Genomic DNA, 57,671 nt, shown 5'->3' with positions numbered 1-57,671 from the left:
GATTGCGGCAAGCGCGCGGCAATCCGAGGCAGGTCTGGGGCGGGTGAAAAATAATCGGTCTCGGAACCCAGGGTCTCGCGTCGGAACCTTGGGTTGTTGCGCGCGCTTCGACCCCATGTATCAGTCCGATCATGCGTTCGCGGAAACCCAGCCCAGAGGATATCGAGAAAGGACGCGACATCCTGGAATGGCGGAAAGCCCGCGGTATGAACCAGGCAACGGCAGGTCATTTGATCGACAAGGCCGCGTCCCAGATCAGCAAGTATGAGCTCGGCAAGAACCGGATCTCGGCGGCCGACTACGAGACACTTCGGCGCGAACTGGCGCCAAAACTTTCCCGACAGGGCTTTGCAGAAGATCAAACCGGATAGAGGGGGCCGGCCTTCAGGCGGGAAGAGGAACTCCAGTTTCTCAACTGGATGATCCGCGTGCTTGAGCGGCGCAGGGCTGAACTTGGCGGAGATTGAAACGCTGAATTCGGATCTCCGGCGATTTACTTGTTCCAACATTCTCATAATCTGGCCGCATGCCGCACCAGCCCGTGCTTCCCGCCAAACGCGGTTTCGCAAAAACTTTGCGCCGTGAGATGACGGACGCGGAGCAAAAACTTTGGAAGGAACTGCGCGGGCGGCACCTCGACCGGATCAAGTTCCGCCGTCAGGTGCCGATTGGACCCTACGTGGCCGACTTCGCTTGCCTGGAAGCAAAACTGATCGTTGAACTCGATGGCTGCCAGCATGCGGGTGAGGTTCGCGACGATATCCGGACGGTGGAACTTACGGCGCGCGGGTTTCGCGTGCTGCGCTTCTGGAACGACGACGTTTTGAGGGAACTGGATTCCACCTGCGACACGATCATCGCGTTTGCGAGGGATACGAGTTTGCAGCCGTGGAGGTGAGCGCTCTTACCTTCTCCCCTTGTGGGAGAAGGTGGATCGGCCGAAGGCCGAGACGGATGAGGGGTGTTGGACGGATCACCACCGTCTCATTCCTTCCAACACCCCTCATCCGTCGCCTGATCTTTCGCTCACTGCGTTCGCTCCAGGGCTCCCCCTTCTCCCACAAGGGGAGAAGGGGGAGCAGTGCGTCGCCGGCCACGCAAATCTCGAGCATTGGCGATATTGATTGGAAGCCGAGGCGGGAGTCGAACCCGCATCTCTTCAGCGCCCCGAAGGGCTAGAAACCGAAGACTCTGTCCGGTTGAGGTACTCGGCGCCTCCTGAGATAGGGTCACTAGCCTCGGATGTGTTTATTCGGGAAACGCACTCTGGCTCGTAAAATTGCACCAGACTGCAGGCGCACGAGGGAAGCCCCAATAGGCGCGAAACGTGAACTGCGTGACCTATGCTATCTCTAAACGTTTTCGAAAGGTCGGCTGCCCATATAGCCTTTCGCATCAAAATTTGATCAATTGCAATATTTCTTTGTTCCGATTCTTTGTAATGTTCGTCAATATGAATCTTAACCAAGTTTACTATTGGGAGTATTTTTAAAGTTGATATCAGGTACCTGTTATATATGTTCTGATAGTCAATTTCGTCATCGCGCAGTTCAGATGTCGCTGGTCCTAAATGCGGCCTCAATCCGGGAAGGTGGTAAAGTATCGTCTGGCGAAGCGAGGCGGGGGCGCTATCTGGTATTCCACCGACGAATCGCGTCCCCTTTTCCGTAGATTCGATGGGTATTTCAATTCTCATCGATTTTAGGTCCGGGCTTAGATTTAAGGAGAAGGTCGTTCGCTCTCCTGTCTTTGCTTCCTTCTGTTGGGTATTTCGTACCAAAGCTGAGTATATCACGTCTCTTATGGCCATAGTCCGCATTAAGCGAGCATAGCCAGTATCCAAAATGCCTTGTAAATTCCGTGAGGGAATGGCCTTTGCCCAGGCCGGCAATTCATTAATATACCCCATCCTTCTCGAGATACGGAATATATAGGATAGAAGAGAGAAATAATATTTTGCCGCTTTTCCGTCGCTGGTTATTTGTTTTGATTGTGGGTATGCGCATATGGATATAGCGAGCGCTGCGTTCAAAAGGGGCTCTTCCGATGCTCTAAACCGAACTTCGGGCGGTGGATCAACTAGCCAATGCTGTTCCTTTAAAATTCTGTCAAAATCGCTCATATGTGTCGTTATAACTCTTTCAAAGCTTTCGGAGTTCAGCCCTATCTTTGGTGTTCTTTGTCACGATATCCTGACGTAATGTTGCTAATTTGTTCTAATAGAACTTTGCGTGCAAGGCAAATGCCTTGCACGCACGAAGACCTTTTTGTCTCAACTACACCCGCTCGTCGCCCCGCAAGTATCGCATTTCTCGCACGTCCCATTCCGAACCATCGTGAAATTCTGGCACTCCGAGCACATGTTGCCCGTATAACCCTGCATCAGCGCCTGCTGCCGGCGTTCGGCGGCGAGCGCCTTGGCGGCGGAGGCGTCGGCCTGGGCCTTGTCGGAAAACAGGGCGGTGGCGGGCGAGGGGGCGTCGAACAGGTCGGGTGGGCTGTCGGCTTCGATGTCTTCGGCGAATTCCGCCGCGCGCTCCTCGTAGTCACGCTTGAAGGCCGTCGCTTCTTCCGAAAATTCGGAGACGACCGGCTTCAGCGCCGTCGCCGCATGGGCCGACGAGATGGAGCGGACGTTGGAGCCGCTCCAGGCGGTCGGGGCGGCGCGGGCAGGGGTTGCCGCAGGGGCGGAAGTGCCGGCCGGCGCCTTGCCGGCAAACCCTTTCGGCTCGCTCGCCACCAGCGTCGGCTTGTGGCCGCGGGTCCAGCCGGTGGAGACGAGGTTGGTCTTGCCTTCCTCGATGCCGCGGCCGAGCGAGGTGTTGCCGAAATCCGACTGGTCGACATGGGCGAGGTCGTGGCGGGCAAGATAGGAGACGGCGAGTTCGCGGAAGACGTAGTCGAGGATCGAGGTGGCGTTCTTGATCGCGTCGTTGCCGATGACCACGCCCGCCGGCTCGAATTTGGTGAAGGTGAAGGCATCCACATACTCCTCCAGCGGCACGCCATATTGCAGGCCGAGCGAGATCGCGATGGCGAAATTGTTCATCATCGCGCGGAAGGCGGCGCCCTCCTTGTGCATGTCGATGAAGATCTCGCCGATGCGGCCGTCGCCGAACTCGCCGGTGCGGAGATAGACCTTGTGGCCGCCGACGATCGCCTTCTGGGTGTAACCCTGGCGGCGGTTCGGCAGCTTTTCGCGATCACGGTAGAGGCGTTCCACCACGCGCTCGACGATCTTCTCGGTGACCTGCACGGCCTTGGCGGCGGCAGGCGCCGCGATCAGCGCCTCGACGGCGTCGTCCTCGTCGTCCTCGTCGTCGGCAATCAGCGAGGCGTTGAGCGGCTGCGACAGTTTCGAGCCGTCGCGGTAGAGCGCGTTGGCCTTCAGCGCCAGCTTCCACGAGAGCATGTAGGCGTTCTTGCAATCCTCGACGGTGGCGTCGTTCGGCATGTTGATGGTTTTCGAGATCGCGCCCGAGATGAAGGGCTGCGCCGCCGCCATCATGCGGATGTGGCTCTCGACCGATAGATAGCGCTTGCCGATCTTGCCGCAGGGATTGGCGCAGTCGAACACCGGCAGGTGTTCGGCCTTCAGGAAGGGCGCGCCTTCGAGCGTCATGGCGCCGCAGACATGGATGTTGGCGGCCTCGATTTCCTTGCGGGTGAAGCCCAGCGAGGCCAGCATGTCGAAGGAGAAATCGTTGAGCTGCTCGTCGGTGAAACCCAGCGTCGTCTTCACCCAGTCGGCGCCCAGCGTCCACTGGTTGAAGGCGAATTTGATATCGAAGGCCGACTTCAGCGCGGTGTTCAGCGCGGCGATCTTTTCGTCGGAAAAACCCTTGGCGCGCAGCGAGCCGGGGTTGATGGTGGGCGCCTGGTTCAGATTGCCGTGACCGACGGCATAGGCGTCGATCTCGGCGATCTGGGATTCGGAATAACCCAGCGTGCGCAAAGCCTCGGGAACGGCGGCGTTGATGATCTTGAAATAGCCGCCGCCGGCGAGCTTCTTGAACTTCACCAGCGCGAAATCGGGCTCGATGCCGGTGGTGTCGCAATCCATGACCAAGCCGATCGTGCCGGTCGGCGCGATGACGGTGGCCTGGGCGTTGCGATAGCCATGCTCCTCGCCGAGTTCGATGGCGCGGTCCCATGCGGCCTTGGCATGCTCGCCAAGAGCTGCCTGCTTCAGGTCGGAATGGGCGAGCGGCACGGGGTTGACCGCGAGCTTCTCGTAGCCGTCGCGCTCGCCATAGGCCGCGCGGCGGTGGTTGCGCATGACGCGCAGCATGTGGTCGGCGTTGCTGTCGTAGTCGCGGAAGGCGCCGAGCTCGCCGGCCATTTCGGCCGAGGTCGCATAGGCGACGCCGGTCATGATGGCGGTGAGCGCGCCGCAGATGGCGCGGCCCTCGGTGGAATCGTAGGGGATGCCGGAGGTCATCAGCAGGCCGCCGATATTGGCGTAGCCGAGGCCGAGCGTGCGGTATTCGTAGGACTGTTTTGCGATCTCCTTCGACGGGAACTGCGCCATCATGACGGAGATTTCGAGCACGATGGTCCACAGCCGCACCGAATGCTCGTAGGCGGCGATGTCGATCGTGCCGTCGGCATTGCGGTAGGGCAGGAGGTTGATGGAGGCGAGGTTGCAGGCCGTGTCGTCGAGGAACATGTATTCCGAGCAGGGATTGGATGCGCGGATGGCGCCGGCAGACACGCAGGTGTGCCAGTCGTTCATCGTCGTGTTGAAATGCAGGCCGGGGTCGGCGGAGGCCCAGGCGGCATAGCCGATCTTCTCCCACAGGTCGCGCGCCTTCAGCGTCTTCATCACCTTGCCGCTGATGCGGCCGGTGAGGTTCCAGTCCTCGTCCTTCTCCACCGCGCGCAGAAAATTGTCCTTGAGCGAGATCGAGTTGTTGGAGTTCTGGCCGGAGACGGTGAGATAGGCGTCGGAATCCCAGTCGGTGTCGTAGGTCTGGAAATCGATCGACGTATAGCCCTGCCTGGCGAACTGGATGACGCGCTTGACGTAGTTTTCGGGAACGGAATCCTTCTTGGCCGCCTTGATCTCGCGCTTCAGCGCGGTGTTGATCGACGGATCGAAGCAATCGTCGTCATGGCCTTCGCAATTGACGCAGGCCTTCATGATCGCGGCAAGATGCTTCTTGACGATCTTGGAGCCGGTGACCAGCGAGGCGACCTTCTCCTCCTCCTTCACCTTCCAGTTGATGAAGGCCTCGATGTCGGGATGGTCGGCGTCGACGATGACCATTTTCGCGGCGCGGCGCGTCGTGCCGCCCGACTTGATGGCGCCGGCGGCGCGGTCGCCGATCTTCAGGAAGCTCATCAGGCCCGACGACTTGCCGCCGCCGGAGAGCTTCTCGCCCTCGCCGCGCAGCATGGAGAAGTTGGAACCGGTGCCGGAGCCGTATTTGAACAGGCGCGCTTCGCGCACCCACAGGTCCATGATGCCGCCCTCGTTGACGAGGTCGTCCTGCACGCCCTGGATGAAACAGGCATGCGGCTGCGGATGCTCATAGGCGGACTTCGACTTGGTCAGCTTGCCGGTGAAGGGATCGACGTAGAAATGGCCCTGGCCGGGGCCGTCTATGCCATAGGCCCAATGCAGGCCGGTGTTGAACCATTGCGGCGAGTTGGGCGCAACGCGCTGGGTGGCGAGCATGTAGGCGAGTTCGTCGCGGAAGGCGAGTGCGTCGTCCTCGGATTTGAAGTAGCCGCCCTTGAACCCCCAATAGGTCCAGGTGCCGGCCAGCCGGTCGAACACCTGGCGGGCGTCGGTCTCGGAGCCGTAGCGTTCGTTTTCCGGCAGCAGCGCAAGGGCCGCTTCGTCGGGCACGGAGCGCCAGAGGAAGGAGGGGACGGCGGTCTCCTCGACCTTCTTCAGCTTCGCCGGCACGCCAGCCTTGCGGAAATACTTTTGGGCGAGGATGTCGGCTGCGACCTGGGAGAACTGCTGGGGCACGTCGATGTCAGCCAGGCGGAAGACGATGGAGCCGTCCGGGTTCTTGATCTCGCTCACCGCCTTGCGGAACGCGATCTCCGCGTAAGGCGACTGGCCGGACCTGGTGAAACGCCGCTCGATCAGCATGGGTATCAGTCCTTCATCAATCTACATATAGCGCTTGCCCGCCGGCCTGCCACCGGCATTCATGGGTCTTGCGCGATCCACCGCTCGCCGCAGCCTTCATGGCCGCGGCACCTTCGCTCCGAAACCTTCCGTCCACGTCCGGAAAGCAGCCCCCTGGAGCGCCTTTTCGGTCCGGAAAGCTGGCCCGTCCCGGCCTGTCTTCCCCATCCTTGGCGATTCTCCGGACAGTCGGCTAACCACTTCATCTAGCGTCTATCGTCGTCCGTAAACACTAAATATAGGTTAACCACACTTTTCCTGCCACATTTTTCCGACGCGGGACGCGAAAAAACAGACACGGAAGCGCCCACGGGAACCCGACCGCCGGGATGGCGGCCAAATGCCTGGAAACGCTTGGAGATCCGCTGAATCAGGCCAGCGACAGAGCCGCCGGTCGCGCCCGCAACAGGAGCACATGATCCATATGAGACGACTCGTTTGGCGGCGTCAACGATTCGTTTGTGCAGCTTTTGTGACCCCAACATCTTGTGGGTGAGGGGTGTGGATAACGGGGATGGCGCAAGCGCCATCGACGGCCCGCGCCATCTGCCGATGCCTCGGATGCTGATGCCCGATCGGTCCGGCCTGCAGGATGAAGGGACGATCCATGAGAAGGCTGCGTCGCCGGGTAGGAAACGGAATGGTGTCCTTTGAATGTGACTTGCCCGGACGGTGGCACTTACTGATCAAAAGCCGAGGGATCACCGTTGCTGCAATGCAGACGGCTAAGAAAACATTCGGGTGGTCGTTCCGGATCTGGCTACCTCAATAGTCTTAAGGAATATGCAAAAGACTCCTTCGATTCAATGTTATGAGAATTGACCATAGTTCAAACGTATGAAATAGATTCAAAATAATTCTCTGTCTGAAATCCTGGATTGAAGGGGGAACGATGCCCGTAGTGAGCATCCTGGGGACGGATGTCGTCGAATCGTCCAACAATTACATAGAGTTCATCGTTACTTTGTCCGAGCCTTCAGTGGATGCGGTCGAGGTGAACTATCGGACGCTGCTGGCGGGGACGGCACAGGACGCCGACCTGTATTATTCTTCGACCAATTCCGACAACAACGGCACGATCGTCTTTGCGCCCGGCGAGACGACCAAGAGCATCTACATCCTGACGGATGGCGACAGCCTCGACGAGCGCGACGAGCATGTGGTGGTCGAACTGTTCGACCCTTCGGCAGGCAGTTCCTTCGCCGGCGGCGGTCCGGTGCTGCGTTCCACCGGGGTGATCCTGGACGATGACGGTAGCGGCTCGAACCTGGCCTTCTTCGTGTCGGACCCGGTCCTGGTCGAGGGCGACAGCGGCAGCAAGACGGCGGTGTTCGAGGTGCGGCTGTCGCAGCCGGCGCCGAGTTCGTTCAGCGCCACCTACACGACGATCGACGGCACAGCGGTGGCGGGCTCGGACTATCAGGCCAAGAGCGGGACGCTGTCCTTCGTGGCCGGACAGGAGGTGGCCTATGTGTCGGTGTCGGTGCTGGGCAACACCGTCTCGGAACTGACGGAAACGTTCTCGCTGGCGGTGACGCCGCCGACGAGCGGGGTGTCGATCGGCACGGCGGGCGCAGTCGGCGAGGCGACGATCCTGGACGACGACACCGGAAGCGGTCCGACGATCTCGATCGAGGGCGATGCCGTCGTCGAAAGCTCCAACAACTACCTGCGCTTCGTCGTCACTTTGTCCGAGCCTTCGGTGGATGCGGTCGAGGTGAACTATCGGACGCTGCTGGCGGGGACGGCGCAGGACGCCGACCTGTATTATTCTTCGACCAATTCCGACAACAACGGCACGATCGTCTTTGCACCCGGCGAGACGACCAAGAGCATCTACATCCTGACGGATGGCGACAGCCTCGACGAGCGCGACGAGCATGTGGTGGTCGAACTGTTCGACCCTTCGGCAGGCAGTTCCTTCGCCGGCGGCGGTCCGGTGCTGCGTTCCACCGGGGTGATCCTGGACGATGACGGCAGCGGCTCGAACCTTGCCTTCTTCGTGTCGGACCCGGTTCTGGTCGAGGGCGACAGCGGCAGCAAGACGGCGGTGTTCGAGGTGCGGCTGTCGCAGCCGGCGCCGAGTTCGTTCAGCGCCACCTACACGACGATCGACGGCACGGCGGTGGCGGGTTCGGACTATCAGGCCAAGAGCGGGACGCTGTCCTTCGTGGCCGGACAGGAGGTGGCCTATGTGTCGGTGTCGGTGCTGGGCAATACCGTCTCGGAACTGACGGAAACGTTCTCGCTGGCGGTGACGCCGCCGACGAGCGGGGTGTCGATCGGCACGGCGGGCGCAGTCGGCGAGGCGACGATCCTGGACGACGACACCGGAAGCGGTCCGACGATCTCGATCGAGGGCGATGCCGTCGTCGAAAGCTCCAACAACTACCTGCGCTTCGTCGTCACTTTGTCCGAGCCTTCGGTGGATGCGGTCGAGGTGAACTATCGGACGCTGCTGGCGGGGACGGCGCAGGACGCCGACCTGTATTATTCTTCGACCAATTCCGACAACAACGGCACGATCGTCTTTGCACCCGGCGAGACGACCAAGAGCATCTACATCCTGACGGATGGCGACAGCCTCGACGAGCGCGACGAGCATGTGGTGGTCGAACTGTTCGACCCTTCGGCAGGCAGTTCCTTCGCCGGCGGCGGTCCGGTGCTGCGTTCCACCGGGGTGATCCTGGACGATGACGGCAGCGGCTCGAACCTTGCCTTCTTCGTGTCGGACCCGGTTCTGGTCGAGGGCGACAGCGGCAGCAAGACGGCGGTGTTCGAGGTGCGGCTGTCGCAGCCGGCGCCGAGTTCCTTCAGCGCCACCTACACGACGATCGACGGCACGGCGGTGGCGGGTTCGGACTATCAGGCCAAGAGCGGGACGCTGTCCTTCGTGGCCGGACAGGAGGTGGCCTATGTGTCGGTCTCGGTGCTGGGCAACACGGTCTCGGAACTGACGGAGACGTTTTCGCTGGCGGTGACGCCGCCGACGAGCGGGGTGTCGATCGGCATGGCGGGCGCAGTCGGCGAGGCGACGATCCTGGACGACGACACCGGAAGCGGTCCGACGATCTCGATCGAAGGCGATGCCGTCGTCGAAAGCTCCAGCAACTACCTGCGTTTCGTCGTCACCCTATCGGAAGCCTCCGACAGCCCGGTCTCCGTCGATTACAGCACCCTCCTGGGCACCGCGGCGGACGCCGACCTGTACTACGCTTCCAGCGATTCCGAAAACAACGGGACTCTGACATTCGCAGTTGGCGAGACGACCAAGAGCATCTTCATCCTGACGGATGGCGACAGCCTCGACGAGCGCGATGAAACCATATTGCTCAGGCTTTCCAACCCGACTGGCGCACAGTTTGCCGGTGGCGGCACCAATCTGCTCTCCGTGGGATACGTATTGGACGATGACGGGGTCGGGCCGAATGTGGCGCTTTCGGCGCTCGATGCCGTCGTCAAGGAGACCGGGGACGCCAGCACCGCGTACGAATTCGCCATCGAGCTATCGCAGACTGCCGATGCGCCGATCACCTTCACCATCGGCGCGACGAACGGAACCGCGGTCGCCGGCAAGGATTTCGACCTTGTCGACACCACGGTGACCTTCAAGGCCGGCCAGACACGCGCCACGGTGACCATCAATGTCCTCGGCGACACGCTCAATGAAGCGGATGAATCCTTCACGCTGAAATTCTCGCCCGTCGCGGGATCGCCAATCGCCGGGACAATGCCGATCCCGACGATAACCATCAAGAACGGTCCGCCACTGGCCGGTCCGACGGAAGGCAACGACATACTGACCGGAACGGGCGGTCCCGACATCATCAATGCGCTGGGTGGCAACGATCAGGTTTCGGGGCTCGGCGGCGACGACCGGCTGGATGGCGGCACGGGCGTCGACAAGCTCACCGGAGGGCTCGGCAACGACATCTTGATCGTCGACAACGCCGGCGACCAGGTTATGGAAGGCTCCAACGAAGGGACCGCCGACCGGGTGATGGCGCGTGCGAGTTATGTGCTTGCCAGCGGCGTCTATGTCGAACAGTTGACGACGACCTCGTCGACCGGCACGGCGGCCATCAACCTGACCGGCAACGCGCTGAGCCAGGAGATCACTGGCAATTACGGCGACAACGTCCTGCGTGATGGCGCCGGCGCCGCGGACGTCCTGAGGGGTCTCAACGGCAACGATACCTATCTGGTCTATACTTCCGGCACCACGATCATAGAGGCCGCCTCGGGCGGCACGGCCGATCGTGTCGCGGCGGGGGTCGACTATGTGCTTGGTACCGGCGTCCATGTCGAGGTGATGACGACGAACGGTTCGGGCGGTACCGCGTCGATCGACCTGACCGGCAATGCGCTGAAGCAGACGATTACCGGCAATGCAGGCGCGAACATCCTGCATGACGGAGGCTCTGGGGCCGCCGATACGATGAGCGGGTTGGGCGGCAACGATATCTACCGGGTCTACAACACCGGCGACATCATTGTGGAAGGCGCCTCGCAAGGCACCGCCGACCGGGTGATGGCGGCTGTCGATTACACGCTCGGCAAGGGCGTTCAAGTTGAAAGCCTGACGACGAACAGTTCCACGAGTACGACTCCGCTCAAGCTGACGGGCAACGAATTCGCCCAGGATATCGTCGGCAACTATGGCGACAACCGGCTGGAGGGCAAGGGCGGCAGCGACACGCTGCGCGGACTGGCCGGCAAGGACACGTTCGTCTTCGCCACGGCGCCGAATGCGGGCAATATCGACACGATCGTCGATTTCAACGCGGCAGATGACCGTTTTCTGCTTTCCGATACCGTCTTCACCGCCTTGTCCGTCGGTACGTTGTCCGCCGCCGCGTTCCGGGCGAACACGACGGGCAGCGCCAACGATGCCAGCGACCGCATCATCTACGAGACCGATACGGGCAAGCTGTTCTACGACGCGGACGGAACGGGCATCGCGGTGCGCATCCATTTCGCCACTGTCGGTACCAATCTGGCGATCACCAACGCGGATTTTTCGGTGGCGTAGCGGCACCGGCGCGGCGTCGCACGGCCGAGCCTGTCTGTCTTCAGAAAACGGGTCGCACCGGTGGCGATCCGTTTTTTCGTTGTTCGCGGCCTATGCAGATGGTTTCGGTTGATCCGGGTTCAACAGTCGACCTTCGTGAGCCAATCATATGTGCTAACTTGCACGTAAATTTGTGATGATCGTAACAGTCAGGTATCGCTGTGCACGCGGCGGCGACATTGCTCCGTTGCAGACCAGGCCGACATCTGCGGTCGTGAAATCTTACCTTGAACCGGCCAGCGCGGGACGTACCCGCGCAACCCGTCCGCCGGTTCGCTCCCGGCGCGATACCCGGCGCCGCTGATCGAGGGCTGAAGCCATGGCTATCTTCACCGGCGGCAACGCCAACGAGACCATAACCCCAGGACTCGTCTCGCCGACCGTCGTCAGCGACGGCGCGCCGCGCCCCGGCGCCGGCGACGACGTTCTGAACGGCAATGGCGGCAACGACACGCTGGCCGGCGGCGGTGGCAGCGACCAGATGCTGGGCGGCGCCGGCAACGACCGCATGATCTGGAATTCCGGCGACGGCACCGACCTGATGGAAGGCGGCGACGATACCGACACCGCCGAGGCGAATGGCGGCAGCGCGGGCGAGGTCTTTTCGATCACCGCCAATGGCACGCGGGTGCGCTTCGATCTGCTCGATCCTGCGCCGTCCTTCCTCGACATCGGCACCACCGAAACGCTGATCGTCAACATGGGCGGCGGTGACGACAAGATCTCCATGACCGGCAACCTTGCCGCGCTGATCAAGATCACCGTCGACGGTGGCGCGGGCAACGACACCATCCTCGGCGGCAATGGCGCCGACACCCTGTTTGGCGGGGAGGGTAACGATTTTGTCGACGGCAACCAGGGCAACGACCTTGCCTTCCTTGGCGACGGCGACGATATCTTCCAGTGGGACCCGGGCGACGGCAACGACACGGTCGAAGGCCAGGCCGGTTTCGACGCGCTATCGTTCAACGGCTCCAACATCAACGAGATCATCGGCATATCGGCCAATGGCGGCAGGGCGCTGTTCACGCGCAACGTGGCCAACATCGTCATGGTCCTGGACGACGTCGAGAGCATCAAGCACAATGCACTCGGCGGCGCCGACGTCGTCAACGTCAACGATCTCAGCGGCACTGACGTCAAGCAGGTCGAGATCAACCTTTCCGGCGTTCTCGGCGGTACGGCCGGCGACGGTGCTGTGGACGACGTCTCGGTGAACGGCACCAATGGCGGCGACTCGATCAAGGTCAGCGGCGGCGCGTCGAACGTCACGGTTTCCGGCCTCGCGACCACCGTCAAGGTGACCACGCTGGAGGCGGGCGACATCGTCCGGATCAATGCGCTCGGCGGCAACGATACGGTCAATGCCGCAACGGCCTTGCATGCGCTGATCCTCAATGGCGGCATCGGCGACGATACGCTGAGGGGCGGCAGCGGCAACGACATCCTGCAGGGCGGCGACGACAAGGACACTCTCGCAGGCGGCCTCGGCGGCGACCAGATGCTGGGCGAGGGCGGCGACGACCGCATGGTCTGGAACTCGAGCGACGGCACCGACCTGATGGAAGGCGGCGACGGCATCGACACCGCGGAAGTCAACGGAAGCGACGGGTCGGAGGAATTCGCCGTCACCGCCAATGGCGCGCGCGTACGCTTCGACCGGCTCAATCCTTCGCCCTCCGCCCTTGATATCGGCACGACCGAAAACCTCGTCGTCGACATGGGCGGCGGCGACGACACGATCGCGATGACCGGAAACCTCGCGGCGCTGATCAAGATCACCGTCGACGGCGGCGCGGGTGACGACACCATCCTCGGTAGCAATGGCGCCGACCTGCTGATCGGCGGCGACGGCAACGATTTTGTCGATGGCAACCAGGGCAGCGATGCGCTGCTGCTCGGCGAGGGCGACGACGTAGCGCAATGGGATCCGGGCGACGGCAACGACACGATCGAAGGGCAGGGCGGCTTCGACGCGCTGAGGTTCAACGGCGCGAATATAAACGAAATCATCGGCATTTCCGCCAATGGCGACCGCGCCCAGTTCACGCGCAACATCGCCAACATCGTCATGGACCTGAACGATGTCGAGCGGATCGAGCATCACGCGCTGGGCGGTGCCGATGCCGTCAATGTCAACGACCTCACGGGCACCGGCGTGAAGGAGGTTTTGGTCGATCTCGCCGCCACGCTGGGCGGCACCGCCGGCGACGCGGCGGTCGACCAGGTCAATGTCGCCGGCACCAATGGCGGCGATGCGGTCAAGGTCACCGGCGGCTCGGCCAACATGACGGTGAGCGGCCTGTCCGCGAAGGTGCTTGTGACCGCATTGGAAATCACCGACGGCGTGGCGATCAATGTCCTTGGCGGCAACGATACGGTCGATGCGTCGGCTGCCCTGCACGCCGTGGTGGTCAACGGCGGCACCGGCAACGATACATTGACGGGCAGCGCCAGCGCCGACTTCCTCGCCGGCGGCGACGATGCCGACACGATATCGGGCGGCTCCGGCAACGACCTGATGTTCGGCGAAAACGGCGACGACCGTCTCGTATGGAATTCCGGCGATGGAACCGACCTGATCGAAGGAGACGCAGGCACCGACACGGTAGAGGTCAACGGCGGCGGCGGTTCCGAGGTTTTCCTGGTTTCAGCCAATGTCGACCGGGTGCGGGTGGAGGGGACCAATCCGGAGCTTTTCGCCCTCGATATCGGCACCAGCGAGGCCCTGGTGCTGAACGCCGGCGATGGCGACGATGTCGTTACGATGACCGGCGCGCTTGGCGCGCTGATCGCGATCAGGGTGAACGGCGGCGCCGGCGACGACACGATCTCGGCAGCCGACGGCAACGACGTGCTTGACGGCGGCACCGGCGCGGACCGGCTGGAAGGCGGTTTCGGCGACGACATCTACATCGTCGACACGCAGGGCGACGTCGTGGTCGAGACAGCGGAACAAGGAGCCGCCGACCGGGTGATGGTGCGCGTCAGCTACACGCTCGCCGCCGACAACGATATCGAACTTCTGACCACCACCAGCGCCTCGGCGACGACGGCGATCAACCTGACCGGCAATGCTCTGGCGCAGGAGATCGTCGGTAATGCCGGCGTCAACGTGCTGAAGGACGGTGGCGGGGCGGGCGACGTGCTGCGCGGCCTCGGCGGCAACGACACCTATCTCGTCTACAGCGCGGCGACGACCGTGATCGAAACCGCGACGCAGGGCAACGCCGACCGTGTGCTGGTCAATGTCGACTATGTTCTGAGTTCGACCGCGCATATCGAGCAACTGGCAACGACCAGCGGCGCCGGCAAGGCGGCGATCGACCTTACCGGAAATGCGCTTGGCCAGGAGGTCATCGGCAATGCCGGCGACAACCGCATCGACGGCAAGGGCGGCGGCGACACGCTGCACGGCCTCGGCGGCAACGACACATTTGTTTTCTCCACCGCGCTCGGCGTCGGCAATGTCGATACGATTGTCGACTTCAGCACGGCCGACGACCGCTTCCTCCTGTCCGACGCCATCTTCACGGCGCTTTCGACCGGCGTGCTCGCCGCCGCGGCGTTCCGGGTCAACACGACCGGCGCGGCCGGAGACTCCACCGACCGCATCATCTACGAGAGCGATACCGGAAAGCTGTTCTATGATGCGGACGGCACGGGCGCGGGCGCCGGCATCCACTTCTCCACGGTCGGCATCGGGCTGAACCTGACCAACGCGGATTTTTCCGTGGCATAGCCGGTGTTTTCAAACCGGCGATGCGGAGTCTCGTAGGGCGGAGGCAACGGGTCATTTGCCTTGACCGTCGGCGCTGCCCCTCATCCGCCCTTGGGGCACCTTCTCCCGTAAAGGACGGGGAGAAGGGACAAGCGTCGACGTTGCGGCCAGCCTCCTTCTCCCTATTCGTCACGGGGAGAAGGTGCCGGCAGGCGGATGAGAGGCAGCGCCGACGATCAAAGGAAGCAGCCACTGGTCATTCGGGGTGGGGCTATCAGCGCCGCCCGATCCTTCGCCGTCAAGACACCGCGCTGAGCAGCAGGAAGAGCCCGGCCGACAGCAGCGCCGAGACCGGAACCGTGGTGACCCACGCCGCGACGATGCGGATCACATGCGAGCGCCTGACCAGCCGCCGGTGGATGATTTCCTCGCGCGAGACGACTTTGTCGTCTTCGTCGTCGTCCGCCGCTTCCGGCTTTCCTGACGCAGCCCTTTCGGCGAGGCGCAGGGCATTCCTGCGCTCGATATAGCGGCGGCGCTGCCTCGAATTCGCGATGTACCACTCGCGAAAAAAGCCGACGCCGAACACCGCTCCCACGGCGATATGCGTGGAACTGACCGGCAGGCCGAACCACGAGGCGACGATCACCGTCAGCGCCGTCGACAGCGCGACGCAGAACGCGCGCATCGGGTTGAGTTTCGTGATCTCGCCGCCGACCATGCGGACCAGGCGCGGCCCGAACAGCAGCAGGCCGACCGATATGCCGAGCGCGCCGACGACCATGACCCATTGCGGCGCGGCTTCGGCGCCGCCGGGCGTGGCGGCGCGCACGATCGCCGCCAGCGGGCCGACGGCATTGGCCACGTCGTTGGCGCCATGCGCGAAGGACAGCAGCGCCGCCGAGATGATCAGCGGGACCCGGAACAGCTTTTTCAGCGACTGGTTGCGGTTCTCCATGCTTCGCGATGCGCGGCGAACCTGGGCATGGGCTATGGCCCAGATGGCCGCGAAACCGGCGATACCGATCGCTGCCAGCGCGGCAGCCGAAAACGATGCTACGTTCTCCAGGCCCTTCAGCGCCAGGTAGGTCGAGAACGATCCTGCCATCAACGCGATCAGCAGGGGCACCCAGAAGCGCGCGGCGGCGATCTTGTCGACGCGGTAGATGATCGCCGCTTCGACGAAGGCGAGCAAGGCGGCGGCGATGATGCCGCCGAGGATCGGGGAGAACACCCAGCTCAAGGTGATCGCCCCCATCGCCGCCCAGTTGACGGAGGCAAAGCCGGCGGCGGCCATGCCGCCGCCGATGACGGCGCCGATGATCGAATGCGTGGTGGAGACGGGAGCCCCGATCCAGGTCGCGAGATTGATCCAGAGCGCGGCGGACAGGAGCGCCGCGAGCATGACGCGGATCATCGTCGGCGCGTCGACGGTGGCGGGAAGGATGATGCCGCCCGAGACAGTATCGACCACGTCGCTGCCGGCGATCAGCGCGCCGGCGGTTTCGCACACGGCAGCCATGGCCAGCGCGCCGCCCATGGTCAGCACCTTGGCGCCGACCGCCGGCCCGACATTGTTGGCGACGTCGTTGGCACCGATGTTGAGGGCCATGTAGGCGGCGAGCGCGGCCGCGACGACGATGACGACGGTTCGCGGCTCGCCGCCGGTCACCACCGATGCGAGGAACGCGACGAGGGCCAGGAACAGCAGGGCGATCCCCGGGGCGATCAGGCTCCGGGCGACGACGTTGGTCGCCTCCTCGACCTCGCCCAGCCGGGCGAGATCCTTGTCCAAGGTTGTCTTGCGCGGCGACGCGCTGGTCTGAGCCATAACGGCCTGTCCCGGATGTCGATCGAATCAGCCGCTCAGGCGGCTCCGGCGATCAGAATGGGAGAACAACCATGTCGGGAGAATGTTTCCGGACAGGTCAGGCGGCGGAGCGTCTCGGGTTCATGGAGAACCGGGAGATGAGGTCGGCAAGATCGTGCTCGCGCACGCTGCGCGCGGCTTCGAGCGGCGAGAACCATTGGCGCTTGCGCTGCTTGCGCTCGGGCCACTTGTCCTTCACCTGGTCGATCTCCATGGGGAAGACATGCACCTCGCAGCGCTTTTCCGCGCCGGACGGCTGCAGCTTCGCATAATAATAGCATCCGAGTTCGGACCGGGCGATCGCGCCGTCTATGCCGGCTTCTTCCGATGCCTCGCGCGCAGCCGCGTCCCACAACGCCTCATTGCCTTCGGGCCAGCCTTTCGGCAGCACCCAGCGGCCGGTGTCGCGGCTGGTGATCAGCATGATCTCGACGCCGTCCGGGCCCTTGCGCCAGGGCAGGGCAGCCACTTGCACGCGACAGGGAGCGCCGCCGAGAAGGCGCCTCACTCTGTCGGCGAAATAGCTCCGCCTGCTGTGCCCGATGTCCATTTTCCTGCGCCTACCTCACCCGAGATTCGTTTGCCGTCTCACAACTATTACGGTTAATTATCCGTAAGAAAAGTAAAAAATGCGGAAACGGACAGAACGCCACAAGTTACGGCATGTCCGTTTCCAGATCGTTCAGCCCGCATGGTCGTCCGCGATAGGTTTCTGATAAGTGAAACCCATGTCCCACGGGAAATAAATCCAGGTGTCCTGCGAGACTTCGGTGACGAAGGTGTCGACCAGCGGGCGGCCCTTCGGCTTTGCATATATGGTGGCGAAATGCGCTTTTGGCATCATCGCCCGCACAACCGCTGCCGTTTTTCCGGTGTCGGTGAGATCGTCGATGATCAGCACGCCCTGGCCTTCGTTTTCGAGCAGGGCGGGGGTGACCTCCTTGAGGATCGTCATTTCCCCTTGCGACGTGTAGTCGTGATAGGACGCGACCGAGACGGTCTCGATGACGCGGATGCTGAGTTCGCGCGAGATGATCGCCGCCGGCACGAGGCCGCCGCGCGTGATGCAGACGATCGCCCGCCACTGCTGGTTGGCGCCTGCCAGCCGCCATGCCAGCGCGCGTGCGTCGCGGTGGAACTGGTCCCACGAGACGGGAAAGGCTTTTTCCGGAAGGGACATCGAAAGCGCACTCCTTTGCGCGCCGTTCGAGCGCGAAATGAAAGAGGAATGCGGGTTGAATTAGCGGTGAGTCGCCTGCCTTGGCAAGCCTTTGCTCCGTCAATGCGACATGAAGCTGGGGACCGGCATGGTGTGCAGCACCGTGCGCGTCACGCCGCCGAACAGCAGCTGCCTCAGCCATGAATGGCTGTAGGCGCCGAGCACCAGAAGGTCGGCGCCGGTGGCGGCCACGCGGTCGCGGATGACCTCGTCGACGCTGCGCCCTTCGGAGGCTTCCGTGGCGACGGTGACCTCCGCGCCGTGACGGGCGAGGGCGGCAGCGAGCGACGAGGCGCTGGCGCCCGTCTCGTCGCCTTCTTCAGGCGGATCGACGACGAAAATCTCGGTGGCCTCGGCTTCCACGATCAGCGGCAGCGCGTCGAAGACGGCCCGCGCCGCCTCCTTGCTGCCGTTCCAGGAGACGAGGACGCGGCCGAAGGCCCTGGTCAGCGGTCCGGCATAGGGAACGACGAGGACGGGCCGGCCCGATTCGTAGATCACACCCTCGATGTTGGGCGCGTCGTCGGTCGCCCAGTCGGGGTTGCGCTGGGCGGCGATGACGAGGTCGGCCGCGCGGGCAAGGGTGGCGCCGGTATAGGCGCTGTCACCGGAAAAGCTGGTGAGGGTGTGCCACTCGAAACTCTGCTCGGCCCCCTTCATGCGTTCGGCGAACAGGGTCTCGACCTCCTTGGTGCGTTCCGCCGCAGCTTCCGTCGCCGTTTCGATGACGCCGACATCGGGGAATCCGACCGCGGCGCTGTAGGCGACGGGAATCGGCTCCGCATGGATGCCGACGAGATGGGCGCCCCAGGCCTGCGCCAGCGGCACGCCGCAATCGAGCACGCGCTGGGCGTCTTCCTTGCTCTGGAGGATGACGGCAATCGTCTTGTAGCTCATCGGACGCTCCCTCGGTCTGCTTGTTCCGCATTGCGGAGTCTAGAAAAACATTCGGCCCGCCGTCATGGTTCCGGTCCGCGCCGTTTCGTCACGCCGCCGGTGTCAGACGCGCCACCATGGCCTCGACCTCGGCGCGCGCGGATTCCAGCGCCTCGGCCGAGCGCGAGCGTATCACGAGTTCGGTCCAGAAGGAGCCGTCGCGATATTTCGGGTAGGAGCCGATGATCGTGTCGGGATGCGCCTTCTGGATGTCGCCCAGCGGCCCGCCGATCACCCCTTCGCCGACTGGGCAATGGACGGTGGCGGAAATCAGCTTCTGGCCGGTGCGCAGCGTCGGCACGACATTGTCGAGCATCGCCTGGAAGATCGCCGGCACGCCGGCCATGACATGCACGTTGCCGATGCGGAAGCCAGGCGCCACCGAGACGGGATTGTCGATGTGCTCGGCGCCACGCGGCATGCGGGCCATGCGCTGGCGGGCTTCGGTGAATTCCATCTCACGCTTCGCATAATGCGCGCCGAGCAGATGCATCGCCTTGGCGTCGTGCTCGCAAGGCACGCCAAAGGCCTTCGCGACCGAATCGGCCGTGATGTCGTCATGCGTCGGGCCGATGCCGCCGGAGGTGAAGACGTAGTCGTAGCGGCCGCGTAAGGCATTGACGGCGTCGGCAATGTCGTCCTCGTCGTCGGCGACGATGCGGACTTCCTTCAGATCGATGCCGATCGCGGTCAGGATGTCGGCGAGGTGGCCGATGTTGCGGTCCTTGGTGCGCCCGGAAAGAATCTCGTCGCCGATGACCAGCATCGCTGCGCTGACGGTTTCTGCCATGGATGCCCCCGGATTGTGCCGCATGGGGATAGCGCGGCGCGGCGCAAGCGGCAATGGTGCAAAAACGGTGAACGATGTGTCGGCGGGCGACGCGCTTTCAATGAACGCGGCAAACCGCCATTCTTGTTCCCGGCGAACAGTCGCGCAACGAATTTCAGATGGAGAGAACCATGGCCAAGGTGCTGGTGCTTTATTATTCGAGTTGGGGACATATGGAGCAGATGGCGAAGTCCGCCGCGGTGGGCGCGCGGGAAGCCGGCGCCGACGTGACGATCAAGCGGGTTGCCGAACTGGTTCCGGAAGCGGTAGCCAAGGCCGCCTATTACAAGCTGGACCAGGAAGCGCCGATCGCCGACCCGCTCGAACTGGCCGACTACGACGCCATCATCGTCGGCGCGTCGACGCGATATGGCTCGATGGCCGCGCAGTTGAAGAACTTCTTCGACCAGACCGGCCCGCTCTGGGCGAAGGGCGCCCTGATCAACAAGGTTGGCTCGGTCATGGCCTCGACGGCGACGCAGCACGGGGGCGCTGAGCTTGCCCTGATCAATGCCCAGGTGATCCTGCAGCATCACGGCATGATCATCGTGCCGCTCTCCTATGCCTACCAGGCCCAGATGGGCAACGACGTGGTGCGCGGCGGCGCGCCCTACGGCATGACCACCACTTCGGATAGCGACGGCTCGCGCCAGCCTTCCGCACAGGAACTGGAAGGCGCGAAATTCCAGGGCAAGCGCGTCGCGGAAATCGCGGCGAAATTGCACGGCTGAGGTTTGCCGAAAAGAGGCAGGGCGGTCATGGCCGCCCTGCCTTAGCGCAGTTCGGGCAGAAATTCCCGAAGAAGGACTATATCTGGCGTGTGGGATCGACGGATCGCGCGCGCGCCTTTCCGAACGTCATCGCCTGCAGTACGCCGTCGCGGAAGATCAGGGCGTGCGCCAGCGCGGCACCGAAATGCGCCAGGAACGCAGCAAATAGCGCAAAGGCAAGCAGGCTATGAAGCGGACGCAGGATTGCGTAGAGACTGTCGCTGTGCGGCACGATCGCGGGTAGGTGGATCGATCCGTAAAGGACTATCGGATAGCCCGCGGCCGACAGCATCGCCCATCCCACCAGAGGTAGTGCGAACAGCAAGCCATAGAGCACCCAATGCGACGCATGGGCGGCAAAGCGCATCAGGAGCGGCATGTCCAGGGGTAGCGGGGGCGCCGGCCGGCTCAGTCTCACGACCAGGCGTATCGCCACCAGGGCGAGGATGAGGATGCCAAGCGGCCGGTGTATCGAGACAAGGTCGTGGTAATAAGCCAGCGAAGACACCATGGCGATACCGATCGCCAGCATGGCCAGGATCATGATCGCCATCAGCCAATGCAGAAGGCGCAAAAGCAGCGGGAATTTGGTCGGCATGATCAGGATCCTTTCCCGGCCGGCGAGGCCGCGCCGCTTTCAACGGCGCTTGGCGTATGCGGTTCGCTCGCTCGGCGCGTGAAAGACACCGAATAAGTGGCCGAGCGCGCGGAAAGCAGCGGATCATCTGAAGGCTCTATACCGTCGGGAAGGACGAGCGGATCGAAGTTTATGTCACGGCAGTTGCCGGGCGCCTCTGGTTCGATCGCGTTCAACGTCAGCGTCCCGACGTCGATCTGTTCGCGATCCGCCGGCCAGGGAAGGGTCGCATCGTTTGTGGGGTCGCCCGGCTGGCCGACAGTAAGCACAAAACGCCATTCGACCGGCGCCCGGGCCATGCGGGCATTGAGGTCGTCGAACAGATAGTTCGGGTCCGTCGGCGTAGGTGTTGCCTCAGGCGCGAACGCATCGACCGGCACCAGAGACCAGCGCACGGGGGTCGATGCGCCGTGGCTGTCGACCAGGCGGAAGGCGTTGAGCCCGAAATAGGCCGAGTCGGCGAAGCCGGAAGAGAAGGCGTGGGCCTTTATAATATCGAGGGCCTTTGCGGACTCGGGGTTCGCGCCGAAGAAAGCCTTGACCTTTTCAGGATCGGGCTTGCCGGTGACTGGGTCCGGTGCGGTAGCCAGCAGTTGCGCGTGGAAGGTTTGCGGGTCTTTCATCGGGAAGACAGGAATGTTGATCGTGCCGATGCGCCAGGCCTCGCCGTCGGGCAGCGAGAAGTTGATCGCGATACTGCGTACCGCGCCAGGTCCGTCGGCTACCCTGGGCATCCCGCCGGCCAGTGCCACGCGGCCGAAAACCGGGAGTCTGCCGGCCTCGAAAACCGGCGACCTTGAAAGCCGTGCTGCATTGCCATTGCCATCGAACCAGCCTGTTGCGCAGATACCTTTCGCGTGGTTGCGGCGGAAACCCGGATAGACGCCGTTGACTTGCTGGAACGTGTCCACCATCGCGTTCTGGTCAAGACGGCCCGGCATAAACCAGCCGCCTGCCCAGGCGTATCCGGCGACCGCCACAAGAAGTATGACCCCGATGCCGGCAATAGGCAGCATGTGGCCGGACAGGCTGTATCGTCCGGAGGGTAGCCACTCATTGTCGCTGTTTGCCATTTAGTGCCTTTCCAGATCCGTCGACCAACCGCACGCGGAAATTCTCTCACAACTCGGTGCCAGTGTCTTTGCCGGTGCGATCGACGATTGCGAAAATGCACGCCGGAAGCGGATGGCAGGGAGCTCTTTCCCCTCCGCCCATGGTGCTTGCGAGTTGGTGCGGCGGCACTAAGTTAGGGCTCGCCGAGAGTGGTCGAGGGAAACTTTTGCCGATCGTGCTGACTTGGATCGTCGCGCTGCTGGTGGTGGGCGGCGTTTTTTGCAACGGGGTACTTTGTTCGACAAGCGATGGTCGCGAGCGGAAACCGCTCGCGACCCTTCGGCTTCCGCATAGAACCCTGCCGGTTTCGTCGCGACACGTTCAGATCACGACGAAATCCACGTTCTGCAGGGGCAGGTTCGGCGAGAGCGTCGCGAAGTGGATCGCGGCACCGCTGAAGAAACCGTCCGCGTCGTAGAGGAGTTTCCCCGTGTCGGTCTCGTAGATGATGCGGTCGGTTGCCGCCTGCGCCGTTCCGCTGGCATTGGCGCGGAATGCTCCGGATGCGAGCGTTCCGACAGGCCCGATTTGCGTGAAGATGGCGTCTTCGAGCTGAATGGTATCCTCGGCGGGGCTGAAATCGACGATCGCATCGACGTTGTTGTCTTCGTCCAGCGCGGCGTTGAAGACGAATATGTCGCCGCCCGCGCCGCCGATCAGCGTGTCGTTGCCGGTATATCCCTTGATGATGTCGTCGCCGGCGCCGCCATCGATGACGTTGTCGAGCGTGCTGCCGTTCAGCCGGTCGGCGTAACCCGAGCCGGTGAGGTTCTCCACCGACTGATATGTGTCGCCCTTGGCGTCCTTGGTGTTGATCGAGGCGTTGGCCAGGCTGGCATAGACGCCCGCGGTTGCGCCGAGATAGGAAGCGGTGTCGCTGCCCAGGCCCCCGGACAGGCTGTCGGCTCCGGCGCCGCCGATCAGGATGTCGTTGCCCGTCCCGCCGCGAAGATCGTCGCCGCCGCCATAGCCCTTCAGAATGTCGCCGCCGTCGTCGCCGCTGATGACATTGGCCGCGTTGTCGCCGTTCAGTGCGTCGGCATAGTCGGTGCCGCTCAGGTTTTCCATATCGTGATATTCGTCGCCCTTGGCATCGCCGGTATTGATCGCGGGGTTGGCCAGGCTGGCATGGAGGCCGGACGTCGCGGTGCTGTAGTTGGCGGTGTCCGATCCGTTGCCGCCGTACAAAACATCCGCGCCTTCGCCCCCGGTGATGACGTCGTCGCCGGCGAAGCCGAGAAGCATGTCTACTCCGCTGTCGCCACTGATGCTGTCGTTCCCGGCGAAGATCAGTTGGGAGATTTGTTCGTAGGTAAGTGCGCGGAACTGCGAAACGTCGAGCGCGAAACCGCCAATGTAGAGGTATTCGGTCCGTGTGTAGCTCATCGCGTCGTCGATGGTTCCGTTTTCGTAGGAATAGCTTGTGACGGTGCCATGAACCTCGACGACGTCTCCGGAATTGTAATCAAACGTGAAAGAGCCGCTAAATATCCGTTCAGGGAATCCAAAAATCAACATCTCGTTGCTGTAGAGGCCGTCTGCGACCTGCGAGATAGGAAGATGGGTGTAAACCAGGTTGCGCATGTCGATGGAACGGTTGGTCTGGAAATTGAAAAAGCTGAGTGTCGCCATTTTTCTTTCTCCCGGCAATTCTATAAAGAGCGCGAAAATATAATCCGCTAATCCTGGGTATTCAAGACAGAAGCGATTCAAAAAGAATAGGACAATTAGTTGCCTGCTCGGAAGGTTTGATGCGGTCGAACCGGCGAAATGTCGCGCCGGCTGTCGCGTTTGGTTTAGGCGGCCGCTCGTGATATCGCCGGGGGCGGCCTGGATCCCTGGCGATAAAGCGGAGAGTGCATGGTTGGTGCCCAATATCTTGGCTGGCTGCTTGGCGCGCTGTTTCTGGCCGCCTTTCTTGTTCTCGGCTATTTCGTGCTGGCCACGCGACGCCTGGCGTCGGAGGCCGAACGGCAGGTGCCGGCAAGGGGCCGCTTCGTCTCGGTCGACGGCAACCGCTTGCATTATGTCGAGGCGGGGCAGGGCCGTCCGATCCTCTTCCTGCATGGGCTCGGCGGACAGCTGCACCATTTCCGCCACACGCTTTTCACCCGGCTCGCGAGCGATTTCCGTCTCATCGCGCTCGACCGCCCGGGCTCCGGCTATTCGGTGCGGGTGAACGGAGCGAGCGGCAAGCTTGGCGAGCAGGCGGCCGTCGTCGCCGGTTTCATCGACGAGCTCGGCCTCGAAAAACCGCTGGTCGTCGGCCATTCGCTCGGCGGCGGCGTGGCGCTTGCCCTGGCGCTCGACCATCCGGACAAGGTGGCGGGGCTGGCGCTGCTGTCGCCGGTCACGCATCAGCAGACCGCCGCGCCGCCGCAATTCGCCGCGTTGTCCATCCGCTCGCGGCTCAAGCTCAAGCTGCTCGCGCATACGACGGCGATCCCGATGGCGCTGAAACGTGCGCCGCAGACGCTGGCCTTCGTCTTCGGACCGCAGGCCGCGCCGAAGGACTACATTGTCGGCGGCGGTGGCATCCTCGGCCTGCGGCCCAGCCATTTCGAGGCGACCGTCATCGACTTCGTCGCGCTGGAGCGCGAGGTCGGCCGCTACGAAGCGCGGCTTGAGGAACTGGACATGCCGGTCGGCGTGCTGTTCGGGACTGCTGACCAGGTCATCCGCCACGAGGACCATGCGCTGCCGCTTGCCGGGCGGATCCGGAATTTTGAACTGGAATTGCTGGAAGGCGTAGGCCATATGCCGCAGTTCGCCTCGCCGGGGCGTGTCGAGGCGTTCGTCCGCCGCATGGCCGAAAAGGCGTTCGCATAGGCATTGCCCACCTCGGGGAGGGGCCGTTGAAAGAACACCGAACCGAAGAAATCCCGGAAATACATCTGGCGCGCAGGGATGCCTCGGCCAGGCCAAACCTTTCGCAGGCTGCGGAACTGGGGACGGCCGCCGGGTCTTTACAAACCGCAAACGCGTCGCGGCCTTTGTTATCCCGGGTGGGGAGTTTTATCGTGAGGCATCGGGTCAGCATTCAGGATCTTGGCATCCTTGCCGCGGTTCTGCTTGTGCTCGGCTATGTGGCCCTCGAGATCGACATCTTCGCGCATGAGGGCGGCGTCTCGCCGCAGGAGCAGAAGATAGAGCTCAACGAGATGCTGCTGCTCGGCGCCGCGCTGGCCGTGGGGCTGCTCATCTTCGCCATCCGCCGCTACAACGACCAGAGGCGCGAGGTCGCCCGCCGCACCGCCGCGGAACAGCAGGCGCGCGAACTCGCCTACCAGGATCCGCTGACCGGGCTGGCCAACCGCCGCCAGTTCGACGAGGCGCTGAAGACCGCGGTGGCGTCGCCGCCGGCCGCCGGGTCCTCGCATGCGGCGCTGCTGCTCGACCTGAACGGCTTCAAGAAGATCAACGACAATTACGGCCACAACATCGGCGACGAGGTGCTGACCATCGTCGCGCACAGGCTGGTGCGGGCGGTGCGCGATGGAGACCTCGTGGCCCGGCTCGGCGGCGACGAGTTCGCGGTACTGTCCCTGCACCTGCTGGGGCCGGAAGCCGCGGCCAACATCGCCATGCGCGTCATCCAGGCGCTGAACGAGATGGTGGCGACCGGCGTCCTCCTGCATCAGGTCGACACCGCCATCGGCATCGCCCTGCTGCCGGAAGATGGCGGAACGTGCGAGGAAGCGCTGCGCAAGGCCGATCTGGCGCTCTACCGCGCGAAGGCCGAGAGGCGCTCCAGCTTCCGCTTCTTCGAGGAGGAGATGGACCGCTACGTGCGCGAGCGCGAGCGGATGGAACGGGAACTGCGCGCGGCGATCGCCGGCGACCAGGTCCGGCCGCGCTTTCGCCCTTCGGTCGATCTCATCTCCGGCCAAGTGCTGGGGTTCGAGGTGGTGCCGAGCTGGAAGGCTGCGGATGGCGAGGACGTGCCGCCGGAGCGCTTCATCCCGATCGCCGAGGAGACCGGCCTGATCCACGCAATGGCGCGGCGCATGCTCGAACTGTCCTGCGCGGCGGCCCGGCACTGGCCGAAGGAGGTCACGCTGTCGGTCGACCTGCTGCCGTCGCAACTGGGCGACCGCGATCTCGGCGCGGGCATCCTCCAGGTGCTGAAGGACGCGGATTTTGCACCGTACAGGCTGGAGATGGATGTCGCCGAGAGCCTGATCGTCCACGACCTCGATGCGGCGAAGACCGCGCTCGCGCCGCTGCGCGACGCCGGCGTGCGGATCGCGCTCGACAATTTCGGCACGGGTTATTCCAACCTCTACCACATCCAGGAATTCGGCTTCGACAAGGTCAAGATCGACCGTCGATTCGTCGAGAAGATGGAACAGGAGGACGCCGCCAAGGTCGTGCGGGCGCTGGCCGGGCTCGGCCACGGGCTGGGCCTCGCGGTCAACGCCGACGGCATCCCGCAAGCCACCGGCAACTCCATCCTGCTCGCCTCGGGCATCCGCGAGGGCCAGCCGTCCAGCAGCCTGGCCACGGCGGAGGAGACGCTGCGCTTCTTCGACGCCGCTTCGGCCAAGGGGGATATGAGAAGTTTCACGGGCTGAGGTCGAAATCAGTCCGGCTGCGATCCGGGTGGATGAGCACCGTATTATCGGTCAGCCGTGGTCCGGTTGAAAGCACTCTATGTCCTCGGACATCGCTACGACGCGGCTGCGCTCCGGGCACCGCCAATCAGTATCCGCAGGAATTGCGCATCCACTTGCTGTTCGCCCAGCCGTCGATCCCGCCCATGGCGACGCGGTACCAGTTGCCCTTGCGGCTGAAGATCTCGACCGTGTTGCCGTTGAAAAGCTGGCCGACCATGCGCGAACTGGCGTTCGGTCCGGCCCTGACGGCGAGGAAGCCCGTTCCCTTGGCGAGATTGTATTTGCCGGAGAGGCCGACAACGGTGCCTTCGCAATATTGCGAGCGGGCAGGCGAGGGCGCGACAAGCGAGGCTGCCAGAATAAGCGCGGCGAATGCTGGAATTGCCTTGAACGACATTTATGACCTCCAGCCGCAAAACCTTCATCCGGCCTGGCGAATTAAATCCGAGCCGAAGCCGGCTGTCCAGCGACGCTGCCCGGAATGGCCGCGTGCCTAGCCCGCCCCGCCATCCGGTCCGGACTTGTCGATGACGCCGTAGTCCTGTGATTTCCGGCCGTGCTCGGCATCCAGGAAACCCTCGCCAGCCAGCCCGCGCCGCAACAACTCGCGGACGGCCGCCGCACGGCTGGGCATCCGGTTCTGGAAGCGGAAGTTCTCCAGCGCCAGCAATTCGTCGGCGCTCAGCATGATCTGCAGTCGCTCGCCTCTCTCCAACTCCGCCATCACACCCTCTTACCGCCAAATAAGTAGAATGAGTAACAGGCATTATTTAGGTAGAAGGGGGATATGGCGTCAAGGGATGCCATGAAGGCAAAAACCAATTTTTCGCAGGGTGTGCAAAGTGCGCGAGAGGTGACTTTCACAACATCGGCTATTTTATCTAACTAATTGAAAAAAATACCTATTTTAAGATTTCACTTGCATTCCGGGGATGCCTGGAGCAAAGGTGGGCATGGGCAGTTCCCAGGAGGAAAATGCCGTGATCGACTTCCCGAACTGGTTGCTGGAAGATCTGAGGCGCGAGGTGCAGCGGGCTTTCGCGCGCGACGGCATCGTCGATGTCTCGAAGGTCGCCGAATATGTCCGGTCGCGCAACGAGAGTTGCAATCTGGCGCTCGAGGACTTCGAAAGCCAGGTGTTGCTGGCCGCGACCGAGTTCGGCGCGCCGATGCTGCTTGAGTGCCTGGAGGCTGCGGGGAAGGGCAACAGGACCGATCGTGTCGAATTGCTCAACCACGGCCCGGCATGGATCGTCCGCCTGACGGAAAAAGGCGCCGTCGACGAGCGGCATTTCGAGGTGGAGACACATGCGCGAGCCTACGCATCCGGCCAGAGTTTCCGGCTTGGCTCGTCAGCGCATCGTAGGATGAACGGGCACGCGGACACGCCCGCCGAATAGCCGGAAGTGGTGCGGACGACGGGAATCGAACCCGTACGGGCAAGCCCGAGGGATTTTAAGTCACTTTCTCGCCGTCCACCCTCGGGTATCCATCGGCCCGAAAATCGTTGTGAATCAATGAAGGACCGAGGGTTTACAGACACCGTTTGTTCCCTTACGTTCCTATGAGTGGACACGTTGCGGATACCCGCACGGCTACCCAAGGAACAAACGATGCCTCTGCTCTCTGACAATTTTGTCGCCAGTGCAGTTTTGCCTCGCGACCGTGACGAGCTCATCATCCGCGACAGCAAGATGCCCGGCTTTGCGCTGCGCCTTCGACGCAAAGCGGACGGCAAGGCGTCGAAGACGTTTCTCGTGTTTCAGGAGATGCCGGAACAGAATGGCGTCCGCAAGCGCCGCAAGATTGTCATCGGCGACCATACAACCTTTCCCGCCGATCGTGCCCGCGCCGAGGCACAGTCAATGTTGCAGGCCATTAAGACCGGCGACGATCCGGCTGCTGCGAGAGCCGCCAAGAAGGCGCAGCCCGTGTTCGAGGATCTGATTGACGAGTTCGAGACCTCGCACATCATGACGAAGAAGCCGGAGACGCAGAAGGTGTTGATTTTCACTGAGAACTGACCCGGCATTTTCACCGAGAAGTGACCCGCCCTTCATGTATGTTTTGGTTCTGCGGGGACGGTCAAGGTTCTAGCTTTCTCCTTTGCTCTTTTCGGCTCTTGGGCAGAGCTGTTCTTGAACCGGAAGCTGTCGTTCCCGGTCTCCAGGATGTGGCAGTGATGGGTCAGCCGGTCGAGAAGCGCGGTTGTCATCTTGGCATCGCCAAAAACGGTCGCCCACTCGCTGAAGCTGAGGTTTGTGGTGATGATCACGCTGGTGCGTTCGTAGAGCTTGCTCAGCAGATGGAAGAGCAATGCGCCACCTGATGCGCTGAACGGCAGATAGCCGAGCTCATCCAGGATAACGAGATCGGAATGCACGAGGCGATTGGCGATCTGGCCTGATCGTCCCTGTGCCTTTTCCTGTTCGAGCGCATTGACCAACTCGACAGTCGAGAAGAAGCGAACCCGTTTGTGATGATGCTCGATGGCCTGCACGCCAAGCGCGGTCGCAATATGGGTTTTGCCTGTGCCTGGGCCGCCGACGAGGACAACATTGTTGGCGTCATCGATGAACTCGCCACGATGAAGCTGACGCACCAGGGCCTCGTTTATCTCACTGCTGGCGAAGTCAAAGCCATTGAGATCGCGATAGGCTGGAAAGCGCGCCGTCTTGAGCTGATAGGCTGTGGACCTGACCTCCCGTTCCGCCGTTTCGGCCTTCAGCAGTTGCGACAGGATCGGAATGGCGGCTTCAAATGCGGGCGCCCCCTGTTCGGTGAGTTCGCCGACAGCTTGCGCCATGCCGTGCATCTTCAGGCTTCGAAGCATGATGACTATTGCGCCGCTGGCAGGGTTATGACGCATGGCGCACCTCTGCGGCCTTCCTCAAGGCATCGTAGCGCTCGACGTTTGCCTTCGGCTCATTGGTGAGCGTTAGGGCCTGAGGAGCACTGATGGTCGGGGGTGTGAGCGATTTGCCGTCGATCAGACGATGGAGCAGATTCAGCACATGGGTTTTGGTTGGAACGCCGGCTTCCAACGCCATCTCCACGGCACATAGCACGGCCTGCTCGTCGTGTTGCAAGACGAGCGCCAGGATGTCGACCATCTCGCGATCGCCGCCTGGCTTCTTGAGCAAGTGTTGTTGCAAATTCCTGAACGCATCGGGGAGTTCAGCAAACGGTGCTCCGTTGCGCAGCGCGCCTGGTTTGCGCTGAACAACAGCCAGATAGTGGCGCCAGTCATAGATCGTCTGACCCGGCCGATCATGCGAGCGATCGATGATGCGGCGATGCTCACAGAGGATCAAACCCTCCGCGGCAACAACGATGCGATCCGGATAGATCCGAACGCTGACAGGCCGATTGGCAAAGGATGCCGGAACGCTGTAGCGGTTGCGCTCTAAATGCACGAGACAGGTCGGGGAGACCCGTTTGGTGTATTCGACAAACCCGTCGAAGAGACGTGATGTCGGCATGAGGGCCTGGGATTCCTCTGCCCAGATATCGGCAATGGTGCCGCGCATCTTTCCATGCGGGGTCTTCTGCCAAAACTCCTTGCATCGAAGCTCCAGCCAGTCGTTCAGGGCTTCGAGCGAGGCAAAGCGCGGAATGGGTTGCCACAGGCGATGACGCGCATCCTGGACGTTCTTCTCGACCTGCCCCTTCTCCCAGCCTGACGCTGGATTGCAGAACTCGGGTTCGAACAGGTAGTGGCTGGCCATCGCCATGAAGCGGACGTTGACGTCGCGCTCCTTGCCGCGCCCGACCTTGTCGATCGCCGTGCGCATGTTGTCGTAGATGCCGCGCCGGGGAACGCCGCCAAAGACACGGAAGGCATGATTGTGGGCGTCGAACAGCATCTCGTGCGTCTGCAGCAGATAGGCTCGAACGATGAAGGCCCTGGAGTAGCTGAGCTTCGTATGCGCCACCTGCAGCTTGGTGCGCTCGTTGCCGATGATGGCCCAATCCTCGGACCAATCGAACTGGAACGCCTCTCCAGGCTCGAACGCCAGCGGCACGAATGTCCCTCGTCCTGTCGTCTGCAATTCCCTCTGAAGATTTGCCTTCCACTCCCGGGCGAAAGCAGCAACACGACCGTAAGACCCCTCATAGCCAAGGCTCACCAGATCGGAATGGAACTGCTTGACGGTCCGCTTCTGTTTGCGGTTCTTCTTTGCTTCCGCCCTCAGCCAGGCCGACAAACGGTCGGCAAACGGGTCAAGCTTGCTCGGCCGCTCCGGAACCTTGAACTGAGGCTCCACGCCATCAGAGCGTAGATATTTGCGGATGGTGTTCCGCGACAGGCCAGTCCTACGGCCAATCTCACGGATCGATAGATTCTCTCGAAAATGCCAGCGTCGGATTACGCTCAATAACGCCATGTCGATCACTCCAATGCCCCCACTGTCATGCAGGGGTGGTTCAAACATGGGTCAATTCTCGATGGAAATATCCTGCGCTGCCGGGTCAGTTCTCAAAGGCAATCAACAGCCTCGATGCCTTCGACCGTATTCAGATCGCAACCACGATAGAGCGGCTAATCAACCGCTTGGACGAGCTTGAGGGCGACGAGAACCTTGAGCCGTATCTGGCGGGCTTCACCGGCGGCGACGATGACCGCGAATACGATGGCGGCGACGACCGTGAGGGTGATGACGAGCGGGAGGCTGATCCTGCCGAATGCGGCATCGCCGACATCGATGCGCTTAACGAGCTAGGCTATCTGCCGGGCTATGAGGTGGCGTCATGCTGACCCGGCGCACCCTTCTAGGATCGCTTCCGGTCACGGCTGCCGTCGCCGCGATGAAATCGCCGCTCGCTGCAACGGAGGCTGTCGCAGCTACGGAGGCTGGACAACCCGAACGCCCATGGTCCGAACTGGACTGGGGCGAGCCCCTTCCGCCGGACATGCTGGAGCATTTGCCCACGCTGAAACGCCTTCACAATCCGGGCCTTGTCTCGCTCGGCATTGCCATCCGGTTCGGCATGAAGACCAAGCCGGAACTAATGGCAATTGTCCGCCAAGCGATGGAGGGAGATGACGGGGGGAAATGGCTTCCTGACGTTATGGAGACGCTGGAGGAGGCGGCGAAGGACTTCGAGATGTATACCGCCTTCATGAACGCCGGTTACGCCCGGATGTTCGTCGCCATCGCGACAGTGTGCGAGGAAGACGACAAGGCGGTGGCATCATGAGCCGCTGCACCCTGACCCTACCCGACGCCCCGCCCTTCATCACCAACCTTGCGAACTTGATAAGCCTCGCCGGGGACATTCTGCACGACATCGACCGTGAAAAGGCGGGAGCCGCCTCTGACGACATCGACCGCGTGTCGTCGCTGCTCTCGCTCGCACATTTCTCGTGTCTGCTGACGGTCTCGGCTATCGAGTCCGGTCCCGATTATAAAATGGAGGCGTCATCATGAGCCGCCTCATTTATCATGCTGACATGACCGCCGTGCAACTCGCCGATTGCTGCCGGCAGGCATGGGCGATCATGCGTCTTTGCGAACTGGCGGCTTGGAGCCTCCAACAGCAAGACACACCTGACCCAAACATTGCTGATAGCATAGGGCAGGCCCAGAAACTCGCCATGTCGCTGATAGAGCCGGTTCAAGACGCGCTGGAAAGCCATGAGGGTTTGAAGGGCGATGCGGCGGAGGGCGGCGAGACGTGACCTACCTCGCGTTCGCCGCCTGCATCGCCCTGGCCTTCTGCTTCGGCTTCCTGCTAGGCGACAGACGCGGCGTGAAGCAGGCCAACGTCATCCTGGACGAGAACAATCGTCTGCTGCTGGCGGCGATGCACGACGCCGTGCGGGCGCCTGTCGAGGGCGAGGACGAGCAAAGGCCCGTGCTGCACTGAAAGACGAAATCTTTTCGCCTTTGCCTGGCTGCGGAGACGTGGCCGGGCTTCGCCTATGTCTGCTTTCGACCCTTTCGCGACATTGCCGGCGACCACGACGCGAGCTAAGAGCGGCCCAATGAAACCGCCGCGCCCGGGCACAGAAACGGACGCGGGACCTATTTCCAAAGCATGGGAGCGCCACGTAACAAATTGGTCGCGGCGACGAACTGGATGAGGGGAATGTTCCCCGCAAATCCCAGGTGAGGAAACCATCATGATGAAGACCACACTCGTCGCCGCGACCTTCGCAACGTTTTTTGCCCAGGCCGCGTTTGCCGACGATACGATGATGAAGTGCGACGACGCCTCTATGATGAAGATGCAGGCGGACATGGACGCGATGAAGGCCAACGCGATGAAGGCCAACGCCATGAAGGAAATGGACATGGCGAAGGAAGCGATGAAAGCCAACAAGATGGACGACTGCACCATGCACATGGACATGGCTGCGAAGGCCATGAAGGGCTGATTTCCTGTGGGTGGTCCGACGGACGACTACGCCCTTCGGGCCATTCATCCTCTCAAGACGCAGGAGCGACAGAGCACGTGGGCACGGCTGCGCTTGCCAAGGCTCAGAAGGGCGTTCGCCGAGGCCGCGAAAGAGGCGGACATCCTGATTGAGTGACTGTCTCGGCTACCCTGACGGCTACCCAAGTCAGGATTTGCTTGGGTAGCCCATGATGCCGGAAATGCCAAATTCTCTAGAGATTTCAAAGTGGTGCGGACGACGGGAATCGAACCCGTACGGGCAAGCCCGAGGGATTTTAAGTCCCTTGCGTCTACCGGTTCCGCCACGTCCGCTTCAGGTCAGTCCTAGCGGAGCGGTGGCGGATTGCAAGTAGCGACCGCCTTTGCGTCGAGCCTCTTCGTCAGGCATCTTCCTCGACGAACACCTCGTCGCGCTTCTTGCGTACCGATGGCAACAGCACGACCACCAGCACGGCGAGCGCCAGGGCCAGAAGGCCGGCGCTGATCGGGCGGGTGATGAAGGTCGACGGGTCGCCGCGCGAAAGAATCATGGCGCGGCGCAGGTTTTCCTCCAGCAACGGTCCGAGCACGAAGCCGAGCAGCAGCGGCGCCGGTTCGCAGCGGAGTTTCATCAGGCCGTAGCCGAGGAGGCCGAAGAAGGCGACGGAGTAGAGGTCGTAGACGTTGGAGTTCACCGAATAGACGCCGATGGCGCAGAAGGTCATGATGATCGGGAACAGCACGTAATAGGGCACGGTCAGCAGTTTCACCCACAAGCCGATCAGCGGCAGGTTGAGGATGATCAGCATCAGATTGCCGATCCACATCGAGGCGATGATGCCCCAGAACAGCGCCGGCTGCTCGATGGCGACATTGGGGCCGGGCACGATGCCCTGGATGATCATCGCGCCGATCATCAGCGCCATGACCGGGTTGGCCGGGATGCCCAGCGTCAGCATCGGGATGAAGGAGGTCTGCGCGCCGGCATTGTTGGCCGATTCCGGCCCCGCCACGCCTTCGATCGCACCCTTGCCGAATTCCTGCGGATTTTTCGAGACGCGCTTTTCCACAGTGTAGGAAGCGAAAGCGGCAAGGATGGCGCCGCCGCCGGGCAGGATGCCCAGCGCCGAGCCGATGATCGTGCCGCGCACGATGGGTGCTGCCATGCGTTTCAGGTCGTCGCGGGTCGGCATCAGGCCGACCACCTTGGTGATCAGCACCGAGCGCTCGTGCTCGTTTTCGAGGTTGCGCAGAATCTCGGCGATGCCGAACACGCCGACGGCGACCGCGACGAAATTCAACCCGTCGGCATATTCGCGGATGCCCAGCGTGAAGCGCGGCGCGCCGCTGTAGATGTCGGTGCCGACGAGGCCGAGCAGCAGTCCGAGCACGACCATCGCCAATGCCTTGACGATCGAGCCATGCGCCAGTGCGATTGAAGAGACCAGCCCGACCACCATCAGCGAGAAATATTCGGCCGCGCCGAATTGCAGCGCGATGGAGGTGAGGGGGAGCGCGAAGATGGCGACGAGGAAGGTCGACACCGTTCCGGCGAAGAAGGAGCCGATTGCGGCGGTCGAAAGGGCCGCGCCGGCGCGGCCGTTGCGGGCCATCTGGTAGCCGTCGATCGCGGTTACGGCGGAAGAGGATTCGCCCGGCATGTTGATCAGGATCGCGGTGGTCGAGCCGCCATACTGCGCGCCGTAGTAGATGCCGGCGAGCATGATCAGCGCCGAGACGGGGTCGCCGATCTGAAAAGTGATCGGCAAAAGCATGGCGATGGTGGCGGTGGCGCCGATGCCGGGCAGCACGCCGATCAGCGTGCCGAGCAGCACGCCGATCAGGCAGAAGCCGAGATTGGCGAAGGTGGAGGCGGTGGCGAAGCCGAGGCCGAGATTTGAAAAGAGATCCATCGTCTTAAAACCTCAGCCAGGGGCCGAACCGTTCGAACGGCAGGCCCAGCCCATAGCTGAACACCGCGACGGAAAAGAGGGTGAGAAGCACGGACAGCACCAGCGCCATGACGACGGTCATGCGCGTCGAGGCGAAGGAGGCGATGAAGGAGGTGATGAAGATCGCCGGCACGAAACCAAGCCCGCGCACCGTCAATCCGAACAGGATCGGCGCCGGCAGGATCAGCACCATGCCGCGCCAGGCGAGCGGACCGACCGGCTCGCCTTCGACCCGGGTCGCCTGGATGACGATGATCAGCCCGAGAAGGATCAGCACACCGGAGAGCACGATCGGGAAGTAACCTGGCCCCATGCGGAACGCCGTGCCGATCTCGAGATCGAGCGATTGCATGGCGAAGAAAAGACCGGCTGCCACGAACAACGCCCCGCAGAGCGCGTTGGTGCGGTCGAAGGTAACGGATTTCATGGATTGCACCTTTGCATCCAATTGAAAAAACTAGATTTTCCGGCCAACGCCTCGTTTCTTCCAGCACCCCTCATCCGTCTCGGCTTTGCCTCGACACCTTCTCCCACAAGGGGAGAAGGTGGAGTTTCGCGCCGGCGTCACTGCCAACGTTGGAGATTTGCAAAGACCGGAAGTGCAGTGCTCCACCTTCTCCCCTTGTGGGAGAAGGTGGCCTCGCGAAGCGAGGTCGGATGAGGGGTGTCGGTCGAAGTGCTGAGTGAACAGAACAAGCCTGAACTTGTCTCACTCACTCAGAAGGTCGGAACACAAACTTCAGACCCCTCATCAAACCCTCAGTCCGCGTATTGACCCGCCGCCTCGATGATCGGCTTCCAGCGTGTGATCTCGCCTTCCAGCTTCGCCTTCAGCGCGGCCGGGGTGGCGTCGGGTTCCGGCGAGGGCACGGTGCCGAGTTCGGCGAAGCGGGCGACGACGTTGGGGTCTTTGAGGGCCAGCTGCAGCGATTTCGACAGGCGCTCGGTGACCTCGGCCGGCGTACCCTTCGGCGCGTAGAGCCCGTGCCAGATCGCGACCTGCATGCCGGGAAGCCCGCCTTCGTCGGTGGTCGGCACGTCGGGCAGTACGTCGAGGCGCTTCGGCGTTGTCACGGCATAGGCCTTGATGGTGCCGCCGAGTATCTGCTTGGTGGTGTTGGTGGTCTGGTCGCACATGATGTCGACCTGGCCGCCGAGCAGGTCGGTCATGGCCGGGCCGGTGCCCTTGTAAGGGACGGTGACAAGCGGCGTCTGGATCGCCGACATGAACAGCATGCCGCAGAGATGCGATGCGGCGCCGATGCCGGCATTGGCTACCGTCACCTTGTCCGCGTTGGCCTTGGCGTATTCGACCAGGCCCTTGAGATCGGCGGGCTCGAAATCCTTGCGCGCCACGATGGTCATCGGCACTTCGGTGACGAGGCCGACATAGTCGAAGGCGTTCAGCGTATCGTAGGCGAGTTTCCGGTACAGCGTGGCCGCTGTCGCCATGCCGATATGGTGGAGGAGCAGCATGTAGCCGTCCGGATCGGCGCTGGCAACCCGACCGGCGCCGAGCGTGCCGCCGGCGCCGCCGACATTTTCCACCACGATCTGCTGGCCGAGGTCCTTTGACATCGCCTCCGCAACCAGGCGCGTGACCGTATCGGTCGGGCCGCCCGCCGCGAAGGGCACGACGACCGTGATCGTCCGTTCCGGATAGGTCTGGGCGTTGGCCGAATAGGTGGCCAAGGCGAATGACGCAGCGACGGCGAGGGTCGCGAGCAGCTTTTTCATGAAAGTCCTCCCTAGGCTAAAAGCTATGCGCCGGACCGGTCGCGAAGCAGTCCTCCCTGCACCGGCGGCGAATACTCTATGGAAATGACGCAAGGGGCTCGAAATGCAACGTCGGCGGTCGATTTTTGCGGCTGTTCTCCGTCGTTATCCGGAACTTAGGGGTGGAAATCGAAACATTGCTCCTGTGGCATGGGTGGATTTCCACCCAAGCGAGAGCGTGATGGGCATTTGGGGCAATGACAGGAGCTTAATGAGGCTTTTCGCCGGATGCGTGATCATGGCGGTCGAGACCGTATTTCTGCATCTTCTCATAAAGCGTCTTGCGGCCGATCCCGAGGCTTTCATAGACCGGCTTGAGGTTTCCGCCATGCGCGGCCAACGCGCGCTCGATCAGTCTGCGCTCGTAGTCGGAAACGCGCTCGGCCAGCGTCTTTTCGGTTGGGTCCGCGTCGTCGGCTTCCTCCTTCGGCTGAAGGCCGAGGCCAAGCACGAAGCGGTCGGCGGTGTTGCGCAATTCGCGGACATTGCCCGGCCAGTCGCGCCGGGAAATGTCTGCGATCACCGAGGCCGGCACCTCGACCTTTTCGCGGCGATAGCGGGCGCAGGCCTCGTTGACCAGGTGGAAGAAGAGCAGGGGTGCATCCTCGATCCGCGCCTTGAGGGAGGGGACGCGCAAGGTGACCACGTTGAGGCGGTATAGCAGGTCGGCACGAAAACGGCCGGCGGCGGCTTCGGCCTCCAGATCGGCCTTGCTGGTGGCGATGAAGCGCACGTCCAGCGGCACCGCCTCGTTGGAACCAAGGCGGGTGATGCTGCGGTCCTGGATGACTCGCAGCAGCCTTGCCTGCAATTCGAACGGCATGGAGCCGATCTCGTCGAGCAGCACCGTGCCGCCGCGCGCATGCTCGAATTTTCCGAAGCGCGCGCGCAGGGCGCCCGGAAAGGCCCCGGCCTCATGGCCGAACAGCTCGCTTTCGATCAGGGCCTCGGGCAGGGCGGCGCAGTTGATGACGATGAAGGGTTTCATGGCGCGCTGGCTGATGTCGTGCAGCGCCCGGGCCGCGACCTCCTTGCCCGTGCCGGTGTCGCCGATGATCAGCACATCCGCGTCCGTCGCTGCCACGGCGCGGATGCGGTAGCGCAGATCGACCATGACCGCCGTGCGGCCGGGCAGGCGCGCCTCAATGTCGTCGCGTTTTCCGGCGACCGCGCGGAGTTCGCGGTTTTCCAGCACCAGTTGCCGGCGGTCCATGGCGCGGCCAGCCATGTCGGCCAGATGCTGCGGCGTGAACGGCTTCTCGATGAAGTCGTAGGCGCCCTCGCGCATCGCCCGCACCGCCAGTTGCACATCGCCGTGACCGGTCGTCAGGATCACCGGAATGTCGGGGTCGATGTCACGGATGCGGCCCATGAGCGTCATGCCGTCCATGCCGGGCATGCGGATGTCGGTGATCACCACGCCATTGAAACCCTGGCTGACGAAATCCACCGCGCGTTCACCAGAAGCGAAATCCCGCACGGTAAAGCCAGACAGGTCGAGCGACTGGGCGACGGAACGCCGCAATTCGTCCTCGTCATCGACGAGCAGGACCGTCGGCGCCTTCATTCCGCGGCTTCCGCGATCGAGCGATCCGCAGCGTCGAGCACGATTGTGAACACCGCTCCGCCCTCGGGATGGTTTGTGGCGGAGAGGCTGCCGCCGAAATCCTTGACGATGTTGTAGGAGATCGAAAGTCCGAGCCCCAGCCCGTTGCCGACCCCCTTGGTGCTGAAGAACGGATCGAAGATGCGGTCGAGGATCGCCGGCGGCACGCCGGGGCCGTGGTCGCGGATGACGATCGACACCTTTCCGCCGTCGGGGTAGGCCGACAGCGCGATCATGCGGTTCCCGCTTCCTTCCACGGCGTCCGCCGCATTGGAAATGAGATTTACCAGCACCTGTTGCAGACGCACGGAACCAGCAAGCACCGTGGGCGGAACCGCGCCGAGATCCACCGAAAGGGTGGCGCCGGCGTTCTTCAGGCGGCTGCCGACGATTTCCAGCGTGTCGGCGACGACTTCGGCCAGCGGCACCGGCCCGAGCTTCTGGTTCGGCTTGCGTGCGAAGTTACGCAGGTGGCGGCTGATCGTCGCCATGCGGTCGGCGAGGCTGGAAATGCGCGAGACGTTGTCGCGGGCTTCGGCCGTCCGGTCGCGGTCGATCAGCACCGCGGCGTTGTCGGCATAGGCCTTGACGGCCGCCAGCGGCTGGTTGAATTCGTGGCTGAGCGCGGCCGACATCTGGCCGAGGGCTGCGAGCTTGCCCGCCTGCACGAGATCGGACTGGGTCTGCCGCAAGCGCTGTTCCGTCGCTCGCCGCTCGGCGATCTCAAGCTCAAGCTGGCCGTTGACGGTTTCGAGGTCGGCGGTGCGCTCCTCGACGCGGCGCTCCAGTTCCTCGCGGGCGCTTTTCTGCATCTGCATGCGCTCGGCGAGCCGCGACCGCCGCTGCAGGATGATGGCGCCGATCAGCGTCGCCAGACCGAACAGCAGCAGGGCGGCGACCATGGTGGTCAGCGCCTGCGCCCGCGCCGATGCGGTGTCCGTCAGAACGCTGACCGTCCAGCCCGCTTCCGGCATGTCTTCTGATAGCTCCAGGAACTCGCGGGAATGCCCGTCGCCGTTGATCCTGAGGAAAGAGTGTCCCGCCTCGCGCATCTCGCGCGACACCGGCAGTTCGCGCAGTTTGGCGTCGGCATAGCGGCGCGATTCCGTGGTGCGGGCGATGCGGTCCCCGGTCAACGGTTTCAGGCTTGCGTAGAGCCAATCCGGCCGGCCGCTCATGAAGATGATGCCTTCCGGGTCGGTGACGATGATCTCGTTGTTGCCGCCCTTCCAGGACGCCTCGATGGCGTCGATGTCGACCTTGAACACGACCACGCCGCGCACTGCCTGGTCGATCAGGACAGGCGCCGAGAAATAGTAGCCGCGTTTCAGCGAGGTTGTGCCGAGGGCGAAGAAACGACCGTCGCGGCCCGCCATCGCGTCCTGGAAATAGGGGCGGTATCTGAAATTCTCGCCGACGAAACTGATCTCGCCGTCATGATTGCTGGCGGCGATCGTCTCGCCGTCGGTCTTCATCACATAGACGTCCGACGAACCGAGAAGCGCGTTGATCTCCTTCAGATAGGTGTTGGCATCGCCGCGCAGCGCCGGATCGCCCGGATCGGCGAGAAGCTGGCGAATGAGGTCCTGATCGGCAATGAGCGTCGGAAGGGGCTCGTAGCGGCGCATCTGGCCCGACAGGGCCGCCACCGCCAGCCGCAGCGTCGTCTGGCCGCGCGACGCGGCTTCGTCCAGTGCGGCGCGTGTCGCGAGGCGATGAACCGAAACTGCAATCAGCGCGGCGGCTGCCGCCAACAGCATGGCGATCCATACGCTTCGTCCGCTGACAATCCGTGAAACCATCGACCACCATATGCCCGTCGCGTGCCGCCAAGTCCGCCGGAACACTATAAGGCCCGCGAGGATCGGCACAATCGGTCGTTCCATCGCGCGATTTCAGCACGGAACTGGTAATCTGCATCGCGGCTTGGCAAAGTGCTGAAAACATGGAGTAGCCCGCCCGATGACCCCCACACCGGCACCTCGATTCGAGAAACCAAAATCCTGGCAGGAGAACGCGACGCTGCTGGTCGATGTCGCCACCGGCCGCAAGCCGGCCGACCTGGTGGTGCGCAACGGTCGCTGGGTCAATGTGCATTCCGGCGAGATCATCCCCGGCACCGATCTCGCCATCGTCGGCGGGCGTTTCGCCTATTGCGGGCCGAATGCCGGCCACGCCATCGGCAAGGGCACAAAAGTCGTCGATGCCGGCGGACGCTACCTCGTGCCCGGCCTCTGCGACGGCCACATGCATGTTGAGAGCGGCATGGTCACCGTAACCGAGTTCTGCCGCGCGGTGATCCCGCACGGCACCACCTCGATGTTCGTCGACCCGCACGAGATCGCCAATGTGCTGGGGCTCGACGGCGTGCGGCTGATGCATGACGAGGCGGTCGCCATGCCGGTCAACGTGCATGTGCAGATGCCGAGTTGCGTGCCCTCCGCCCCGGGGCTGGAGCATGCGGGGGCCGCACTTTCGGTCGCCGATGTCGCCGAGGCGATGACCTGGCCGAACATCATCGGGCTCGGCGAAGTGATGAATTTCCCGGGCGTCATCGCTAACAACGAGGTGATGGCCGGCGAAATCGCCGAGACGGTGAAGGCCGGCAAGGTGGTGGGCGGGCACTATGCGTCGCCCGATCTCGGACCAAATTTCCACGGCTATGTCGCCGGCGGGCCGGAAGACGACCATGAAGGCACCCGCGCCGAGGACGCCATTGCGCGCGTGCGCCAAGGCATGAAGGCGATGCTGCGGCTGGGGTCCGCCTGGTACGACGTCGCAGCGCAGATCAAGGCGGTGACGGAGCAGGGGATCGATCCGCGCAACTTCATCCTGTGCACCGATGACAGCCATTCCGGCACTTTGGTGCATGAGGGTCATATGGACCGCGTGGTCCGCCATGCGATCGCCCAGGGACTGAAGCCGGTCACCGCCATCCAGATGGCCACGATCAACACCGCCGAGCATTTCCGGCTCGCGCGTGAGATCGGCTCGATCGCGCCGGGCCGGCTGGCCGATTTCCTCATCGTTTCCGACCTGCCGACGCTGAGGATCGACGAGGTTTTCGCGCGCGGCGTGAAGCTGGCGAAGGATGGAAAACTCACTGTCGACATCCCTGCCTATGACTATCCGAAGAAGGCCAAGAACACGGTAAAACTCGGCAAGAAGCTGAAGGCCGTCGATTTCGACATTGCCGCCCCCAAGGGCGCCAATGAGGTGCGCGTGCGCGTCATCGGCGTCATCGAGAACCAGGCGCCGACCCGCGCGCTCGAGTCCGATCTCGGCGTCGAGAATGGGCTGGTGGCGATGGACCGGGCAAACGACGTCTGCCAGATCGCGCTGGTCGAGCGGCACCGGGGCACCGGCGCTGTCACCAACGCCTTCGTCTCCGGCTTCGGCTACGTCAAGGACTGCGCCATGGCGTCGACCGTCGCGCATGACAGCCACCACATGATCGTCGTCGGCACCAACAAGGCCGACATGGCGCAGGCTGCCAACCGGCTGGGCGAGATCGGCGGCGGCGTGGTGCTGATCTCGCAAGGCAAGGAACTGGCGCTGGTCGAGATGCCGATCGCCGGCCTGATGTCGGACGAGCGGGCCGAGATCGTCGCCGAAAAGGCCGACCGGCTGACCAAGGCCATGCGCGACATGGGCTGCAGCTTGAACAACGCCTACATGCAGCACTCGCTGCTGGCGCTGGTGGTCATCCCAGAACTGCGCATATCCGATGTGGGGCTGGTCGACGTGACGACGTTCCAGAAGGTGGATCTTTTCCTGTAGGTGCCGTGCTAGGTGGCGCCCTTTGCCTGCGGCTACCGGAAATCTAGATCAGCAGCAGGCCCTTCATGCTGGCATGGCCCTTTTTGCCGATGATGATGTGGTCGTGGACCGAAATGCCCAGCGGTTTCGCAGAGGCGATGATCGTCTTGGTCATCTCGATGTCGGCGCGCGACGGCGTCGGGTCGCCGGATGGATGGTTGTGGACGAGGATGACCGCCGTCGCCGAAAGCTCCAGCGCGCGCCGCACCACTTCGCGCGGATAGACGGGCGTGTGGTCGACCGTGCCGGTCTGCTGCACCTCGTCGGCGATCAGCGCGTTCTTCTTGTCGAGGAAGAGGATGCGGAACTGCTCGCGATCCTCGAAGGCCATCGCCGCGCGGCAATAGTCGAGCACCTGCGCCCAGGACGACAGGATTTCGCGGCCCTGGATCTCGCCCCGCGCCATGCGCTGGGCGGCGGCGGCGACGATCTTCAGATCGAGCGCCGCGCCTTCGCCGATATCGTCCACCTCGCGCAGAAGATGTTCGGGCGCGCCGAGCACTTCGGCCAGCGAGCCGAAACGTTTCAGCAGCGCCTTGGCGCGCGCTTTGGTGTCGGCACGCGGGATCGAACGGAACAGCAGGAGTTCCAGCAATTCGTAGTCGGCCAGCGCGCCCGGGCCGGCTTCGCGGAACCTCTGCCGCAAGCGGTCTCGGTGACCGGCCTGATGCGGCTTGGCCGCGGCCAGCCTGCCGGGCTTCAGCGCCAGCGGCTGCTCGCCGAAGAAACCGCGCTCGTCACTATCGTCCGCCGCCATGCAGCCCTCGACCGATCGCAGCCGGCCCTCCCAAGGCCTCGCCGCCGCGATCCCGCCAAGTCTAGCCATGATCCGTCGATGTGGAAACGGGTGTTTTGGGATGGCGTCCGGCCGGCGAGGCGCGCGGCCGCTGGAAGAGGCGAGGGCGCCTCAGTCCGGCAGGCCGGGCCGGTCGAGCCCGGCCGGCGACAGCGTGAAAATCTCGCAGCCGGTCGCGGTGACGCCGACCGTGTGCTCATATTGCGCCGACAGCGAGCGATCGCGGGTCACCGCCGTCCATCCATCCGACAGCACCTTCACATGCGGGCGGCCGAGATTGATCATCGGCTCGATGGTGAAGATCATGCCGGGGCGCATCTCGACGCCCTCGTTGGAACTGCCGTAGTGCAGAATGTTCGGCGCGTCGTGGAACAGGCGGCCGACGCCGTGGCCGCAGAAATCGCGCACGACGGAGCAGCGTTCGCCCTCGGCAAAGTTCTGGATTGCAGCGCCGATCGCCCCGGTGCGGGCGCCGGGGCGCACGGCGGCGACGCCGCGCATCAGGCATTCATGCGTCACTTCCAGCAGGCGCTCGGCGGCGCGCTTGATCGTGCCGACCGGATACATGCGGCTGGAATCGCCGTGCCAGCCGTCGAGGATGTAGGTGACGTCGATGTTGACGATGTCGCCGTCGCGCAGCGGCTTCGCATCCGGGATGCCGTGGCAGACGACGTGGTTGATCGATGTGCAGGAGGACTTCGTGTAGCCACGGTAGTTGAGCGTCGCCGGCAAGGCGCCATGGTCCATGCCGAATTCGAACACGAAGCGGTCGATCTCCTCGGTGGTCACGCCGGGCGCGACCAGGGCGACCAGTTCGTCGAGGCAGCGCGCGGTGAGCGCGCAAGCCTTGCGCATGCCGGCGAACGCGTCTTCTCCGTAGAGCTTGATTTGCCCGGTGTTGCGGGCTGGTGCAGCGTCGGCGTCGAGATAGGTGACCATGGGCTCAGGCGAACGGATGTGATGGGGCGTCGTGCGAATGCCTCATGTGACATCTGAACGGCCGCGCTTCAAGGGCAAAGCGCATTCCGGCGGTTCGAAGGCGGGTTGGCCGGACCGTCTGATGCCGGTCCGGCAGATGCGAAGACGGATTGCCCTTGTCAGATGACCGCGAAATCGGCGGCGGTCAAAGTCGGCACGCCGTTCAACATCGCGAACTTAACGTTGCTGAAGGCGGCATCCGAGCCATCGGCGTCGTAATAAAGATTGCCGGTATCGGAATTGTAGATGATGCGGTCGTTGGCATCCTTCGGGCCGGCGGCAATGTCCTTGAAGGCCGAGGCGGCGAGTGCGCCGATGGTGACCAAGGCCGTGAGGCAGCCGGATGCGGTCATGCACCGGCTGGCTGCGCTTCCCGTCAGCCAGCGACTGGCGGCTTCTTTTGCCCGCCGCGGGGCTTCGTTGGAGCGGGTTCCGGCCGGGAAGGGCGCCCGAGGCCAATGGACTTCGCCATCTCCGAGCGCCTGACCGAGTAGTTAGGCGCCGTCATCGGATAGTCTGCCGGCAGGCCCCACTTCGCGCGATACTCCTCCGGGGTCAGGCCATGGGCCGTCAGGAGATGACGCTTCAGCGACTTGAATTTGCGGCCGTCCTCCAGCGAGACGATGTAGTCGGGCGTAATGGACTTCTTGACCGGTACGGCGGGAGTCTGGGGTTCTTTTGGTTGCGGAGCTGCTTCCTGCGGCGTGACGAGGGCCGCGACGGCGACATGCACGTCGGCGATCAGCCGTGGGAGGTCGGCTGCTGGCACACTGTTGCTGCCGACATAGGCCGTCACGATTTGCGCTGCTATTTCAATTAGATCTTCGTCCATGCTTCCGCTCACAAAAATGGAATTCGCCCGCTATACGGCATAATGAACACCTTGGATCAATGTTCCGGCGCGATTGTCTTTGTGAGAGGAAAAAGAGTCACACCCCGGGGCGCCGCGGCGCATGCGAGACCGCTCGCCATGACTTGCGCCGAACCGATGGCCGTGGGGATGAGAACGTTGCCGGCCTAGGAACGACGCTTGGCCGTCGACCATGCCGCCGGAAGCACTGGGCAATACCGGATCGAAGGAAGGACGGAGCCATGAAGCGATCAAGGTTTTCTCGGCAACAGATCATTGCGGTCCTGCGTGAGCAGGAGGCGGGCGATCGCAAGCCGCGCTATTGATATTGGGGCGCAATCGGGAGCGAAAAGGAGAAGTCGGCACCACCCGACAGGTTGGTAGCCGCCCACAGGTGGCCTCCATGTTCTTCGACGATCGAGCGGCTTATCGACAGGCCTATGCCAATACTGCTCGGCTTTGTGGTGAAGAAGGCCTTGAAGATCTGATCCGGCGGAAGCCGCGGCAAGCCAACGCCAGTGTCGCTCACGGACACCGTGACCCGCCCATCTTCTCTTTCTTGTGATCTTATCAGGAGATCTCGTCCGTCGTCCTTCTCCTTCATCGCTTCAATTGCGTTGATCATGAGATGCATCAGCACCTGCATCAATTGCGCGCGATCTCCCGTCACCGGAGACGGCTTTTCCACCTGCTCTGTGCGGATCGACACCCCATATCTCGCAGCCTCGCCACCAAGGAGAACGGTCATCTCCCGAATGACGCAATTGACGTCGACAATATCGCGCAACGGTCCCCCCTTGTCGAAAAGTTGCCTCATGCGGGCGACCGTTCTCGAGGCACGACTTCCATCCTCCACTATCCTGTCCGCGATCGCGCGGGCTCTTTCAACGTTGGGAGTTTCATCCGAAAGCCATCGCCGGCAGGTCTCGGCATTGATCATGATCGCGCCAATCGGATGATTTACCTCATCGGCGAGTGAACTGGTCAGCTCTCCCATGGAGTTCATCCTGCTGACGCGCGCCAACTCCGCTTGCGCGCGGCGCAGATCCTCTTCGACTCGTTGGCGGTTGGTGATTTCGCTCTGCAGCGTTTCGTTCGTCTGCTGCAACTCCGTTGCGTGCTCCTTTAAATGGCTCGCAGCCGAGGCAAGACGCCGATAAAGACGCCCGTTTTCGAGCACCACCACAGCCAGGACGAAACTTGCGGCAAACGCGCCATAGATCCGGCCGGCGTAGAAACCAAAGTCGTAGCGACCTCCGTTCAGGTACGAGCTCAGCGTTATGTCGCAGAACCAGTAAACCATCACGACCATGAGCCATAGGTTGAGGAGTGTGGGCCGTGAACGCGTGGACAGCATTACAAATGCGGCAATGACCAAGATAATATCGATCAGATTGATGATCCTCTGCCAGGGCGTGAATCCATCGGCGTCAAGAAGCGGCGGCAAGAAGCCTGCGCTTCCTGTGCCCCAGGTAGCCACAAACCAGCATACAAGGACCACGCCGACCGCCCCAATGACGGCCGCCGCAATCGCGAAGCGCGGCGCCATCGAGATCTCCCTGCTGTTGGTGTGAAACAGCGCATAAAAGATCACGATGAGCGGAAAGCCTCCATGCCAGAAAATACACAACCACAACGCCGTCTGCGGAGCCGCCCCAAGCAACCCTGCAGAACCGAACGCGCCAGGAAAGGTTAGGAGCTGGATGACGCTGATCAGCGCAGCGAAGAGGTACCCGCTCGCCAGCAGCAACAACGCTCGCGAGCGCAGAAAATTGAAATGCCCAAAAAGAATGATGGCGGTCGTGAAGTCATTGCATGTCGATATCGCGTTGTACGCTGCCACGAATGCGGGGGACTCCGGCAACGGTACACAAACGAAAGGCACGCAGGCAAGGAACACCAAAGCCGAGACACCGATGATCGCAAGGCAAAGACGCCACTCGCGAGGGCCAACCGCAGCTGTCGATAGAAACTCTCCATTCCGGATTGGATACGCGGGTGAAGCACTCATTCCAACCGGCACGCGGAATCTCGCCCCATGCCCCACCTTTCCCGACCGTGTTGGTCGATGAGCGTCAGACCGAATACAATTCAACCTTGACCACTCCACCGCCAACGTCCGGTCGAGCATACTCATGAACAGCCTCGACCGCTTACGGCCTCATCTTCCGCACTCCCTGCAAACGCCACCATTCAACAGTCGGAAAGCATTCTAACACCAACGTATGATGGCTAATTTGGTAAGGCTCAATAGAGCTACTTGGCGGTGTGTACGACCCCGCCGTGCCAAGAATAATCCTTTGGCCCGCGAGAACAACGGCGCGGAGCGGGCGCGGGACCGCACCGCGCGACTAATCATTATCAGCAAACTACGAGGATGACTTGCGGCAGCACTTTCCGGCTGGTGACTCAGTGATGCCAAATGAGATCGTGCGCGGGGACGCACAACGATGCTAATCCTAGCGCTCCCAAGCGATACGGCGCCGTCGGGCTAACACGGGAGTTAGAGGTGGATCTGTCTTTTCAAGCGGGCGCGAGCAGAGTCAGCGGACTGCGCGTCGTTTGGGAGGACGGTGGACTTGCTTTCTGCAGAGGATGGTCTGACGACGCCGAAGGAAGACACAACGGCGTGCTGGTCGCGCTTCCTGCCTCTGAGCAGCCCGCAACGGCCCTTCTCGATCGGCTTGCCCACGAATATTCCCTGAGGGACCAGCTTGACGGCGAGCGGACTATGCGTCCGCTGGAACTGGTGCGCGATCAGGACCGCACAATGCTTGTGTTCGAAGACCCAGGCGGCGAACCGCTCGGACTAGGTCTTGGCGCTCCGATGGAAATCGCAAGATTCTTGCGCATCGCCATTTCGATCGTCGAGTCAATCGGAAGCGTGCACGCGGCCGGCCTGATACATAAGGACATCAAACCGGCCAACTTTTTGATCGACTCTGCCACCGGCACTGTCCGGCTGATGGGTTTCGGGATCGCATCCCGCCTGCCGCGCGAGCGCCAATCGGCTGGTCCGCCGGAGGTCATTGCCGGTACGCTCGCCTATATGGCGCCCGAGCAGACCGGCCGGATGAATCGTTCGATCGATTCACGCAGCGATCTCTATTCCTGCGGCGTCTCTCTTTACCAGATGCTCACCGGAACGCTGCCGTTCTCGGCGACCGAGCCGATGGAATGGATTCATTGCCACATTGCGCGCCAGGCAGCGACACCCAGCGAGCGTGTGAATACGATACCGCCGCCGCTTTCAGCAATCATCATGAAGCTACTCGCCAAGACCGCCGACGAGCGATACCAGACCGCGTCAGGCCTCCTGGAGGACCTTCGGCGCTGCGAAGCGGAATGGACGGCGACAGGCACGATCACGCCTTTCGCTTTGGGCGCACGAGATGTCCCGGATCGGCTGATCATTCCAGAGACGCTGTACGGCCGTGAGGCCGAGATTCGTCAGTTGCTCGCCGCGTTCGATCGCGTGGTCGTGGGAGGCCCTGCCGAACTTGTTCTTGTTTGCGGCTATTCCGGAATTGGCAAGTCGTCGTTTGTGAACGAACTGCAGAAGGCGCTGGTCCCGCCGCGCGGCTTGTTCGCGTCCGGGAAATTCGACCAGAACAAGCGCAACATCCCCTATGCAACTTTGGCCCAGGCATTTCAGAGCCTCATTCGACCGCTGCTTGGCAAGACTGAGATCGAACTTGGCCGATGGCGGGACGCTCTGAGTGAAGCGCTTGGTCCGAATGCTCAGCTTATCGTGCAGTTGGTTCCCGACCTGGAATTCGTCATTGGCGAACAGCCACCCGTCCCTGACCTGCCGCCACAGGATGCCAGGACGCGATTCCAAGCAATCTTTCAACGGTTCATCGCTGTCTTCGCCAGCGTCGAGCACCCGCTGACACTGTTTCTGGACGATCTGCAATGGCTGGACGCAGCGACGCTCGACCTGCTCGAACACCTGGTCACGCATCCTGAAATACGCCACCTCCTGCTGATCGGCGCGTATCGCGACAATGAGGTAGGTCCATCTCATCCGCTTACGCGGACGCTCGAAGGCTTCAGGAGAGCCGGTGCCGCGATCGAGGAGATTCAGCTTGCGCCTCTCGCCCCTGATGACCTCGGTCGTCTGATTGCGGATGCCCTTGACTGCGACTTCGTCCGCGTGGATCCGCTGGCTCGCTTGGTGCATGAAAAGACCGGTGGCAATCCGTTATTCGCGATTCAGTTCCTGTCTGCGCTTGCCGATGACGGGTTGCTCGCCTTCGATCGAAACACGGAGAGCTGGCGCTGGGACCTCGACCGCGTGCATGCCCGGAAGTACTCCGACAATGTCGTAGACCTGATGGTCGAGAAGCTGGGCCGACTGCCTCCGAAGACTCGGACAGCGCTGCAGCAACTTGCATACTTCGGCAACCTTGCCGGGACTACGATGCTTTCAATTGTGCTCGGAAAATCGGAAGAAGATACGCGCCACGATTTCTGGGAAGCCATACGCCTGGATTTGGTCGAGCACGTGGACGGAGCATACAAATTCGTCCACGACCGCTTCCAGGAAGCCGCCTACTCGCTGATACCGGAGAAATCGCGTGCAGCAACTCACTTGCGGATCGGACGACTACTCGTAGCCAACACACCTGCGGAAAGACGCAACGAGGCGATCTTCGATATCGTCGATCAACTCAATCACGGTATCGATCTGGTCTCGTCCTCGCAGGAGCGCGAACAGCTGGCCGAATTCAATCTTCTTGCCGGCCGGCGTGCCAAGGCCACGACCGCCTACGCATCGGCGCTCGGCTATCTCGCGGCAGGGGCCACCTTGCTGCCTGCCGATTGCTGGGAACGGCTGCATCAACTTGCGTTTTCGTTGGAAATTGATCGAGCGGAGTGTGAGTTTCTGACGGGCCAGACGGCCGCCGCCGACAAGCGCTTGTCGACGCTGGCATCCAAGGCTGCGAACACCGTCGAAAGGGCAGCTGTCGAGTGTCTGCGCATCGACCTCTACACGGTTCTCGACCAGACCGATCGCGTGGTAACAGCATGCCTCGATTATCTGCGACATCTCGGGATCGAATGGTCGCCTCATCCGACCGATGAAGAGGCGCGGCGTGAGTACGACCGAATATGGTCTCAGCTGGGGGATCGCCAGATCGAGGATCTCATTGATTTGCCATTGATGACCGATCCGGAGTCTCTCGCGACGCTCGATGTTCTGACCAAGAGCTTCCCGACAGTCACGCTCATAGATGCCAATTTTCTCGCCATGGCCGTCTGTCGCGTTATCAATCTGAGCCTGGAGCGAGGCCACAGCGACGCGTCGTGCGTCGCTTATGTGCATTTCGGCACCGTCGGCGGACCACGCTTCGGCAATTATGAAGCCGCCTTCAAATTCGGACAGCTGGCCTACGATTTGGTCGAGAAGCGCGGCCTCGCGCGGTTCCAGGCACGCACACTCCACTGGTTGGCACAGTACGTCTTGCCGTGGGCAAGTCATCCAAGATCTTTTCGTAAGCTGACCCACCGGGCGTTCGACGCCGCTACAGAGACCGGCGATCTGAGCGTCGCGGTATATAGCTTCGACATCCTGAATGCGAACCTTATCGCGGCGGGCGATCCGTTGGCTGACGCACAGCGTCAGGCCGAGAAGGGGCTTGAATTCTCCAGGAAGACGCAGTTCGGGCACCAGATAGGCGTCCAGGCAACCGAACTCGCCCTCATCAAGTCCCTGCGTGGCATGACTCACAAGTTCGGTTGGCTGGATGACGAACACTACAGTGAAGCCTTTATGGAACAGCAGCACACGCCGCATCCGGCGGTGTACTGGATCCGAAAACTACAGGCCCGCTTTTTCGCTGGAGAGCATAGGTCAGCCCTTGATGCTGCGATGCGCGCACAACCAAAGCTCTGGACGGTGGCAGGGTTTTTCGAAGAGGCAGAGTATCATTTCTACGCCGCGCTTTCTCTTGCCGGATACGCAACTACCGTTGCGGCCGGGAGCGACCCTTCGCAAACTGCGGAGCGGCTTGCGCCTTCCTCGGCGGAGCGTCAGCACAATCTTCAGTCTTTGGAGATTCATCATAGGAAGCTCGAAGCATGGGCGGCCAACTGCCGTGAGACCTTCGAAAACCGCGCCGCACTGATCGGCGCCGAGATTGCGCGATTGACAGGTCGCGATCTGGATGCTCAGCGCCTTTACGAGCATTCCATTCATTCGTCCCGAGCGAGCGGCTTTCTTCACAACGAGGCGATAGCCTATGAGCTGGCTGCGAGGTTCTACGCCGAACGTGGCTTCCAGCAGATTTCCGATCTCTACCTGCGGAATTCTCGCTACTGCTACCTGCGATGGGGAGCCGACGGCAAGGTTCGGCAACTCGATGAAATGTTTCCGGAACTGGTCAAAGGAGAATCGCCAGCCAGCCCCACGAGCACGATGCGGGCTGCCATCGAGCATCTTGATCTCTCCACGATCATCAAGCTCTCGCAGGCCGTATCGAGTGAGATCGTCCCTGAGAAACTGATCGACACGCTCATGCGCACCGCGATCGAGCATGCGGGCGCCGTGCGCGGCGTTCTGGTTCTGTTGCAAGGGGAGGTTCCAAGAATAGAGGCAGAAGCAACGACCGCCGGCAATAAGATTATAGTGCAACTGTCAGGAGCGCACCTGCGCGGAGTCGCGTTGCCGGACACGATTATCCAATATGTCGTGCGTACCCGGAGCAGCGTCATTCTCGACGACGCTTCCGCCGAGAACCAGTTTTCCTTCGAGCCCTACATGGGTCACCATCGGTCGCGATCGATCCTCTGTCTGCCGCTGATCAAACAGAGCAAGCTCATCGGGGTCCTCTATCTGGAAAACAACCTGTCGCCGCGGGTGTTTACGCCGAGCCGTGTCGCCATCCTCGAGTTGCTCGCATCGCAAGCAGCGATCTCTCTTGAGAACATGCAGTTGTACGTTGAACTCGAGGAACGCGAAGCAAAAATCCGACGCCTAGTCGATGCAAATATCGTGGGAATCTTCATCTGGAATTCGGAAGGGAGGATCATTGAGGCAAATGAGGCCTTCCTCCAGATGGTCGGCTATCGCAAAGAAGATCTTCGTCAGGGCGGCCTATCCTGGGCCGACTTGACTTTACGAGAGTGGCACGACCACGACGAGCGCGCCGTAGAGGCATTGCGCACAACCGGAATTGTGCACTCGTTCGAAAGGGAATTCCGAAGAAAGAACGGCAGTCCGGTGCCGGTTCTTCTGGGTGAAGCCGCCTTCGGCGGACGACAAGACGAGGGTGTTGCGTTTGTCGTTGACCTGACCGAGCGCAAGCGGGCGGAATCAGAGGCGCGTGAAAGTGAGCGAAGACGCCGAGAGGCGCAGTTCGAGCTGGAGCACGCCAATCGTGTCGCAGCGATAGGGCAACTGTCTGCGTCGATCGCTCACGAGGTCAACCAGCCGGTTGCAGCATCTATTACCAATGCAGAGACGGCTTTGCGCTGGCTTGGTGCCCAAAATCCAAATCTGGAGAAAGCCCGCGAAGCGCTTGGCCGCATCGCCGACGACGGCCGGCGCGCCGCTGACGTCATCGGCAGGATTCGCGCGCTCATCAGGAAAGAACCTCCGCGCATGGTCAGCGTGGAGATCAACGAAACGATACGGGAGGTCATCGTCCTGACCCAGGGCGAGATGACCAAGAACGAGGTTTCACTGCTGACGCAATTCGAGGACGGACTGCCGCTTGTCCAGGGAGACAAGGTTCAGTTGCAGCAGGTGATACTCAACTTGATCATCAACGCAGCCGAAGCGATGGCGAACTCGGACAAGGAGCCGCGTGAACTCCATATCACGACGCGCAGCGCGAATTCGCAAAGTGTGCTCGTCCTGATCGCGGATTCGGGGCCGGGTCTGGCCTCGACCAACTACGAGCGGCTCTTCGACGCCTTCTACACCACGAAGCCGACCGGCCTGGGAATGGGGCTTCCCATCTGCCGCACAATTATCGAAGCGCATGGGGGACAGCTATGGGCGGCAGCGAATGTGCCCAGAGGCGCTGTCTTTCAGTTCACGGTGCCAGTCCTGCCCGCGGATTAGCCGCTATCCGGCAACGGGCTACTTTGCGATGCAGGTATCCACATTGGCCGGCGTACACACGTCCAGGCTCGTATAAGTCGGATCGGCGGGCGGCGCTTTGCCGTCCTTTATCGCCTTGAGCGCGAACATGGTCTTGTAGCCCATCTCGAACGGTCGCTGGCCGACCTGCCCGAGGGATAGACCTTCTCTCATTTGCTGGATCTGGATCGGCAGCGTGTCGGCAACCACCAGTGCAAGCTCATTCCTCGCGATCCTGTCCTTGTAGGGCGCAACCGCGGCACGATTGGCGTCCGGCAAGGATTCCGCGAACCCCGCCGTCGGCGTGAATGCGTCGAGAGCAGGATTCCTGGCCATCACGTCCTGGAATTGCTGGACCGACAACGGGAAATCGTCGTTGGTATAGAGCGGGCAGCCGTCGATCTCCTTCCAGCCACCCTGGCCAGTCAATCTATCTCCCGGTGATTGGGCAGAGACCAGACCAGCCAGCGTGTCGCGGATGCCCTTCATGCGATCGTTGTGATTGGCTGCCGCCGCACCGCCCGACTGAATGCAGATCGTTCCGCCGTTCGGTTTAATCGTCTGGACGATTCTGGCGATGGCAGCACCGATCTCGTAATTGTTGGTGCCGATATAGGCGAGGCGGAGACTCTTGTCCTCGGGCAGGACGTCGGAATCCCATGTCAGTACGGGAATGCCGGCATTTTTTGCGGCTTGCAGCGCGACGGCCATCGCGGCCGCATTGGCAGGCGCCACGGCAATGCCATCTACCTTCCGGGCGATGAGGTCCTGGACAATCTGTACCTGTTCCTCGCCACCGCCATGCTCGCCCGGTCCGATGTACATGCATTCAAAGGCGCCCTTGGAGTCCGCTTCCGCATTCTTGCAGCCGTCTCGCGCCTGATCGTAGAACGGATTGTTCATGCTCTTGGGAACGAGCGCAAAGATGGGCTTCTGCTGCGCGCAAGCCTCTCCGCCCGCCAGCATCAAAAGTGCTACGAGGACTGTTGACAGGCATTTTTGCACGGCATTGCCCTATTTTATTGACCCGGATTTTGTCGCATTCCGAGTTAGCATTGCTCCGGCGAACCACTTGCGCATCGTGGCACGAAGCAGCGTTTCACCCATCAGGCACAGCGGATGGGAGTAAATGCCGGATTTGGCGAAATTGAAAGGCCCTATGAAATGGGCATGGGGTGTCGGTGGTCGGGTCGATCCTCTTCCGCGGATGACAGGCTCGCTACTGGACCGCACCGCGCCAGATGCACACCTATACGGCCGATCCGCCCGCAGCGCCTTCGATGCAATTAATCAGATCGCTCGTCTTGAAAGGCTTTCTGAGCAGGCACACGGCTCCGATGGCAGATGCCCTCACGGCCAGGCTTGCTTCCGAACGTGCCGTTATCAACACCACGGGCGTGGTCGAGCCGCGCGCGGCAAGGCGTTGCACCAGATCGAACCCGCTCATACCAGGCATGTGGATGTCCGTTACAATGCAGTCGAACACCCTTTCTCCAACGGAACTAAGGTAGTCCTCTGCCGAAGTGTAGCCCCCGGTTCCATAGCCCAGCGAAACTAGCGATTCGACGAGCGCCACCCTGAAAGACGGATCATCGTCGATGACTGCGATTTCGAGGTTCTTGGGCACACTGCATCCTTGCCCCGAATTGAAGGCTGGAACCGGGGACCTCAATTCTGCATCGACCTGTTGCGCCTAGAAATCATACAACAGTGTTATAGCAGCGAGCGACTGCACGTTCCGAAGGCAGGACCACCGGTCCAGCATCACTGGCATACCTTCGTTGCTGGCGACGCCCGCATCATACGATCCGTTAGCCAGAGATGGCTGATGTACGATGGGATGTCCGCCGATGGCGACGTTCACGGGAACTTGGGACCACCTCTGTCCATCGACGCCGGTCTCGGTTAACGTCCGAATTTGCTGCGCTTTTGCTGAAATTTTTGGCAGGCAATTCTTGTTCCACCTATACGTAGGTGTGATCAGCGCCCGGTTGCCATCCGTGTTAGATGTCAGGGCAACCATAAGGCGCGTATCTATACCAATGCGAGTCGAGACCAGCCAAAAGCCGATTGTGCACGTCGTCGACGACGACGTCTCTATGCGCAATGCATTGGCTGGGCTGTTTGATTCCGTTGGACTGCAGACCGAAACCTACCATACGGCGAACGATTTCCTTTCAGCGAAGCTGACGAATCGGCCTGGGTGTATCGTCCTCGACGTCAGACTCCCGGATATGAATGGGCTCGAATTCCAAGGTCGCCTGACCCAGATCGGAGTGGGCATTCCCGTGGTCATGATGACCGGCTTCGGCGATATCCCCATGTCGGTCAGCGCGATGAAACTCGGGGCCGTTGACTTTCTTCCGAAACCGTTCCGCGATCAGGACATGCTCGACGCCGTCATGGCTGCGATCGAGCGCGACAAGCAACGTCGAGCTATCGACAACAACGTGTCGCAAATCCGAAAGCGTTTTGAGACGCTCACCCCACGCGAACAGGAAGTCATGTCCCACGTGACTGCCGGCAAAATGAACAAGCAGGTCGCGGGCGACCTCGGGATCAGCGAAATCACAGTCAAGATTCATCGCGGTGCGGCCATGCACAAGATGGGTGCACGGACCTACGCGGAGCTGGTTCGCATGGCCGACGCACTTAGTCTGGACCGCCACAAGATCGGCCGATAGGCGTATCGCCACCCGGCGCCACCTGCACACTCCAGTCTATTGCTCCAACCACCCGCCTTAAGCCGAAGGCCTCGTGTCGTGCGTCTGCGGACAAAATTGCTTCCTGACGCTGGTCGGACAACCAAGCCAACGAGCGCTATTCGGCGCGTTCGGCAGTGCGAGCCATACCTGCTGACTGTCGCATACCTAGATATGAACCCTCTCTTCCCATCGTTGAATGGTCCGAAAGGCGGCCGACGGACATTCTGCGGACAACGGCGGCGTTGACGGATTGCGGTTTTCAACTGTCCCGGAAACGTCGAAGGCCGGCAGACCGGCCGCCAAGAGGCCAAGGAGATGATCAGTGGACGAGACCGTTTACCCGCGCGAACGAACCGCGCTGCTGTTTGTGGACCCCTACAACGACTTCCTCTCGGAGGGCGGCAAGGTTTTTCCACGTGTCAAGGCGGTCGCCGACGAGAACGGGCTCCTTGATAATCTGCGCCGGCTTGATGGCGCCATCCGCGCCGCCAAAATTCAAGTGGTGATCGTCCCGCACCGACGCTGGGAGCCGGGTGACTATGAAAGCTGGGACCATCCCAATCCAACGCAGAAGTCGATCATGCATCGCCATAGCTTCGCTCGCGGCGAATGGGGGGGCGACTGGCATCCGGATTTTGCACCGAAGGAAGGCGACATCGTCGCCCATGAACATTGGGGTCAGAGTGGATTCGCCAATACCGACCTGGATATGCAGTTGAAGCAGAAGGGCATCAGCCACGTCATCGTGGTTGGGCTGCTGGCCAACACGTGCATCGAGTCGACTGGTCGCTACGCCATGGAACTCGGCTACCACGTAACCTTGGTGCGCGACGCCACCGCCGCGTTTTCACACGAAATGATGCATGCCGCACACGATCTGAATGGTCCCACTTTCGCCCATGCGATCCTGACCACGGCAGATCTAATCGCGGCCCTGCCGCCAGCTTGATCGAAAGAAGCAGTGCAACCGGCATGACCGTGAAAGCGGTCGCCGTAGTCTCGGCGACGAAACCCTGAACTTTTCAGACCGCCAAGCGACACTATTCGTAGCCAGCGGGCGACGTCCTAACCCTCAAAGGAAACTCAATATGAACGACAGCCAGATCGTTGATTCAAGCTTCACCGCCATCATCAACGCCACGATCGACAAGATCGACATACCTGCCTGGTGTTTCGGCTTGTCTGAGCGCGAGTACCAGGGCTGTTCGCCAGCCCACATCGCTGCCGGTTTCACCACCGCGCCGGACGGCAAGCGCATGTCGATCAACGTCGAGACGATTGGCGGCAGCCTGATGGTGCAGCATTACGTCGAGACGCTCGGCCAGAAGGATCATTTGATCCTGGACTCCAACTCGGACGTTTTCACGCCGACCGGCCGCACGACCATTCACGTGACGTGGGAATTGAGTGCGAAGCCGATCGACGATGGCAAGTGCGAGTTCACGAACCGTGTTAGATCATACGGAACTGACGAGTTCATGTCGTTTTTGGCGCGACAGGGCATCCCGTTCGAACAGTTCCGCATCCAGCGCCAGCCGGCCTCGATTGCGCATAACCAGGGCGAAACGCCTTTCTTCGCAGCCAGTATCGAGCGGGCTGCTCTCAAGAAGTAGGCGGCGAAGCGTACTGGCGGCGACTTTTGTTGGGACGGCGAGGCGCGCGGCTGGCTCAATACGGCTTTCATGACCAGGCCGGCCCTTCTCGCGCCCCATTCGTGGAGATCAATGCCCGGCTGCTCACGGAAGAGAGCATGCATGCCCCAGAAGCAGTCTCCGGCAAGTACCGCGCGTTC

At 62.1% G+C, this 57,671-nt stretch carries 45 protein-coding genes and 1 tRNA gene; 20 read left to right on the top strand and 26 right to left on the bottom strand.

The window, feature by feature from the left end:
• Positions 1-206: 206 nt before the first annotated feature.
• Positions 207-371, top strand: coding sequence for a hypothetical protein (locus ACSBOB_RS22150; protein ID WP_442578232.1), 165 nt, complete (start codon positions 207-209; stop codon positions 369-371).
• 215 nt (positions 372-586) lie between these two features.
• Positions 587-898 (top strand): endonuclease domain-containing protein, encoded by a 312-nt coding sequence (locus ACSBOB_RS22145; protein ID WP_442578231.1) that lies wholly within the window; start codon positions 587-589, stop codon positions 896-898.
• A gap of 1,374 nt (positions 899-2,272) precedes the next feature.
• Here ACSBOB_RS22145 and ACSBOB_RS22140 read toward each other — a convergent pair.
• Entirely contained in the window at positions 2,273-6,106 is a 3,834-nt protein-coding gene (locus ACSBOB_RS22140) for a vitamin B12-dependent ribonucleotide reductase (protein ID WP_442578230.1), read from the bottom strand.
• 931 nt (positions 6,107-7,037) lie between these two features.
• On the opposite strand from ACSBOB_RS22140, the gene ACSBOB_RS22135 reads away from it, so the two are divergent.
• Together ACSBOB_RS22135 and ACSBOB_RS22130 are read left to right on the top strand one after the other, a co-directional pair.
• Complete coding sequence (locus ACSBOB_RS22135; RefSeq protein ID WP_442578229.1) at positions 7,038-11,177, top strand: Calx-beta domain-containing protein; 4,140 nt, start codon at positions 7,038-7,040, stop codon at positions 11,175-11,177.
• Between the two features lie 358 nt (positions 11,178-11,535).
• Positions 11,536-14,958 carry a beta strand repeat-containing protein gene (locus ACSBOB_RS22130; RefSeq protein ID WP_442578228.1) on the top strand — a complete coding sequence of 1,141 codons (3,423 nt, stop codon included), beginning with the start codon at positions 11,536-11,538 and terminating at the stop codon, positions 14,956-14,958.
• Positions 14,959-15,235: 277 nt separating this feature from the next.
• On the opposite strand, the gene ACSBOB_RS22125 is transcribed toward ACSBOB_RS22130, so the two are convergent.
• The 5 genes from ACSBOB_RS22125 to ACSBOB_RS22105 form a co-directional block, all read right to left on the bottom strand.
• Complete coding sequence (locus ACSBOB_RS22125; protein WP_442578227.1) at positions 15,236-16,768, bottom strand: inorganic phosphate transporter; 1,533 nt, start codon at positions 16,766-16,768, stop codon at positions 15,236-15,238.
• 97 nt (positions 16,769-16,865) lie between these two features.
• Positions 16,866-17,357, bottom strand: a complete 492-nt coding sequence (locus ACSBOB_RS22120; RefSeq protein WP_442578226.1) for an NUDIX hydrolase — start codon at positions 17,355-17,357, stop codon at positions 16,866-16,868.
• Positions 17,358-17,489: 132 nt separating this feature from the next.
• Complete coding sequence (gene gpt / locus ACSBOB_RS22115; RefSeq protein WP_442578225.1) at positions 17,490-17,987, bottom strand: xanthine phosphoribosyltransferase; 498 nt, start codon at positions 17,985-17,987, stop codon at positions 17,490-17,492.
• A 99-nt stretch (positions 17,988-18,086) separates the two neighbouring features.
• Positions 18,087-18,923 (bottom strand): universal stress protein, encoded by an 837-nt coding sequence (locus ACSBOB_RS22110; protein ID WP_442578224.1) that lies wholly within the window; start codon positions 18,921-18,923, stop codon positions 18,087-18,089.
• 88 nt (positions 18,924-19,011) lie between these two features.
• On the bottom strand, positions 19,012-19,752 hold the full coding sequence (locus tag ACSBOB_RS22105; protein WP_442578223.1) for a competence/damage-inducible protein A: 741 nt from the start codon (positions 19,750-19,752) through the stop codon (positions 19,012-19,014).
• Positions 19,753-19,922: 170 nt separating this feature from the next.
• Here ACSBOB_RS22105 and wrbA point away from each other — a divergent pair, with 170 nt between their 5' ends.
• On the top strand, positions 19,923-20,522 hold the full coding sequence (gene wrbA, locus ACSBOB_RS22100) for an NAD(P)H:quinone oxidoreductase type IV (RefSeq protein ID WP_442578222.1): 600 nt from the start codon (positions 19,923-19,925) through the stop codon (positions 20,520-20,522).
• A 76-nt stretch (positions 20,523-20,598) separates the two neighbouring features.
• Here wrbA and ACSBOB_RS22095 read toward each other — a convergent pair whose 3' ends face one another.
• The 3 genes from ACSBOB_RS22095 to ACSBOB_RS22085 form a co-directional block, all read right to left on the bottom strand.
• Positions 20,599-21,159, bottom strand: a complete 561-nt coding sequence (locus ACSBOB_RS22095) for a cytochrome b (protein ID WP_442578221.1) — start codon at positions 21,157-21,159, stop codon at positions 20,599-20,601.
• A 2-nt stretch (positions 21,160-21,161) separates the two neighbouring features.
• Positions 21,162-22,271, bottom strand: coding sequence for a catalase family peroxidase (locus ACSBOB_RS22090; protein ID WP_442578220.1), 1,110 nt, complete (start codon positions 22,269-22,271; stop codon positions 21,162-21,164).
• 361 nt (positions 22,272-22,632) lie between these two features.
• A complete protein-coding gene (locus ACSBOB_RS22085; RefSeq protein WP_442578219.1) occupies positions 22,633-24,186 on the bottom strand; it encodes a calcium-binding protein in 1,554 nt (517 codons plus the stop codon).
• Between ACSBOB_RS22085 and ACSBOB_RS22080 the strand changes: the two genes are divergently transcribed.
• A complete protein-coding gene (locus tag ACSBOB_RS22080; RefSeq protein ID WP_442578218.1) occupies positions 24,172-25,140 on the top strand; it encodes an alpha/beta fold hydrolase in 969 nt (322 codons plus the stop codon). The genes ACSBOB_RS22085 and ACSBOB_RS22080 overlap by 15 nt on opposite strands.
• Positions 25,141-25,331: 191 nt before the next feature.
• Positions 25,332-26,885 carry a putative bifunctional diguanylate cyclase/phosphodiesterase gene (locus ACSBOB_RS22075; RefSeq protein ID WP_442578217.1) on the top strand — a complete coding sequence of 518 codons (1,554 nt, stop codon included), beginning with the start codon at positions 25,332-25,334 and terminating at the stop codon, positions 26,883-26,885.
• 127 nt (positions 26,886-27,012) lie between these two features.
• On the opposite strand, the gene ACSBOB_RS22070 is transcribed toward ACSBOB_RS22075, so the two are convergent.
• Together ACSBOB_RS22070 and ACSBOB_RS22065 are read right to left on the bottom strand one after the other, a co-directional pair.
• Positions 27,013-27,324 carry an SH3 domain-containing protein gene (locus ACSBOB_RS22070; RefSeq protein WP_442578216.1) on the bottom strand — a complete coding sequence of 104 codons (312 nt, stop codon included), beginning with the start codon at positions 27,322-27,324 and terminating at the stop codon, positions 27,013-27,015.
• A gap of 96 nt (positions 27,325-27,420) precedes the next feature.
• The gene (locus ACSBOB_RS22065; RefSeq protein ID WP_442578215.1) at positions 27,421-27,651 is read right to left on the bottom strand and encodes a hypothetical protein; all 231 of its coding nucleotides are present in this window, start codon (positions 27,649-27,651) and stop codon (positions 27,421-27,423) included.
• 229 nt (positions 27,652-27,880) lie between these two features.
• Here ACSBOB_RS22065 and ACSBOB_RS22060 point away from each other — a divergent pair, with 229 nt between their 5' ends.
• Positions 27,881-28,327: a hypothetical protein gene (locus ACSBOB_RS22060; RefSeq protein WP_442578214.1), complete on the top strand. Its 447-nt coding sequence runs from the start codon at positions 27,881-27,883 to the stop codon at positions 28,325-28,327.
• Between the two features lie 177 nt (positions 28,328-28,504).
• Positions 28,505-28,951, top strand: a complete 447-nt coding sequence (locus ACSBOB_RS22055) for an integrase arm-type DNA-binding domain-containing protein (RefSeq protein WP_442578213.1) — start codon at positions 28,505-28,507, stop codon at positions 28,949-28,951.
• Positions 28,952-28,983: 32 nt separating this feature from the next.
• On the opposite strand, the gene istB is transcribed toward ACSBOB_RS22055, so the two are convergent.
• Complete coding sequence (gene istB / locus ACSBOB_RS22050; RefSeq protein ID WP_442577702.1) at positions 28,984-29,796, bottom strand: IS21-like element helper ATPase IstB; 813 nt, start codon at positions 29,794-29,796, stop codon at positions 28,984-28,986.
• Positions 29,786-31,315: an IS21 family transposase gene (gene istA, locus ACSBOB_RS22045; RefSeq protein ID WP_442583696.1), complete on the bottom strand. Its 1,530-nt coding sequence runs from the start codon at positions 31,313-31,315 to the stop codon at positions 29,786-29,788. The genes istB and istA overlap by 11 nt, the downstream gene beginning before the upstream one ends.
• 167 nt (positions 31,316-31,482) lie before the next feature.
• Between istA and ACSBOB_RS22040 the strand changes: the two genes are divergently transcribed.
• From ACSBOB_RS22040 to ACSBOB_RS22015, 6 genes are all read left to right on the top strand, one after another.
• The gene (locus ACSBOB_RS22040) at positions 31,483-31,686 is read left to right on the top strand and encodes a hypothetical protein (protein WP_442578212.1); all 204 of its coding nucleotides are present in this window, start codon (positions 31,483-31,485) and stop codon (positions 31,684-31,686) included.
• Positions 31,680-32,129: a hypothetical protein gene (locus tag ACSBOB_RS22035; protein WP_442578211.1), complete on the top strand. Its 450-nt coding sequence runs from the start codon at positions 31,680-31,682 to the stop codon at positions 32,127-32,129. The genes ACSBOB_RS22040 and ACSBOB_RS22035 overlap by 7 nt, the downstream gene beginning before the upstream one ends.
• Positions 32,126-32,359, top strand: a complete 234-nt coding sequence (locus tag ACSBOB_RS22030; RefSeq protein ID WP_442578210.1) for a hypothetical protein — start codon at positions 32,126-32,128, stop codon at positions 32,357-32,359. Before ACSBOB_RS22035 ends, ACSBOB_RS22030 begins: the two co-directional genes overlap by 4 nt.
• Positions 32,356-32,610: a hypothetical protein gene (locus ACSBOB_RS22025; protein WP_442578209.1), complete on the top strand. Its 255-nt coding sequence runs from the start codon at positions 32,356-32,358 to the stop codon at positions 32,608-32,610. The genes ACSBOB_RS22030 and ACSBOB_RS22025 overlap by 4 nt, the downstream gene beginning before the upstream one ends.
• Positions 32,607-32,798, top strand: a complete 192-nt coding sequence (locus tag ACSBOB_RS22020) for a hypothetical protein (protein ID WP_442578208.1) — start codon at positions 32,607-32,609, stop codon at positions 32,796-32,798. The genes ACSBOB_RS22025 and ACSBOB_RS22020 overlap by 4 nt, the downstream gene beginning before the upstream one ends.
• Before the next feature lie 256 nt (positions 32,799-33,054).
• Positions 33,055-33,309, top strand: a complete 255-nt coding sequence (locus tag ACSBOB_RS22015; protein ID WP_442578207.1) for a hypothetical protein — start codon at positions 33,055-33,057, stop codon at positions 33,307-33,309.
• A gap of 247 nt (positions 33,310-33,556) precedes the next feature.
• On the opposite strand, the gene ACSBOB_RS22010 is transcribed toward ACSBOB_RS22015, so the two are convergent.
• From ACSBOB_RS22010 to ACSBOB_RS21985, 6 genes are all read right to left on the bottom strand, one after another.
• Positions 33,557-33,641: transfer RNA gene (locus tag ACSBOB_RS22010), tRNA-Leu, on the bottom strand.
• A gap of 68 nt (positions 33,642-33,709) precedes the next feature.
• A complete protein-coding gene (locus tag ACSBOB_RS22005; RefSeq protein WP_442578206.1) occupies positions 33,710-35,221 on the bottom strand; it encodes a tripartite tricarboxylate transporter permease in 1,512 nt (503 codons plus the stop codon).
• A 4-nt stretch (positions 35,222-35,225) separates the two neighbouring features.
• A complete protein-coding gene (locus ACSBOB_RS22000) occupies positions 35,226-35,687 on the bottom strand; it encodes a tripartite tricarboxylate transporter TctB family protein (RefSeq protein ID WP_442578205.1) in 462 nt (153 codons plus the stop codon).
• Positions 35,688-36,019: 332 nt separating this feature from the next.
• The gene (locus ACSBOB_RS21995; protein ID WP_442578204.1) at positions 36,020-36,997 is read right to left on the bottom strand and encodes a tripartite tricarboxylate transporter substrate-binding protein; all 978 of its coding nucleotides are present in this window, start codon (positions 36,995-36,997) and stop codon (positions 36,020-36,022) included.
• Between the two features lie 247 nt (positions 36,998-37,244).
• The gene (locus ACSBOB_RS21990; RefSeq protein ID WP_442578203.1) at positions 37,245-38,603 is read right to left on the bottom strand and encodes a sigma-54-dependent transcriptional regulator; all 1,359 of its coding nucleotides are present in this window, start codon (positions 38,601-38,603) and stop codon (positions 37,245-37,247) included.
• Positions 38,600-40,444, bottom strand: coding sequence for a sensor histidine kinase (locus ACSBOB_RS21985; protein WP_442583796.1), 1,845 nt, complete (start codon positions 40,442-40,444; stop codon positions 38,600-38,602). Before ACSBOB_RS21985 ends, ACSBOB_RS21990 begins: the two co-directional genes overlap by 4 nt.
• 160 nt (positions 40,445-40,604) lie before the next feature.
• Here ACSBOB_RS21985 and ade point away from each other — a divergent pair, with 160 nt between their 5' ends.
• A complete protein-coding gene (gene ade / locus ACSBOB_RS21980; RefSeq protein WP_442578202.1) occupies positions 40,605-42,422 on the top strand; it encodes an adenine deaminase in 1,818 nt (605 codons plus the stop codon).
• A gap of 43 nt (positions 42,423-42,465) precedes the next feature.
• Here ade and radC read toward each other — a convergent pair whose 3' ends face one another.
• The 5 genes from radC to ACSBOB_RS21955 form a co-directional block, all read right to left on the bottom strand.
• Entirely contained in the window at positions 42,466-43,218 is a 753-nt protein-coding gene (gene radC / locus ACSBOB_RS21975; RefSeq protein ID WP_442583795.1) for a RadC family protein, read from the bottom strand.
• A 150-nt stretch (positions 43,219-43,368) separates the two neighbouring features.
• A complete protein-coding gene (gene map, locus ACSBOB_RS21970; protein WP_442578201.1) occupies positions 43,369-44,196 on the bottom strand; it encodes a type I methionyl aminopeptidase in 828 nt (275 codons plus the stop codon).
• A gap of 158 nt (positions 44,197-44,354) precedes the next feature.
• Positions 44,355-44,588 (bottom strand): hypothetical protein, encoded by a 234-nt coding sequence (locus ACSBOB_RS21965; RefSeq protein ID WP_442578200.1) that lies wholly within the window; start codon positions 44,586-44,588, stop codon positions 44,355-44,357.
• A 23-nt stretch (positions 44,589-44,611) separates the two neighbouring features.
• Entirely contained in the window at positions 44,612-45,067 is a 456-nt protein-coding gene (locus ACSBOB_RS21960) for a MucR family transcriptional regulator (RefSeq protein ID WP_442578199.1), read from the bottom strand.
• 337 nt (positions 45,068-45,404) lie between these two features.
• The gene (locus ACSBOB_RS21955; protein WP_442578198.1) at positions 45,405-46,928 is read right to left on the bottom strand and encodes an MASE4 domain-containing protein; all 1,524 of its coding nucleotides are present in this window, start codon (positions 46,926-46,928) and stop codon (positions 45,405-45,407) included.
• 666 nt (positions 46,929-47,594) lie between these two features.
• On the opposite strand from ACSBOB_RS21955, the gene ACSBOB_RS21950 reads away from it, so the two are divergent.
• On the top strand, positions 47,595-53,156 hold the full coding sequence (locus tag ACSBOB_RS21950) for an AAA family ATPase (protein ID WP_442578197.1): 5,562 nt from the start codon (positions 47,595-47,597) through the stop codon (positions 53,154-53,156).
• Positions 53,157-53,174: 18 nt separating this feature from the next.
• Here the strand turns inward: ACSBOB_RS21950 and ACSBOB_RS21945 are convergent, their stop codons facing one another.
• Positions 53,175-54,140 carry a substrate-binding domain-containing protein gene (locus tag ACSBOB_RS21945; protein WP_442578196.1) on the bottom strand — a complete coding sequence of 322 codons (966 nt, stop codon included), beginning with the start codon at positions 54,138-54,140 and terminating at the stop codon, positions 53,175-53,177.
• A 283-nt stretch (positions 54,141-54,423) separates the two neighbouring features.
• A complete protein-coding gene (locus ACSBOB_RS21940) occupies positions 54,424-54,801 on the bottom strand; it encodes a response regulator transcription factor (protein ID WP_442578195.1) in 378 nt (125 codons plus the stop codon).
• 415 nt (positions 54,802-55,216) lie between these two features.
• Here ACSBOB_RS21940 and ACSBOB_RS21935 point away from each other — a divergent pair, with 415 nt between their 5' ends.
• The 3 genes from ACSBOB_RS21935 (at position 55,217) to ACSBOB_RS21925 (ending at position 57,492) form a co-directional block, all read left to right on the top strand.
• Entirely contained in the window at positions 55,217-55,858 is a 642-nt protein-coding gene (locus tag ACSBOB_RS21935) for a response regulator transcription factor (protein ID WP_442578194.1), read from the top strand.
• 343 nt (positions 55,859-56,201) lie between these two features.
• Positions 56,202-56,828 carry an isochorismatase family cysteine hydrolase gene (locus tag ACSBOB_RS21930; RefSeq protein WP_442578193.1) on the top strand — a complete coding sequence of 209 codons (627 nt, stop codon included), beginning with the start codon at positions 56,202-56,204 and terminating at the stop codon, positions 56,826-56,828.
• Positions 56,829-56,967: 139 nt separating this feature from the next.
• Positions 56,968-57,492 (top strand): hypothetical protein, encoded by a 525-nt coding sequence (locus ACSBOB_RS21925; RefSeq protein ID WP_442578192.1) that lies wholly within the window; start codon positions 56,968-56,970, stop codon positions 57,490-57,492.
• The last annotated feature ends 179 nt before the right edge of the window (positions 57,493-57,671 follow it).

The organism is Mesorhizobium sp. KACC 23794, assembly GCF_052180275.1.
Classification (GTDB): Bacteria; Pseudomonadota; Alphaproteobacteria; order Rhizobiales; family Rhizobiaceae; genus Kumtagia.
Note: the sequence above shows the minus strand (reverse complement) of the source record. Positions and strands in the feature narration are given on the sequence as shown.

Coding starts and splice junctions, on each gene's coding strand:
- ACSBOB_RS22150 (WP_442578232.1), top strand. CDS start 207: ATGAACCAGGCAACGGCAGGTCATTTGATCGACAAGGCCGCGTCCCAG.
- ACSBOB_RS22145 (WP_442578231.1), top strand. CDS start 587: ATGACGGACGCGGAGCAAAAACTTTGGAAGGAACTGCGCGGGCGGCAC.
- ACSBOB_RS22140 (WP_442578230.1), bottom strand. CDS start 6,106: ATGCTGATCGAGCGGCGTTTCACCAGGTCCGGCCAGTCGCCTTACGCG.
- ACSBOB_RS22135 (WP_442578229.1), top strand. CDS start 7,038: ATGCCCGTAGTGAGCATCCTGGGGACGGATGTCGTCGAATCGTCCAAC.
- ACSBOB_RS22130 (WP_442578228.1), top strand. CDS start 11,536: ATGGCTATCTTCACCGGCGGCAACGCCAACGAGACCATAACCCCAGGA.
- ACSBOB_RS22125 (WP_442578227.1), bottom strand. CDS start 16,768: ATGGCTCAGACCAGCGCGTCGCCGCGCAAGACAACCTTGGACAAGGAT.
- ACSBOB_RS22120 (WP_442578226.1), bottom strand. CDS start 17,357: ATGGACATCGGGCACAGCAGGCGGAGCTATTTCGCCGACAGAGTGAGG.
- gpt (WP_442578225.1), bottom strand. CDS start 17,987: ATGTCCCTTCCGGAAAAAGCCTTTCCCGTCTCGTGGGACCAGTTCCAC.
- ACSBOB_RS22110 (WP_442578224.1), bottom strand. CDS start 18,923: ATGAGCTACAAGACGATTGCCGTCATCCTCCAGAGCAAGGAAGACGCC.
- ACSBOB_RS22105 (WP_442578223.1), bottom strand. CDS start 19,752: ATGGCAGAAACCGTCAGCGCAGCGATGCTGGTCATCGGCGACGAGATT.
- wrbA (WP_442578222.1), top strand. CDS start 19,923: ATGGCCAAGGTGCTGGTGCTTTATTATTCGAGTTGGGGACATATGGAG.
- ACSBOB_RS22095 (WP_442578221.1), bottom strand. CDS start 21,159: ATGCCGACCAAATTCCCGCTGCTTTTGCGCCTTCTGCATTGGCTGATG.
- ACSBOB_RS22090 (WP_442578220.1), bottom strand. CDS start 22,271: ATGGCAAACAGCGACAATGAGTGGCTACCCTCCGGACGATACAGCCTG.
- ACSBOB_RS22080 (WP_442578218.1), top strand. CDS start 24,172: ATGGTTGGTGCCCAATATCTTGGCTGGCTGCTTGGCGCGCTGTTTCTG.
- ACSBOB_RS22070 (WP_442578216.1), bottom strand. CDS start 27,324: ATGTCGTTCAAGGCAATTCCAGCATTCGCCGCGCTTATTCTGGCAGCC.
- ACSBOB_RS22065 (WP_442578215.1), bottom strand. CDS start 27,651: ATGGCGGAGTTGGAGAGAGGCGAGCGACTGCAGATCATGCTGAGCGCC.
- ACSBOB_RS22060 (WP_442578214.1), top strand. CDS start 27,881: ATGGGCAGTTCCCAGGAGGAAAATGCCGTGATCGACTTCCCGAACTGG.
- istB (WP_442577702.1), bottom strand. CDS start 29,796: ATGCGTCATAACCCTGCCAGCGGCGCAATAGTCATCATGCTTCGAAGC.
- istA (WP_442583696.1), bottom strand. CDS start 31,315: ATGGCGTTATTGAGCGTAATCCGACGCTGGCATTTTCGAGAGAATCTA.
- ACSBOB_RS22035 (WP_442578211.1), top strand. CDS start 31,680: ATGCTGACCCGGCGCACCCTTCTAGGATCGCTTCCGGTCACGGCTGCC.
- ACSBOB_RS22030 (WP_442578210.1), top strand. CDS start 32,126: ATGAGCCGCTGCACCCTGACCCTACCCGACGCCCCGCCCTTCATCACC.
- ACSBOB_RS22025 (WP_442578209.1), top strand. CDS start 32,356: ATGAGCCGCCTCATTTATCATGCTGACATGACCGCCGTGCAACTCGCC.
- ACSBOB_RS22015 (WP_442578207.1), top strand. CDS start 33,055: ATGATGAAGACCACACTCGTCGCCGCGACCTTCGCAACGTTTTTTGCC.
- ACSBOB_RS22005 (WP_442578206.1), bottom strand. CDS start 35,221: ATGGATCTCTTTTCAAATCTCGGCCTCGGCTTCGCCACCGCCTCCACC.
- ACSBOB_RS22000 (WP_442578205.1), bottom strand. CDS start 35,687: ATGAAATCCGTTACCTTCGACCGCACCAACGCGCTCTGCGGGGCGTTG.
- ACSBOB_RS21995 (WP_442578204.1), bottom strand. CDS start 36,997: ATGAAAAAGCTGCTCGCGACCCTCGCCGTCGCTGCGTCATTCGCCTTG.
- ACSBOB_RS21990 (WP_442578203.1), bottom strand. CDS start 38,603: ATGAAGGCGCCGACGGTCCTGCTCGTCGATGACGAGGACGAATTGCGG.
- ACSBOB_RS21985 (WP_442583796.1), bottom strand. CDS start 40,444: ATGGTTTCACGGATTGTCAGCGGACGAAGCGTATGGATCGCCATGCTG.
- ade (WP_442578202.1), top strand. CDS start 40,605: ATGACCCCCACACCGGCACCTCGATTCGAGAAACCAAAATCCTGGCAG.
- radC (WP_442583795.1), bottom strand. CDS start 43,218: ATGGCGGCGGACGATAGTGACGAGCGCGGTTTCTTCGGCGAGCAGCCG.
- map (WP_442578201.1), bottom strand. CDS start 44,196: ATGGTCACCTATCTCGACGCCGACGCTGCACCAGCCCGCAACACCGGG.
- ACSBOB_RS21965 (WP_442578200.1), bottom strand. CDS start 44,588: ATGACCGCATCCGGCTGCCTCACGGCCTTGGTCACCATCGGCGCACTC.
- ACSBOB_RS21960 (WP_442578199.1), bottom strand. CDS start 45,067: ATGGACGAAGATCTAATTGAAATAGCAGCGCAAATCGTGACGGCCTAT.
- ACSBOB_RS21945 (WP_442578196.1), bottom strand. CDS start 54,140: ATGCTGGCGGGCGGAGAGGCTTGCGCGCAGCAGAAGCCCATCTTTGCG.
- ACSBOB_RS21935 (WP_442578194.1), top strand. CDS start 55,217: ATGCGAGTCGAGACCAGCCAAAAGCCGATTGTGCACGTCGTCGACGAC.
- ACSBOB_RS21925 (WP_442578192.1), top strand. CDS start 56,968: ATGAACGACAGCCAGATCGTTGATTCAAGCTTCACCGCCATCATCAAC.